This window comes from Plantactinospora sp. DSM 117369, assembly GCF_053764795.1.
In genome coordinates, this window is sequence record NZ_CM132446.1 from 9,334,965 (window position 1) to 9,392,278 (window position 57,314).

A 57,314-nucleotide genomic window follows, 5' to 3' on the forward strand; every position below is an offset into this window, starting at 1 on the left:
GCGAGGTTGGCCAGCCAGACCAGTGTCGGCAGGTCGTCGCAGACGACGTAGTCCAACTCCTCCCGGTCCTTGGACGAGCCGGGCGACGGCAGCCGCTCCAGGCGTACCCAGTCCGGGGTGCTGGCCGGGGCGTTCTTCTCGAAGAAGAACGCGCCGTCGACCCCGTTCGGGTAGCGGATCCGGGTCAGTGGCCGGTTGCGCAGGTGCGGCAGCAGCGCCTCGGAGACCCGGGTGTAGTAGGCGATCACCTCACCCTTGGTGAACCCGGACGCCGGATAGAGCACCTTGTCCAGGTTGGACAGCTCAAGGCTCCGGCCCTCGACCTCGACCCGTACCCGCTGTTCACGCGCCATCGACGTCCGCCACAGTCTTGTCGGTGCGCAGCCGGCGGATCCGGGGAAACCGCAGCCGGCCGTCCGGCGTGCGCTGGCCGTACTTCACCTCCACCACGATCTGCGGAGTTACCCAGATCGCGCCCCGGGCATCCTCCCGGGGCACCGGGGTCACGAACGGCGAGACGCCGGTGCGCAGCGGCTCCAGCACGGCCAGCAGTTCCCGCTCGATCGCCGCGCCGATCCCGCCGCCGACCCGGCCCCGGTAGACCAGCCCGCCGTCCGGCGCCGGCACCCCGACCAGCAGCCCGCCGATCCGGCGTACGCCGGGCCGCCAGCCGCCGACCACGAAGTCGTCGGTGATCTCCAGTTTCACCTTCACCCAGTCCGGCGACCGGACCCCGGCCCGGTAGACCCCGTCGACCCGTTTCGACACCACGCCCTCCAGCCCGTGCTCGCCGGCCGCCTGGTAGGTCGCCCGGCCGTCCGGGAAAACCGGCGGTACCGCCCAGCGCGGCCCGGCCAGGCCGAGCGCCTCCAGCGCCTCCCGGCGACGCCGGTACGGCCACCCGGTCAGGTCCGTCCCGTCCCGCCGCAACAGGTCGAAGATCATGTACGTCACCGGCAGGCTCGCCGCCAGCCGGGCGGCCCGGGCCGGCTCCCGGACGTGCATCCGCTCGGCCAGCGCGGTGAACGACGGCTGCCCCTGCTCGGTCAGCACCACCACCTCGCCGTCCAGCACCACGTCGGCCAGCCCCCGCTCGGCGAGCTGGGCGCGGAGCGCGGCAAGCTCCGGATAGGCGGCGGTGATCTGCACGCCGGATCGGGCGTAGAGCCGCAGCTCGCCACCGGCGAAGTCGGAGATCGCCCGTACCCCGTCCCACTTGAACTCATGCACCCAGCCGGGGCCTGCGGGCAGCTCCCCGGTGACCGCGAGCATCGGCTTGACCGGGGTGCCGGGCACGATCCTCACTCTAGGTCCGCGCCGAAACACTCGCGTCCGGTTCGATCCGGTGCGATCCTGGATCGAACCGGTCGTCCGCACCGGCATGGCGGGGGTACCGGCTGCTCGGGGGGCACTTTTCACTCGACGGGGTGAATATCCGCCCGGAGAGGGGAAGGTACTCAGATCATGCGGGCTATCTGGCGCGGAGCCGTCTCGTTCGGGCTGGTCTCCATCGGGGTACGGGTCTACTCGGCGACCGAGGAGAAAGACATCCGGTTCCACCAGGTGCACCGCACCGACGGGGGCCGGATCCGCTACAAGCGGGTCTGCTCGATCGACGGCGAGGAGGTCAGCTACGACGACATCGCCAAGGGGTACGACATCGGCGGCGGCGAGATGGTCATCCTCACCGACGAAGACTTCGCCGAGCTGCCGCTGAGCACCTCGCACGCGATCGACGTGCTGGAGTTCGTCCCGGCCGAGCAGGTCGACCCGATCCTCTACAACAAGGCGTACTTCCTGGAGCCGGACGGTGCGGCCGCCAAGCCGTACGTGCTGCTCCGGGACGCGCTGACCGACTCGGAGCGGGTGGCCATCGTGAAGGTGGCGCTGCGGCAGCGGGAACAGCTCGCCACCCTGCGGGTCCGGGAGGGCGTACTGCTGCTCAACACCATGCTCTGGCCGGACGAGATCCGCCGCCCCGACTTCGGCTTCCTGGACGAGGACATCAAGGTGCGCCCGCCGGAACTGGCGATGGCGAGTTCGCTGATCGACTCGATGGCCGGCGAGTTCGAGCCGGACATCTTCACCGACGACTACCGAGCCGCCCTTCAGGAGGTGATCGACGCCAAGGTCGAGGGCCGGGAGGTGGTGCAGCCGGAGGAGGTCGAGGAGGCGCCGGCGGCGGCGGTCGACCTGATGGCGGCGCTGCGCGCCTCGGTGGACCGGGCCCGGGCCGCCCGGGGCGAGGAGCCGGCCGGGGCCGGCGCCGGGCAGCCCACCCCGATCTCGGCCGCCAAGTCCGCGAAGGCGGCCGCGGCGAAGAAGGCCACCCCGGCCGCGAAGAAGGCGGCCAAGAAGACGGCGGAGAAGTCCACCGGGGCGAAGAAGGCGGCCGGGGCGAAGAAGGCGGCGACCAAGTCGGGTACGGCCAAGAAGGCCGCGGCGAAGAAGGCCGCCCCGAAGAAGGCTCCCCGCAAGACCGCCTGACCGCTCCGCCGCTGTCAGTACGCCGGCGGCAGGCCGAACGGGTACGCCACCGGCGGCGGAGTGCCGTTCCGCTCGGCGCAGTGGGCGGCCCGGGGCTCCGGCCCGGTGAACGGTGGGACGTAGCTGGTCAGCGTGGCGAGTCCGGTGGCGATCGCCACCGCGCTGGACTCGATGTCGAGTTCGACAAGGGTCCGGGCGAAGGGGGTACGGGCGCCCGCCAGTCGTACGGCGTTGCGCCACGCCTGCTCCCGCCAACTGACCAGCAGCCCGAGGGCGGCGCTGGTCGGGATGCCGGTGTCGAAGCCCTCCCGGTCGAGCCGGGCGATCAGTTCGGCGAGCAGCGGGTCGATCACGGCGGCGAGGATCTCGTTCACCTTGTCGTGGTCGGGTTTGCGGCTGCTGCCGTCCGGCGCGGTCAGCCCGACCCGTTCGAGCACGTACGGCAGGTCCCGGTTGATGTGCGCGTTCATCCCGAGCATCAGGTCACCGGCCCCGCTGAGCCGGCGGGACCGGGCCGCGTCCAGGGCGGCCAGCCAGGCTCCCGGTACGGTGGAGCGCCGCCCGGCGGCCCAGTCGTCGTACGCCCGGTAGTAGTACTCGGCGAAGAGCGCGCCCTCCCGGTTGACCCAGGCGTTGTCGGCGAAGTATCCGTCCTGGTCCCGCCCCCACTTGAAGCCCTGGGTGGTCCGCAGGTAGGCGAGCGTGAAGGTGGCGTGGTGGTCGCAGGACCGGCCGAGCGCGGCGAACCGCTCCCGCAGCCGCGCGATCGTGTCGTCCACGCATCCGGCCCCGCCGTCCGGGCAGGTGTCCGGGACGGCGGCCCGGACCACCGCCCCGTCCGGTCGGTACGGCGACGGCGCGGCGCCGGCCGGTGGGGCGGGCGGCAGCACTCCGGTCACGCCCAGCGCGGTCGCCAGCAGAGTCCGCGTCGCCGTCCACCGTCCCATGTCCGCCCCCCAGATGATGATCGACGTCAATGTCGACATCATTCCGAATCTGAGTGACCAGTCAGGAACCTTGGTCCGATACCCGACTCGACCAGCGAAAAGAGCCGGACCAGCCGCTACCCTGGCGGCCGATCCGGCCGGCGCAGGCCAGCGTGCCGCGCATGGTGTTCGGGCATGAATAGTTTCAAGGACGGCTCGCCGGACCTATCCGGTGGCATACGCGACTGTCAACACCTGCCAGGGGGTATTAGCCCCTTATCTGAAGATAATCCGCTTAGGCTGGACCCGGGATGGCCGCGCCGCGCGTACGGCCGGCGGCGCGCGACTGGGGCAGGATGGAGGCGTGGTGGATGCGGTGGTCTTCGACCTGGACGGCGTACTGGTGGACTCGGAACCGGTCTGGGAGCGGGTCCGCCGACGGCACGTCGACGCCTCCGGCGGCCGGTGGCAGCCCGACACCCAGCGCCGGCTGATGGGGATGAGCACCGGCGAATGGGCCCGCTACCTCGGCGAACTCGGCGTACCCGGCAGTGCCGAGCAGATCGCGACCGACGTGGTCGACAAGATGGCCCAGGAATACCAGAGCCACCTGCCGGTGATCGACGGCGCGCCCGAGGTGGTCCGCCGGATCGCCCGGCACTGGCCGCTCGGACTGGCCAGCTCGTCCCCGCGCCGGCTGATCGACGTGGCGCTGGACGCCATGGGGCTGACCGACCAGTTCCGGGCGACGCTCTCCACCGAGGAGGTGGCCCGGGGCAAGCCGGCCCCGGACGCCTACCTCGCGGTCGCGCAGCGCCTCGGCGTGCCGGCCGACCGCTGCGTCGCGATCGAGGACTCCAGCAACGGGGTACGCTCGGCGGCCGCCGCCGGGATGCGGGTGGTGGCGATCCCGCACGGGTCGTACCCGCTCGACCCGGACGCCGAACAGCTCGCCGCAGTGGTCCTGCGGCACGTCACCGACCTCACCGAGGAGACGGTGCCGCCGGCCCGGTCGCCGCGGATCCAGGAGATCTCCTGGGGCCGGATGGTGGTCGACGGGCTCGGCGAGGGCAAGGACTTCAAGCTCTATCCCGGTGGCGGCCGGCCCTGGGACTGGACCGAGACCGGCACCCGGCACGAGCCCGGGATCCAGCCGGCGGACGTCGAGGAACTGCTCGACAACGGGGCGACCCGGGTGGTGCTCGCCGAGGGCTTCGACGGGCGGCTCCGGGTCGACCCGGCGACGCTGCGGTTCCTCCATGAACGGGCGGCCGAGGTGCACGTGGCCCGGACCGACGAGGCCGTCGAGCTCTACAACAGCCTCGCCGCCCGGGAGCCGACGGGCGGCCTCTTCCACTCCACCTGCTGAGTCACTCCACCTGCTGAGTCACTCCACCTGCTGAGTCACTCCGGCTGCGCAGCGCTATCCCCGGCCCTCCAGCCGCGGCGAACACGAGGTCGGCGGTGCGCTTCCAGCTCGGCAGCCGGCGCAGACCGGCGGCCACGCCGACCCGGAACGGCGGCAGCCCGGCGAACGCCGGGCTCTCCCCGGCCGAGGTGGTTGTCGGGAATCAGGAACGAGTGCGCGACCGGCGCCAGCACCCCGATCTGGTGGCGTACGTGCCGCAGGTCGGGACGGGCGTCGATCTCTCCCGAACGGCCACGTCCGCCGGCCGATACCAGTACCTGTTCGCGAGCCTGTCGAGCTGCCCCGCTTGTGCGCCCAGCCCGCGACACCGAATCCACGGCGATCAGGTGCCCCGGCTGTGCACCCAGCTCTACAGTCTCTCCACCGGACTCCTCTGGCCAGCCCCGGGCCGGCCCTGCGACAGCGCCAGCCGGCCGCCGGTCACCGGACTCAACCGGGCAGCAGCAGCGACTTGCCGCTGGTACGCCGGCCTTCCAGGTCGGCATGTGCCCGGGGCGCGTCAGTGAGCGGGTACGTCGCGCCGATCCGGATCGACAGCCGCCCCGCGTCAATCCAGCCGAACAGGTCGGCGGCCCGACCGAGCAACTCGGCGCGGCTCTCGATGTGCTGCGGCAGGGTTGGCCGGGTCAGATAGAGCGAGCCTCCGGCGGCCAGCCGCTCGGTCTGCAACGGCGGTACCGGCCCGCTGCTGGCGCCGTACGCGACCAGCAGGCCACGGCGGCGCAGCGCGGCCAGGCTGTCGTCGAAGGTGGTCCGGCCGACCCCGTCGTAGACCACCGCCGCACCGGCACCGCCGGTCACCTCGCGGACGGTGTCCAGGAACGTGTCGTACCGGGCGACGTGGTCCGCGCCCGCCTGACGGGCCAGTTCGGCCTTCTCGTCCGTCGAGGTGGTGCCCACGACGACGCCACCGCGCAGCTTGACGAGCTGGGTGAGCAGCAGCCCGACCCCACCGGCCGCCGAGTGCACCACGACCGGCTCGCCGGCCGTCACCGGATGGGTGGTGTGCGACAGGTAGTGCGCGGTGAGCCCCTGCATCATCGCCGCCGCCGCGACCGGGAAGTCGACGTGCTCGGGTACCGGCACCGCCCGCTCGGCCGGGATCGCGACCTGCTCGGCGTACCCGCCGGGCACGCTCACCCAGGCCACCCGGTCGCCCATCGCGAAACCCTCGACCCCGGGCCCGAGCGCCGCGACCGTGCCGGCGCCCTCCTGCCCCGGCACCGCCGGCAGGTCGCCCGCGTACGGCTGGACGCCCTGCCGCTGGTAGACGTCGGTGAAGTTGACCCCGACGGCGGCGACGTCGACGAGGAGCTGACCGGCGCCGAGCTGCGGCGTCGGGGCGTCCACGATCTCCAGGACCTCCGGTCCGCCGTGTCGCCGCATCAGCACTGCCCGCATGCGGCCATCGTCTCCCGTACGCCGCCCCGGCACCCCCGGATCGCCGCGATCGGGCGGGAGGCTCTGGCGAGTCGTCGGCGCGTCCGGCCCGGCTGTCCGCCGCCCGGGCGCCGGGCGGACCGGTGTCGGCTTTCCGACCGGATCGGTCGGTGGGGTGGGACGGCTCCGGCCGGCAGCCGCGCCCGGCGGGGACCCCCGGGCAGATTCACGGGCCCGACGGAACAGCGCCTGACAACGGGGTTTGTGCGGCGTACGACCGGGTGCGCCGGGAGTGTCCCGCGTCCTGGGCACTACCAGGGAAAACGCGAGATGGTTCCGCATATTACTCCGTTGAGTATCAGCACTGTTGCTCTAGGTGATTGTCTGCGTACCATGCCCGAGGAGCAGGCCCTACTGGAGGAGGTCGCTGGAGCCGGCGGCCCACCGGACGCGTGACAACCCCCAACGATCAGCGAGAACGGTCAACGGTATGCCAACTTTTCGATCGACGCTGCGCCGCGCCTACCACCAGTCCGGTGCCCACCACGTCCGTCGGGCCGCCCACCGGATCGCCCTCCGTACCCGGGCAGGGGCGTTCCGCAACGAGATCGGCGTCGTACTGCACGCCGACCACACCGACATCAGGGGCACCGAACTCGCCGTCTACAAGGGAAACCTCGACCGGAAGGCGGTGGCAGCCTGGCGGCGCCTGGTCTCCGAGATCCGGCCCACCGTGGCGATCGACGTCGGCGCCAACTACGGCGAGGTGGCCTTCTCGACCTGCTACTACGGCCTGCGCGAACTGCATCTCGTCGAACCGAACCCGGCCGTACTCCCCTGGCTGCGCAAGACGATCGCGGCGGCCACCGGCGACTACCCGGGCACCGTGCTGCACGCGGGTGCCGCCAGCGACCGGTCCGGTACCGCCCGGCTCAATCTGCACGAGCACACCGGCGTCGCATCCCTACGGGTGCACAACGACCGGGGCGTCGAGGTGGAGTGCTTCCGGCTCGACGAGCGGATCGCGCTCGGCGACGACGACTCGCTGCTGTTCAAGATCGACGTCGAGGGCCACGAGCAGGCCGCCCTGGCGGGGATGGCCGGGCTCTTCCACCGCCGCCGGGCCGCCGGCATCTGCGAGATCCTGCACGCCGACGACGACCTGCTGAAATACCTCTGCGCCAACTTCGCGGTCGCCCTGCAACAGGGCGGCCGGGAGCAGCCGGTGGACGAGTCGCAGTTGCGCGACACCGTCGCCCGGGCCCGGGAGACCGGCTGGGGCGACCTCAGCAAGGACGTGGTGCTCCGGTCGCGCTGACCCCGGCGGGCGTCGCCGACCCGGCGGGCACCGACGGCTACGGGACGCAGACGAACTGGGGATCGGCCCAGACACCGACCGCGCCACCGGACGGACTGCTGGTCACCAGGTCGACGAAGCTGGCGCGGGCGATCGCCACGTCGATCTGCTCGGCACTGTCCGCCCGGCTACGTACGCCCGACTCGAAGACGGTCACGTCGTCCGCGCGTACCGCGAAGGCGACCTCGACATCGTCGGCGCCGACGTCGATCACGGCCCGGAGCCGTTCGCAGCCGGCGGGCGGCTGCACCCGGACCCGGCTGGGCGCCGCGGTGAGCACCGCGCGCGGATAGACCTGGCCGTGCACGGTGACGGAACCGGGGGACGATCCGGCGGCCGGGGTCGGCGAGGGCCGCTCCGAACTCCCGTCCAGCAGCATCGGCAGGTCGGAGAGGTAGTAGGTGACCTCGGCCGGGGAGGGCTGGGCCTGGCTGCGTGTCGTCACCCCGGGCCACAGGTTGAGCGCCATCACCCCCAGGCTGACGGCCAGCACCGCGACGGTCGAGGCCATCGCCCGGTGCCAGCGCCGCGCCGCCACCCCGGGCGACACCGTCGGTCCCGACGGCCCGGTACGGGCGGTCCCGCGCCGGGACGGGCTGACCCGGGCCGGGACCAGCGCCGGCCGGCGGCGGGCGGCCAGATCCTCGATCCAGCCGAACAGCACCACCGCCACGGCCACCAGCAGCCAGACGGCGGCCAGCCGGAGGGTGACGGTCTGCACCCAGCCGGAGACGGCCAGCGGGGCGATCAGCGCCCCGGCCAGCACCCCCAGCGGCAGGTGCCACAGATAGACGGTGACCGCCCGGGCGTTCAACAGCTCCACGAGGCGGTCCAGCAGGCGGATCCGGCCCAGCCAGTCGAGTCGGGGCCGGAACCGGAGCACCGCCGCGACGAACGCCATCGACCACAGGGTGTTGCCGCCGGCGATCCGGTTCAGGTCGTAGTTGCCGGTCGACCAGCCGACCGCCAGCACCCAACCGGCCCCGGTGAGCGCGAGCAGCCCGACGGCGAGCGCGTACCGCCGGGCGGGGATCCGGCGCAGCAGCCCGTCGTGGTGCGCGAAACCAAGCAGCCAGCAGGCCAGGTACGTGCTGACGTTGGTCGCCTGCTCGTTGAAGTACCCGCCGACGTTGACGATGTTGAACCGGAACGCGATCGGCAGGGCCACCGCCAGCGCCAGGCTGTGCCAGGGCCAGCGGCGGAACGCGGCGAGCAGGGCCGGCGAGAGCAGCACCAGCCACAGATAGGTGACGATGTACCAGAGCACGACGTTGTAGGCCCAGGCCCACGACTGGTCGCCGACCGGCGGGGTACGGGCGGGGAAGACCCACCAGACCAGCTCGCCCCAGCCGAGTGCCGCGGTCGGTGCCGTACGCCAGCCGGTGACCAGCAGCAGCGTGACCGCCACCGCCCCGAACCCCCACAGCGGGGGCAGCAACCGGCGCAGCCGCCGCCCGACCGCGCCCCGGCCGGTACGGTCCAGCGAGCCGGCCATCAGCGAGCCGGCGAGCGCGAACATCAGCCCCATCGCCGGGAACAGCACGGTCAGCCAGATCCAGCCGAGTACGTGGTACGTCACCACCCGGACCAGCGCGGCCGCCCGCCACAGGTCCAGGTACCGGTCCCGACCGCCCGACGAGCCGCCGGCCCGAGCACCCGACGAGCCGTCCGCCGGCCCAGCTGCCGGTACGACCGCAGCCGGCACCGCAGGCTCGGCTGAGGTTCCCATCGGCGTCTCCACGTCTCCGGTCGGCCGCGCCCGACGGTCCCGGGCGACTCGTACGTCGTCGGAACGGGCGACCCGGAACGCCTCCGGCGACTCCCCGCCAACGCCGCCCGCCCGGCCACCAGCTCCAGCCGAACCGCCCGGCAGGCCGGCGCCCGCGACAGACGGACCCTTGCCCAACAGTCCTACCCGACAAACCTGAACGATCCCTGACCGGGCATTCGCGGCGTGTTCCCCGTCGCTTCCCGGCCTGACCCGGCCGACCGCCCGCCAGACGCCGGAGGTCGACCACCGGTCAGCCCCGTGGCGACGGCGGCACGAGATGCGGCCGCCCGGCCCAGTCTGTGACGCCGCACACCCGGGCCCGGCGACGAAACTCCGGCGATCCACCCGTTCGGGCAGCAAGATGGTGATCGGTCGTAACGCGTACGGGTCCGGCCGGCGGATCGGGGCGAGCGGGCGGCCCGCGGATCGAGACGAGAGGTGATCGAGCGTGGCAGCACCGGAGAAGTCGACTATGAAGGCGGCGGTCTACCAGCGCACCGGCGATCCGTCCGTGCTCGAGGTGGTGGACCGGCCGGTGCCGGAGCCGGGTCCGGGTGAGGTGCTGGTCCGGGTCGCCGTCTCGGGGGTGAATCCCACCGACTGGAAGTCGCGGCAGGGCGACGGTTCCGGCGCGCCGCCTCGGGGCGGCTGGCAGATTCCGAACCAGGACGGCGCGGGGGTCATCGAGTCGGTCGGTACCGGTGTCGACGCGAAGCTCACCGGTGAGCGGGTCTGGATCTGGGAGGCGGCCTGGCAGCGGCCGTGGGGGACCGCGGCGGAGTACACGGTGGTGCCGGTCCGGCAGGTGGTGCGGCTGGGCTCGGCCTCGTTCGACCTCGGCGGGGCCCTCGGCATTCCGTTCATGACCGCGCACCGCTGCCTGACGGTCGGCGAGACGATGCCGGACCGCCTCGACGTCGGCGCGCTCACCGGGCGCACCGTCCTGGTCCAGGGCGGGGCGGGCGCGGTCGGCAACGCCGCCATCCAGCTCGCCCGGTGGGCCGACGCCACCGTCATCGCCACGGTCAGCAGCGCCGAGAAGGCCCAGCTCGCGGTCGCGGCCGGCGCGTCGTACGTGATCAACTACCGTGAAGAGGACGTGGTGGCCGAGGTCCGGAAGATCACGCCGGACGGGGTGGACGCGATCGTCGAGGTCGCCGCCGCCTGCAACGCCGAGATCGACTGCCAGGTGATCGGTGCGAACGGCGCGGTCGCGGTGTACGCCGACGACGACGGCGCCGCGCTCACCCTGCCGGTCCGCCCGCTGATGGTGCCGAACGTCCGCTGGCAGTTCGTGCTGCTCTACACCCTGTCGGCGGTGGCCAAGGCGCACGCCGTGACGGACGTCGCCGCCGCCGCGTCGTCCGGGGTGCTCCGGATCGGCACCGACGCGGGCCTGCCGCTGCACTACTACCCGCTGGACGAGGTGGCCCAGGCGCACGCTGCCGTGCAGAACTCGGCGGTCGGCAAGGTACTGGTGCTGACCAGCGAGTCCTGACCACCACCGGTCCGGGTCGGCCCGTGCCGGGCGGGGTCAGCGGTGGATCGTGGGCGGGCCGGCGTACGACCAGGTGATGCCGTCCGGGGAGAGCCATCCGCCGGAGGAGTCCTGGTTGCCGGACTGGGCGTAGCCGCCGGGAACGGGTACCGCCGAGGCACCCGGGCCGACCGGGATCTCCCGCAGCCGCTCACCCTGGTCGAGTCCCTCGAACATGATCGGGTTCTCGCCGGCCAGGATTCCGGCCTGGATCACCAGCGCACCGTCGGGCCGGACCGCGGCATCGATCATCCGATCGCCGACCTGGGCCCGCGCGGCCGTACGCCGCCAGCTCCGCCCCTGGTCGACGCTGCGGTAGACCCGCAGCTCGCCGTCGACCTGGCCGACCGCGTACGCGACCCGGTCGCCGATCGCCAGTACGGCGGCCCCCGCGTTGCCACCCGCCTCGACGTCCTCGGGCAGCACCGACTGCCGCCAGTTGCGCCCGCCGTCCCAGCTCACCCGGATCGCGCTGCCCTTGTAGATGGCGACGTTCTCCGAGACGGTGCCGTTCTCCTCCTGCCGCTCCGGCGGGTCGTCCGGTGACATCCGAATCGGCGGGCGCCCGAACCGGGCTCCGTGCACACCGGCAGCGTCACCCCGGCACCGTGACCGCTCGGTCCTGGCGTGCGGCACCGGCCGGCTCGGCGTGCGGGTAGGCGGGGCAGGCCCGTGCGCCGCTACGGCACGAGGACGATCTTTCCGCGCAGCCGCCCCGCCTCCACCAACCGGTGGGCGTCGGCCGCCTCCGCCAGCGGCAGCGAGGCCGCGACCCGGGTCCGCAGCCGTCCCTTGGCCACCTCGGTCATCAACTCGGCCAGCATCGGCTGGTCGAGCCGGACCATGACTGTCTGCTGCCGTACCCCGCGCGGCGGATCGAGCGGCGGTACCGGTCGGGTCGTCACCAGCGTGCCGCCGTCGGCGACCGCGGCGCCGGCCGCCGCCCCGACCGGTACCGCGTCGAAGACCGCCGGGACCGGGCCGAGCTCGGCCAGCTCGGCGGAGCGGGGCACCACCTCGGCGACGCCGAGGCCGCGTACCCACTCCTCGTCGTCGGAGCTGGCCACCGCGATCACCCGGTGACCGGCCCGGGCCGCCAACTGGGCGGCGAAGCCGCCGACCCCGCCGCTGGCGCCGGTGACCAGCACCGTCGACCCGGAGGCCAGCGACATCATCTCCAGCCCCTGCCGGGCGGTCAGCGCGTTCAGTGCCACGGTGGCCGCCTCCGCCGCGTCCAGCTCGTCCGGTACGCCGACCAGCCAGTCTGGCCGGGCCACCACGAACTCGGCGTACGCCCCGACGCCGCCCCGGGTGAGGTACCACGGCACCATTCCGGCGACCCGGCTGCCGGACCGGTAGTCGGTGACCCCGTCCCCGAGGGCCACCACGTCACCGGCGAAGTCCCAGCCGAGCAGGAACGGCGGCTCGATCGGGCCGCCGGGGATCTGACCGGCCCTGGCGGCGACGTCGGCGGGGTGCACCGCCGCGGCGCGTACCCGGACGAGGATCTCGCCGGGGCCGGCGACCGGGTCCGGCCGCGCGACCACCCCCAGCACACCGGGACCGCCCAGTGCCGTCACCGCCACCGCTCGCATCGCTCGCCCCTTCCGCGTGGCCAACATCCTTCCCGGCACGACATCGAGTTGGCAACGGGTCGGATCGCGACCCGACCGGCCGGCGGCGGGACAGGGACCGGACCGGCAGGTGGCCCCGGGTGTCGCTGGATCGTGTGCTGGTACTGCCCCTCTGGGGGTACCAACAGCACACGATCCAGCGGCACCCATCGGTTGTCCACAGGGGCAGGGACGGGGGTGGAGGCGGGTGGCAGGGCGCGGGATAGTCGGCGGATGCCGCGCCCTGCCATGGATCCCCAACCGCGTCGCGCTGGCGTGACGGGACCGCGTCGGGAGGTAGTGCCCGGATTGCGGCCGCCACCGCCACCGGACGCGGACGAGTTGACCTACCTGTGTTGGCTCCAGGACGACGTAGTGAGCCGGCGACAGGCGCTGCGGCACCTGTCGGCCAAGGCGCTGCAACACCGGTTGGCGACCGGCCGGTGGCAGATCATGTCCCGGGGCGTCTACCTCGCGCACAACGGCCCGGTGACCCGCGAGCAGCGACGCTGGGCGGCGGTGCTCGCGGGCGGCGCCGGACGGCGTGCCGTGCTGGCCGGACTCTCCGCCCTGGAGGTGCTGGGGATGCGCGGTTACCACAGCGCGACGCTGCACGTCCTGATTTCCGCGCGTCGCCAGGATCGCGATCCCCCACCGGGCGTCGTGGTGCACCGTACCCGGCATCTGACCGCCGCCGACGTTCATCGGCTGGGCCAGCCGCCGTGCACGATGCCGGCCCGGTCACTGCTCGACGCGGCACAGTGGGCCGGGGACGACGAGCGGGCCCGGGCGATCATCGCCGCCGGTTTCCAGCAGCGGCTGGTCGACGGCCCGGAACTGGACAGGGCCCTGGCCCGGCTACCCCGGCTGCGTCGGCGGGGCCTCATCGTGGCGGCAGCCGCGGACGCGCGTGTCGGTGCGGAGTCCGTCGCGGAGGCAGACCTGCTCCGGCTCTGCCGGCGGGAGGGCCTGCCGCCACCCAACCGGCAGGTACGGCGTACCGACTCCCGGGGGCGCCGCCGCTATCTCGACGTCTACTTCGAGCAGTGGAAGGTGATGGTCGAAATCGACGGCGCACAGCATCTGGAGGTACGCCACTGGTGGGCGGACATGCGCCGGCAGAACGATCTCTGGATCAGCGGCATCCGGATACTCCGCTTCCCCGCCTGGTTGGTACGGGACCGCCCGGCCGAGGTGGCCGCACAACTGCGCGCCGCCCTGCTGGCCGCCGGCTGGCGCCCGTGAAGGCAACCGGCAAACGTGTTCTCCCGATGCCCCTCCACGGGTAGCAACAGCACACGTACGGGTCAGGTCGGGAGCACGATCACGTCGAGAGTGTCGGTGGCGTAGTCGGCGCGGACGCGCTTCTTGTCGAACTTGCCCACCGACGTCTTCGGTACGGCGTCGACAAAGGCCCACCGTTCGGGGAGCTGCCATCCGGCCACCCGGTCGGCGAGGAAGTCCCGCAACTCCTCGGCGCTCACCTCGGCACCCTCCTGCCGGACCACCGTCGCAAGTGGACGCTCGTCCCAGCGCGGGTCAGGTACGCCGACCACGCACGCCTCCCGCACCGCCGGATGCGCCATCAGCGCGTTCTCCAACTCGACCGAGGAGATCCACTCACCACCGGACTTGATCACGTCCTTCGCCCGGTCGGTGAGGGTGATGAAGCCATCCGCCGAGAGCGTGCCGACGTCACCGGTACGCAGCCAGCCATCCCGGAACTTCTCCGGGTCGGGTGCGTCGTCGCCGACGTACCGGGCGGTCACCCACGGACCCCGGACCTCCAGTTCGCCGACGGCCTTGCCGTCGGCCGGCAGGTGCGTGCCGTCCGGGCCGACGATCCGGGCGGCGACTCCGGCCGGCACCCGCCCCTGGGTGTAGCGGTAGCGCCAGGCCTCCTCGCCGGTCGCCCCGGCCGGCGGTCGGGCCACCGAGCCGAGCGGGGACATCTCGGTCATCCCCCAGGCGTGGATCACGTCGATCCGGTGCCGTTCGGCGAAGGCGTGCATCAGCGCCGGCGGGCAGGCCGAGCCGCCGACGATCACCTCGGTCAGCGAGGAGGTGTCGACCTCGTTGGCGTCCAGGTGGTTGAGTAGGTCGGTCCAGATGGTCGGCACCGCGCCGGCCAGGGTCGGCCGCTCGGCCGCGATCATCGCGGCGATCGGGGCGCCCTGGAGGAACCGGTCCGGCATCACCAGCGAGGCTCCGGAGAGGAAGGCGGCGTACGGGATGCCCCAGGACATCGCGTGGAACATCGGCACGATGGCCAGTTCCCGGGTGGTCGGGCCGAGCCCGAACGACTCCGGCAGGCAGATCTGCACCGAGTGCAGCCAGATCGACCGGTGCGAGTAGGCGACGCCCTTGGGGTTGCCGGTGGTCCCCGAGGTGTAGCAGAGCGCGGCGGCGTCGCGCTCGTCCAGCTCCGGCCAGTCGTACCGGTCCGGCCGGTCCCGCAGCAGGTCGTCCCAGCGGTGTACGGCGATCCGCCCGCCCCCGGCCGAGCGCAGCGGCGCCGGGTCACCGCCGCCGACCACCACCACGTGCTCTACAGTGGACATCTCGGGCAGCGCCCTGGCCAGCAGCGGGATCAGCGTCGAGTCGACCAGCACCACCCGGTCCTCGGCGTGGCTGGCGATGTAGGCCACCTGGTCGGGAAAGAGGCGGATGTTGAGCGTGTGCAGCACCGCGCCCATGCTCGGCACCGCGAAGTACGCGACCAGGTGCTCGGCGTTGTTCCACATGAAGGTGGCAACCCGCTGGTCACCGGTGATCCCGAGGTCGTCGCGGAGCGCGTGCGCGAGCCGGGCGGCGCTCGCACCCACCTCGGCGTACGTCATCCGGCGGGAGCCGTCGCCCAGCCAGGTGGCCACCTCGGCGGTGCCGTGCACCGTGCTGCCGTGTTCGAGGATGCGGGAAACCAGCAGGGGTGCATCCATCATCGTGCTACGCATGGACCACAACCTAGTGTCGCAGCTCACACCTTGACCACCCGGAAGGCAACCCGATGAGCAGTATCCCGTGGGCCGAGTCCTACCTCGGCCAGCTTCGCGCCCTCGCCGGTGACCGTACGCTGATGTTCGTCGGCGCCCGGGGCGTGGTACGCGACGCGGCCGGCCAGGTGCTGCTGATCGAGCGCTCAGACAACGGTTACTGGGCACTGCCGGCCGGTGCGATGGAACTCGGCGAGTCGATCGCCCAGTGCGCCGTCCGCGAGGTCTGGGAGGAGACCGGGTTGACCGCCACCGAGGTCACCCCGTTCGCGATGTACACCGGCCCGGACCGCACCTTCACCAACATGTACGGCGACACGTACCAACTCTTCGTGGTCGCCTTCCGGGTCGACGCCTGGTCCGGCGAGCTGCTCACCAGCACCGACGAGACCACCGGCGCCGGCTTCTTCCCGCCCCGGGCGCTGCCCGCGCCGGTCTCCTCCACCGTGCTGGAGACCCTGGACGACCTGGCCGCGTTCGAGCAGACCGGTCAGGTCGTCCTGAAATAGCGAGGGTAAAGCGAAAGCAACAAGAGGCTTGGTCGGATTCGTCGATATCCATCCTGGACTATCGCCCGAACTCGGCGAAAAATAGGCGGCGGTCAGCATCCGTCCACCATTCCGGCTCCGAGCCGCCGCGAGAAAGTTCGAGAATAAATGGGTCACAGTGGTGTTCCGCAGATCCTGAAGTTCCTGCGTTCCCTCAACGGTGGTATGACCCAGGAACAGGTCGCCGAACGGCTGAACGTCTCCACGTCCTTGATCGCCAAGTTCGAGACGGGCCGGCTGGTACCCATGCCGGACACCGCGAAACAGCTAGACGAGCTGTTCGGCAGCGGCGATCTGGTCCAGAGCACGGCAGCCGCCGCCCGGAAGACCGCGCCGCAGGAGTGGTTCCGCCAGTGGCCCGACGTGGAGCGCGAGGCGGTCGCCATTCGGGGGCACGAGGCCAACTACGTGCCCGGCCTGCTCCAGACCGAGGCGTACGCCCGGGCGGTCCTGACCTCCGGTCTGCTCGACGCCGACGAGGTCGAGCAGCAGTTGGCGCTCCGGATGGAACGCCAGGCGGCCGTCTTCGGCCGCGAGAAGCCGCCGGTCTGCACCTTCATCGTCGACGAGTTGGCGCTGATGCGCGGCGAGCCTCGGGCGATGTTGAAGGAGCAGTTGGCGCACCTGGTCGAGATGTCGACCCGGCAAAAGATCTTCATCCACGTCGTGCCGCGATCCGCCGGGCTGCATCTCGGGCAGACGGGCCCGCTGGTCCTGGCCTCCCTGCCCGGCGGAGGCGACGTGGCGTTCCTCGAAGACCAGGCGGCCGGGCGGCTGCTGGCCGAGCCGGACCAGGTTGCCGCGATGGCGCGGGCCTGGGACGCGATACGCTCGGTAGCGCTCCCCCGAGACATGTCCCGGGACCTGATCGTGAGGATGGCGAACGAGCTATGACGCCCACCTGGCGGAAGTCGACCCGCAGCAACGCGAACGGCGGCAACTGCGTCGAGGTCGCCGACAACCTTCCCGGCCGCGTGCTCGTCCGGGACAGCAAGGACCCGCACGGGCCGGCCCTGACCTTCGGCCCGGCCGCCTGGCGGCACTTCGTGCACGGCGTCGCCGCGCGCTGACCCCCCGAGCCGAACGCCCCCGAGCCGAACGCCTCCGGTGCGCGGCGGCGCCGGGGGCGTTGCCGTACCCCCTTTGCCGTACCCCCAAGGAGCGGCACCGCCAGGGCCTCAGATCAGCGTCTGGGCGTTCGCCTCCATCTCGGTGGCCGCGTCGCCCTTCCGGTCCCGGGCCAGTCCCTCGCCGGAGCCGGCCGGCGGGCCGCCGCGCAGTTCCTGGTTCGGCATCGCCAAGGTGACCGCCACTGCCAGGAACGCGATCAGCCCGGCGACCAGGAAGACGGTGTGCAGCGCGCCGACGAACGACTCCTGGACGGCGGCCCGGATCGGTTCCGGCAATGCCAGGATCCGGGACGGCTCGTTGACCGAGAACTCCGTGGTGGCGCCGGCGAACTGCGCCCGCTGCTCGGGCGGGAGCTGGGCGATCGCGCCGGGCAACCGGTCGGCCAGCCCGCCGGACAGCCCGGTGGAGAGCACCGTACCGAGGATCGCCACCCCGAACGAGCCGCCCAGCGACCGGAAGAAGGTCGCGGCCGAGGTACCGGCGCCGAGGTCGCGCATCTCGACCGCGTTCTGCGCGGCGAGGATCAACGACTGCATGCAGAGGCCCAGCCCGACGCCGATGATCACCATGTAGAGGAAGGCGTTCCAGAGCGGGGTGTCGACCTGCAACTGGGTGAAGAGCAACATGCCGGCGACCAGCACGACCGCCCCGACCACCGGAAACCACTTGTACCGGCCGATCCGGCTCATCGCCCGCCCGGAGAGCACCGAGGTGACGATCACGCCGAGCATCATCGGCAGCATCAGCAGACCGCTGTCGGTCGGCGACGCACCCTTGACGATCTGGAGATAGAGCGGGATGAAGATGATCGACCCGAACATCACCAGGCCGAGGATGAAGCCCGCGGTGTTGGCCAGCGCGAAGGTGGACCGGCGGAACAGCTTGAGCGGCAGGATCGGCTCGGCCACCCGGGCCTCCTGGACCAGGAACAGCACGCCGAGCACCCCGCCGGCCACGAACAGCCCGATGATGATCCCGGAGCCCCAGGCGTACTCGTTGCCGCCCCAGCTCAGCGCGAGCAGCAGCGAACTCACCCCGGCCACCAGCAGGCCGGCACCGAGCCAGTCGATGGCGTGCTGCCGGCGCTGGAACGGGACCAGCCGCATCACGTGGTAGCAGACGATGATGGCGACCACCGACAGCGGCACGTTCAGGAAGAAGATCCATCGCCAGTCGTGTTCGGCGAAGTAGCCGCCGACCAGCGGCCCGGCCACCGAGGAGAGCCCGAACACCGCACCGAAGAGACCCTGGTAACGGCCACGGTCCCGGGCCGACACCACATCGGAGATGATGGTGAAGGCCAGCGTCATCAGACCGCCCGCGCCGAGCCCCTGCACCCCGCGGGTGATGATGAGCTGGGTCATGTCCTGCGCGAAGCCGGCGGCCAGCGAGCCGACCAGGAACGCCCCGATGGCGAAGAGGAAGACCGGACGGCGACCGAAGAGGTCGGCCATCTTGCCGTACAGCGGGGTCGAGGCGGTCGACGCCAGCAGGTACGCGGTGACCACCCACGAGTAGTGGTTGATCCCGCCGAGTTCGCCGACGATGGTCGGCAGCGCCGTACCGACGATGGTCTGATCCAGTGCGGCGAGCAGCATGCCGGTCATCAGACCGCTCATCAGGAGCAGGATCTGTCGGTGTGTCAGGGTCGGCCGCGCGTCCTCAGCGGTGGTCATAGTGCCTTCTCCCCCCGTTGGCACAGAAAATGCCTACCGCCAGTCTCGGCCTGGGCCACCGTCCAGCCCAGGCGAACGCGAACGCTGTGATCACGATCATGCGCCCTCGGCGGGCCGCGCTGGGCCGGGGCCCCGCCAGTCCGGCGAGCGGTCGGCGGGGCCCGGTGGGCGGGTCTGCTCGTTCGCCCCTCAGCCGCTGGCGGAGTCACCGCTCCAGCCGCGCGCCGGAGGCGTCGCCCTTTCAGCCGCCTGCCGGAGGCGTCGCCCCTTCAGCCGCCTGCCGGAGGCGTCGCCTCTCCAGCCGCGTGCCGGAGGACCGGAGGATCAGTGCCGGCCCTCAGCGAGTTCCTCCACGAGCTTGGCGCAGAACGCCGGCAGGTCGTCCGGCTTGCGGCTGGTCACCAGGCCGTTGTCGACATGGCATTCCTCGTCGACCCAGTGCGCGCCCGCGTTCGACAGGTCGGTCCGCAGGCTGGGCCAGGAGGTGACGGTGCGACCCTTCACCACGTCGGCGTCGATCAGCGTCCACGGCGCGTGGCAGATCGCCCCGACCGGCTTGCCGGCGTCGAAGAACGCCCGGACGAACCGGACCACGTCCGGACTCGCCCGCAGGGCGTCCGGGTTGGCCACCCCGCCGGGCAGCACCAGGCCGTCGTAGGCCGCCGGGTCCGCCTCGGCCACGGTCGTGTCGACGTCGTACGTCCCGGACTTGTCCAGGTGGCTGAAAGCCTGGATCCGGCCGCCCTCCAGGGAGACCAGCTCGGCCCGGCCGCCGGCCGCCTCGACCGCCTGCCGGGGCCGGGTGTACTCGACCTCCTCCACGCCGTCGGTGGCCAGGAACGCGATGCGCTTGCCCTGCAACGTCGCGGTCATTCGCTTCTCCTTTCCGAGGAAACGGGGGGATATGCGGCGACGAACCTTTTGGTCGCATCCCGTGAAAAAGACGTTCCCGGTACGCCGGGTGCCAAACCCGCCGTACGGTCAGCGCCGGGTCGTGCCGTGCGGCAGTACCAGGTTTGCCCGGCCGGGCACCGGGGACCCGCGCCACATGGCGACAGACGCAGCGGAACAGCGCCGGTTGGCCTCGGTGGTGGAGAGCTGGCTCGGCAGGGGCGTACTGGTGGTCGGCGACGCGATGCTGGACGAATGGCGGTTCGCCGAGTCGGACCGGCTGTGCCGGGAAGCACCGGCGCCGGTGTTGACCCTGCGCCGTCGGCTGACCGCGGCCGGTGGCGCCGCGAACACCGCCGTCAACCTCACCGCGCTGGGCGGCCGGGCGGCACTGGTCGCCCCGGTCGGCGCTGACGTGGCCGGTGACGAACTGCACGACTGCCTGGACCGGGCCGGTGTCTGGGACCGGACCATCAGCCAGCCCGGTCGGCCGACGCCGGTGAAGCGCCGGCTGCTCGCCGCCGACCAGATCCTGCTGCGCGAGGACGAGGGCGACGCCGACGAGACGCTGCCCGAGGAGGGCGTACACCGGATGCTCAACGCGCTCGCCCGGGCGACCGAGGAGCTGCGGGCGGACCGGGACGGCCAGCCACCGACCCTGGTGGTCTGCGACTACGGCCTGGGTGCGCTGCCCGAGGCGGTACGGAGCTGGCTGGTCCGGCACCGCGACTCCTTCGCCACCGTGGCCCTGGACGCGCACGACCTGGCCTACTGGCGTGGGCTCGCCCCGACCGTGGTGACCCCGAGCTTCGCCGAGGCGACCCGGCTGCTCAACGAGGCGGTCTCCGCCGGTCCGGCCAGCCCGACGTCGGCGGTCGCCGGCACCCGGGTCAGCGTCGCCGAGGACGGCAGCACGGTGGCGACCGGCGGTAAGGCCGACGCCACCGGCGGCATGCGCGACGCCGGCAGCGGAACGGGCGACACCGACAGCGCGGACGCCGGCAAGGACGCCGCTGCCGCCGGCAAGGACGCCGCTGCCGCCGCCAGGGGGTCGGGCGCCGCCGGCATCGGGAAGAACGCCGGTGGGCCGGCACCGGCGGTCGCCGCCGGTGGCACCGAGGACGGCGGCCGGGACGGGGACGGCTCCGCCGCGCCGGAGGGTACGCCGCCGGGCAGCGGCGACGGCCCGGGTCCGGTCGGCGGGGACGGCCTCACGGTGACCAGTGACGAGATCGGGGTCTCCGGCGACGACATCGTGGTGGCCGGTGACGAGACGTCGAGCGCCGCCGGTGGACGTCCGGTCGCGGCCGGCGGCGCCAGCCGGGCGCTGGTCGCCCAGGCCCGCCTCGCCGAGCTGCGGGAACGCACCGGTGCGGACGTGGTGGCGGTGACCCTGGACGCCGAGGGCGCGGTGGTGGGCGGGGCCGACGGGCGGTCCCGGCGCAGCCACGCGACTCCGGTACCGGCGAGTTACGCGGTCGGCGCCGGTGACGCGTACCTGGCCGCGATGACGCTGGCGCTGGCCGCGAACGCCCCACTGCCGACCGCTGCGCAGTTGGCCCAGCTCGCCGCGACCACCACCGTCTCGGACACCGGCACCTGTGTCTGCCTGCGCGAGGACCTGCTCGCGGCGCTCGGCTCGGCCGGCGAGGAACCGGCCCGGATCGTGCTGGACCGGGACGCCCTGGTGGAACTCGTCGCGCGGCACCGGGCCGAGGGGCGGGCCGTGGTCTTCACCAACGGCTGCTTCGACGTACTGCACCGGGGGCACGTGCGCTATCTCGACCAGGCACGCGAACTCGGCGACCTGCTGGTGGTGGCGGTCAACTCGGACGACAGCGTACGGCGGCTCAAGGGCACGGACCGGCCGGTGAACCCGGTGGAGGACAGGGTGGCGGTGCTCGCCGCGCTCTCCTGTGTGGACCACGTGGTGGTCTTCGAGGAGGACTCGCCGAGCGCGCTGATCGAGGCGATCCGCCCCGACGTGTACGTCAAGGGCGGCGACTACCCGCCGGACATGGTCCCGGAGGCACCCCTGGTACGCCGGCTCGGCGGCCAGGTCCGCACCCTCGGCTACGTACCCGACAAGTCCACCTCGGCGGTGATCGACCGGATCCGCTCGCACGGCGACGACCGGCGCCAGGCGGCGGCCGCCCGTTCCGGGGACGGGGCCGGCCAGCGCCACTCCTCGCCGGACGGCGGCCAGCGCCACTCCTCGCCGGACGGCGGCCAGGGCGCCTCGCCGGAGGGGAGCAGGGAGGCCGTTCCCGCTTCGGCGGACCCCGGCGGCACGGTGTCCGGGCCGAGCCGCCGGGCGTGAGCGCGGGTCCACATCGCGCCCAGGGCGGCGCGGCGCCGAGGACGATCACCCGCCCGCTCGACCCGGGCAGCGCGGCGGACTTCCGTACGCCCCGGCTGCTGGACGTGCTGGTGCCGACCCGGAACCGCCCCGCCGAGCTGGCGGTCACCCTGGCCGGGCTGGCCGCCCAGCGCCCCGCCGGGGCCGGCACGCAGGCCGCCGACACCGGCCCGGCCGGGTCGGAGGGGTCGGACGGGTTCGGGGTGGTGGTCAGCGACCAGTCCGACGGGGAACCCGGCTGGGCCGAACCCGCAGCGGCGGCGATGGTGCGGGTACTCCGGCACCGGGGCCATCCGGTGCTGCTCACCCGCCGGCTGCCCCGGCGGGGCCTGGCCGAGCACCGCGCCTACCTGCTGGACGCCTCGGCGGCCCGGTACGTGCTCTTCCTCGACGACGACGTCTGGCTCGAACCCGGCAGCGTCGACCGGCTGCTCACCGCGATCCGGGAACTCGACTGCGGCTTCGTCGGCAACGCGGTGCACGGGCTCTCCTATCTGGACGACGTACGGCCGGAGACGCACCGGCACTACGCCGAGTGGGAGGGTCCGCCGGAGCCGGAGCGGCTCCGCCCGGGCACGCCGGAGTGGGACCGGGCGCAGATCCACTCCGCCGCCAACCTGCTGCACGTCACGGAGGCGCGGCGGCTGCCGGCCGGGCAGTGGCGGGCGTACAAGGTCTCCTGGATCGGCGGCTGCGTGCTCTACGACCGGTCCCGGCTGCGTGCGGCGGGCGGGTTCGACTTCTGGACCCGGCTCGATCCGGGGCACCAGGGCGAGGACGTGGCCGCCCAGCTCGCCGTGATGGCCCGGTACGCCGGAGCCGGCGTCCTGCCCAGCGGGGCGTACCACCTGGAGGCGCCGACCACGGTGACCGAGCGGACCATGGAGGCCTGGGAGGTCACCGCCCGGTCAGATCGGCCACCGCCGCCAGCACCTCCACCACCGGCACGTCGGTGACGAAGGAGACCCGGTGCGGGCAGGCCGGCCCACCGCCGCCCCGGGCCGGATAGATCTCCCGGCTACAGTCCCGGCCGCAGACCGGGCAGTTCAGGGTCCACGAGGCGATCGGCCGGTGCCGGGCGCGCAGCGGCGTCGCACAGTTGATCACGTTGCCGACCCAGAAGATGCCGACCGTCGGGGTGTCGAGCGCGGCGGCGACGTGCACCGGACCGGTGTCGTTGGCCACCACCACCTCGCAGCCGGCGTAGCAGCCGATCAGGCCGCCGAGCGAGAGCTCACCGACCACCGAGCGGACCGGCCGGCGGGCCGCCGCCACTACCTGCCCGGCAAGGTCCCGCTCGTCCGGGGTACCGGTCACCAGCACCTCGTAGCCGTCGTCGACGAGTTGGTCGGCGACCTCGGCGAAACGCTCCGGCGGCCAGCGGCGACGCGGATCGCTCGCCCCGGGGTGCAGGGCGATCCGGGGGCGTACCGGCTCGCCCAGCACCGTGCGCGCCTCGGCCAGGTCCGCCTCGGTGGCGACGAGCCGGGGCACCAGGCCGGTCGGGCTGGCGCCGACCAGGCCGGCGACCTCCAGGTAGCGGACCACCTCCGGCTGGTAGTAGACGTACCGGAGCCACCGGTCCAGCGGCGGTGCGTCCTCGCTGCGCAACCCGGCGGTCACCCGGGCACCGAGCCCGGCGACCAGCGGATTGGAGTTGGCCCCGCCGCCGTGCATCTGGAGCGCGAGGTCGAATTGCTCCCGGCGGGCGGCGTCGAGGAACCGGGCCATCGACTCCGCCGACGGTTCCGGTTCGTCCGGTCCGGCCACCCGGATGCCGTGCGCGGGCGGCACCACCAGCACCCGGTCGACCGGGCCGGGCCGGTCCCGGAGCAGCCGCTCGTGCCAGGGCGCGCCGATCAGCACCAGTTCGGCGTTCGGATAGCCGGCCCGCAGCGCGTCGAGCGCCGGCAGCGCGAAGATGAAGTCGCCGAGCGCGTTGGCCCGCAGTACGGCGATCCGCTCGACGTCACCGACGAGATCGCGCACCTTGCCGGTCATCTGGTACGGGTCCGCTCAGCCCGTGAACCCGGGGCCCGGGGTACCGGCGGCGGTGTCCGGCCGGTGCAGTTCCCGGTCGGCGGCCGGGTCCACGCCGCCGGGCCGAACGCCGGCTCCAGCGGTACGCCCGGCGCGCTGGCCCGGGTCGTGGCGGCGGCCGCCGATGGTGATGGTCCGCCGGCCCGGCCGGGGCGCCTTCGGCAGCCTGACGGTGAGCAGACCGTGGTCCATCACGGCGTCGATCCGATCCGGGTCGACCGGTGCCGGCAGGTGCACCCGGTGCTCGAAGGCTCGGGCCTGCGATCCGCTGCCGACCATTCCGTGGTCGGCGTTGACCTCGGCCTCGGAGCGGGCCCGGATGCACAGCTCGCGGTCGTCGAGTTCCAGGGCCACCTCCTCCGGGGCCACCCCGGGCAGCCGAGCCACCACCGTCCAGCCGTCGTCGCTCGGACTCAGCTCGACGTCCGGCTGCCCGCCCCGGCCGCCGACCAGCGCGGAACCGACCAGCCGGCCGAGTTCCGCGCGGAGCGCCTGCAACTCACCGAGCGGGTCCCAACCCCGGTCTCCGGTGCCACGTCCTGGCTCAGCCATGCCGCCGTCTTTCCTCCCGTCGTGTCCTGCCGTTCGTCGGATCCACCGCCCGCCACCCACCGGCCGGCACGGTCTTCGCCGAGCCCTGCTCCTTCGCCGAGCCCTGCTCCTTGGCCGGGTCCTGCTCCTTGGTCGCGCCCCTGATGCTTCGCCGGGTCCTGGTTTCTCGCCGGTCGGTTTATCCGGATCGACAGCGCCCGGATCGGCCCGTGGCCAGGGTCGCCTGCGCCGCTCACCGCTTCTCGGGTCGGTCCGCGGACGCCGCGGCGGTGGTCCTGGGGCGCAGCGAACTCGGCGCGTTCAGGTCGGCCTCCGGATCCACCCCGACGCCGAGCCGGTCCACCAGTTCGCCACCGAGCCAGGCGCCGAGCCCGGCACCGGCCACCGCCACCACCTCGATCGCGACCAGGGCACCGCCGGCCGCCCGGGTGTCCGCGGCCAGCCGCACCGCCCAGACCGCGGCGAAGAGCAGCAACACGGCGATGTTCGTCGAGGCGTGCGCCACCCCCACCCGCTTGGCCCGGGTCCCGGACGGTACGGCCAGCAGGTCCACCGCACCGGCCATCACCGCCAGTACCCCGCCGATCAGGCCGACCAGGATGTTCCAGTAGGCCAGCTCGCCGAGGAAGGCCGGGCCGCCGGCCACGTCGATAATGTCGAAGATCGTGGCGGACACGAAGAGGGCGATCGGGAACATCACCAGCATCGGATGGACCGGGTGCCCGAGCACCTTGAGTCGGCTCTCCATCATCGTCGCCTCCCAGGCTCAGCGGATGCCGGCGCCGCAGCCGTCGTACCCGACGGACTCGTCATGTAGGTCGCGGTCGCGGCTACCCGCTGCTGACGCCGTACCCGAATTGTCCGTCCGCAAACCCTCCGTACCGAGCTGTTCCGCTATTTCGGGGCTGAATGGTGGTGCTGGCGGGCCCCCGGGTGCCGGGCCAGCGCCCGCCAGTCGGCGACTACCACCCCGAGCAGCACGGCGTTCGCGGTGCAGAGGATCAGCAGCGGCGAGAGGAAGATCATCGGCGGGCCGAGGAGCACGAGCACGCCGAAGCCGACCAACCGGGACCGGGCGACCCCGCCCAGCACCCGGTACGCGAAGAGGGCCCGGGCAAGCAGGAACAGTGCCGGTCCGCTCATGATCGCCGCGACCTTGGGCGAGGTGGTCCGCCCGAACGGATGGTCGATCACGATGTGGTCGCCGACCGCCGTCACCACCACCCCGGCCAGCATCAGCAGGTGGGCGTAGGAGGCCGAACGGCCGATCCGGACCGGGTCGGCGGCCGACCGGATCGCCTCGCCCATCAGGGCACTGCCCCGGTGGAAGTAGACCAGCCAGAGCAGCACCGCGCCGACGAAGGCGAGCACGAAGGCCAGGGTCCGCTCGGCGGTGAAGTCGCCGCTCTCCAGTGCCGCCCCGGCGACCAGGATCAGCTCACCGAAGGCGATGGTGATGAACTGGAAGTAGCGCGCCGACAGGTGCTCGCCGGCCACCGTCCACTCGGAGATCCGCTGCCGGCCCAGTCCCGGAGTCGGATACTGGAGCATGTCCGCCGAGTAGTCGATCACCACGGCGACGATCCAGAGCGCGCCCCGCAGCGGGTCCTCGGCGAGCGCCCCGGCGATCCACGGTACGGCGGAGAAGAGATACCAGCAGAGGATCCTGCCGACCCGGTGCCGGGCCTCCCGGCCCCGGACGATCAGCAACAGGTAGATCCCCCGGACGATGTGCACCCCGACGTACGCCCCGGCGAAGACCAGGTCACGATCGCCGTACGCCTCCGGCAGGGCGGCGGCCAGCAGCAGGCTGCCGAGCATGGTGCCGACGATCAGGAGCTGGATCGACGGGCGGGACGGGTCGAAGCGGGCGACCACCCAGGCAGTGGCGGACCAGGCCCACCAGACCGCCAGCAGCAGGACGGTCATCCGGAACGCGCCGGCCCAGGTGAGGTCGCCGACCAGCTCGTTGGTGAGCTTGGTGAGCGCGAAGACGTAGACCAGATCGAAGAAGAGTTCGACGAAAGCCGGCCCGTACAGCCCGCCACCACCGCGCGTCGACCGCCGGTCCCCGTCCCGCTCCATCAGCCCGCCCCCGCCCAGCTTGCCAGCCGGGCGGCGGGTCGCGGGCCGGGTTCGGCGGAGCCGGCGCGGGAGGATCAGTCCTGGTCGCAGCGCTCGACGCGGATGCCGTCGCGGCGTAGCTGCCGGTGGACCCGGTCGGCGGGGTACCGATCCACGACACCACCGCGTAGACCACACGCCCAGGGCAGGCGAGCCGTGGAGGCCCGCCGCGCAGCTGTAGGCATCAACGGTCCCGCACTAGGGGATTACAAATCCGAGCCTCGGATTGGAAACCCGCAGCTCAGGACGGCTACTTACGGGCGCTTCCGGGTGGTGGGCGCGTCGAGGCCCAGGGTCGCGGTGGCCTCGTTGATCACGTCGGCGTACGGGTCGGACAGCTCGCCGGACTCGATCGCGGCCATGAGAGAAGAACTGGGTCGCCGTCTTCAGCCGCTGACAGCGGCGGGGCGGTGGCTGTGGCGGTCCACCGCACGATGATCGATATGGGCTCGGCCTACGGCCCGGGCCAAAGGCCGGTGGGCGGGCGCCTGACGACTGATCCAGCCGTCACGCGCCTGCCCGGTGGACGACGTCGCTGACGGAGATGACGGGGATTCCCCGTGCGGCGATGGCGTCCATGATCATATTGAAGTCGGTTTGCGAGATCTCGGCAGGGTCCTTGGGCGCACCGGTCACGATCTGGTGGAAGACCAGGTTGAGCCAGCCGCCGTTGGTCGCCACCCGGTCGAGCATCCCGCCCTTCCCGGTCAGCTTCCTGTGGTTGTTCGGGCCTTTCGAGAGCGAGCTGATGGAGGACAGGCCGCGCATCCGGTGCGGCATCGCCGCCGGGCACGCGTCGATCGCCGTGTGCGTCGACACACCTACCTCGGACAGGATCGTCCGCGCCGACCCGAAGTGGCGGGCCACCAGCTGGTCGACGGGCACGCCGTCGACGGTTTTCTCGTACTGGCCGCCCGGGTAGGCGAAGCTGTCACCGTGGAAGCCGTTGCTGACCAGCCACGCTTTCAGCTCGCGGGCATCGTCGTCCACCTGCTGTGCGGTCAGCTTCGGGTAGCGGGTGGCGTGCGCCGATGACGCGTACGAGTGCCCGGCGATCTCCCAACCGGACGTGTCCTGCAACGACCGCAGCTCGGCGAGGGTGAGCTTGCCAGGGGTTCCGATCGCGTCCGCGATCGTGTACTGCGTGCCCGGGAAGCCCAACGCGTCCATCTTCCGGATGGCCAGCCGGGCGGAGGCGTTGGAATCGTCGAAGGTGACCGAGACGATGCCGTCCGGCCACATCGACACCCCCGAGTCGATGACCTCGACCGCCTGCAGCCACAGGGTGACCGGGCCCGTGCCCTTGTCGGACACCTGGATCTGCATGTCCGTGAACCCGGCGGTCGTGCTCGGCGCACCCGTCGGCGACAGCCTGTAGGCGCCCGCAACAGTGTTGATCTCCGACCACTGGAGGGTCACGGTGACCCAGTCACCGGCCAGGCCGATCTGCGACGACCTGGTGCTGGCGTTGAACCGCCACTTGAGGTTGTTCGCCATGCCGGACGTACCGACGAAGAAACTGAGGCTGTTGACCCTGGTGTAGTTGTCCACCCGCAGCAGCAGGCGCAACGCCTTGCCGGTCAGGTTGATCGCCGGCAGGCCGAACCGGCGCAGCGTCGCCGTGGCGCCCGCCCCGTTGGTCGTGATCGATGCCGACTGGCTGCCATGCACGAATACCGCGGTGTCGTTGAGGTTGGAGCCGCCGATCGTGCCGGCGGCGGTCCACCCGTGCCCGGCCTGCATCGCCGTGACCATGCGCGAGGCGTCCCCCCACCTCGGCGGAGAAGCGGGATCCCGCCACCTCGACGGAAGTCCCGTCGCGATGGCGGCCACAGGCATTGCCACCCCGACCGCACCGGCGACGAGCAACCCTCGCCGAGAAACCTTCGCATGCCTCACGGCCGCCAGTCTGGCTTATGGTCATAGCGTACGGCGTCCCGGGGCAGCCGGCGACGGGACGAATTTACGCGCCGCCGCCCGGGACCGCCACGGCCAAGCGCTCTCTGCACGAGCGGCTCTCGCCGGGCGCACTCACGCCCCATCGCGATCTTGTTCAAGGTCCCGAGGATCCGTGCCTGCCCTACCCACGTCCCATGCCGGGATCCGTACGACCAGACGCCACCGACCACCGGCGATCTACCGGCGACGACAGAACACCCTGACAGCCCGGCCCGTCCGACGCGGCAGACCGCCGATGACCGCGCCGACCGCCGCCGAATGGCGGCCCGACCCTCTACTGACCATCGATGACGTCACCGCCTGGCTCGGCAAGCCAAAGAACACCCTCTACGCCTGGCACAGCCGAGGCACGGGGCCACGTGCCATCCGGGTCGGCAACACCCTGCGCTACCGGCGCAGCGAGGTCGAACGCTGGCTCGACAACCACACCGACCCGGAGCGGTGAGCCATGGCACGACCTCCACTACCCATCGGCACCTGGGGCAACATCCGTACCGAGAAGGTCGGCCCCAACCGGTACTGCGCCCGAGCCCGATTCCGCGATCACGACGTAGATACGAGACCAGCGTCCGTGTCTCGATCGTGCCCGTCCTGGGCCTCCTGCGCATCCGAGAGGCCGGCGCGGGCCGCATCGACAAGTTCCTGCGCAAGGTCGCAGAGGATCGCCCGTCAGCCGCCAGAAGCGCAAAGGTCGTCCTCGGGCAGATGCTCGCCCTGGCCGTACGCCGTGGCGCGCTGACGACCAACCCCATCCGCGAGACCGGTCGACTACGTAACCCAAGCCGCAAGGTGGTCGCTCTGGAAACGGAGCAACTGGACGACGTTCGCGCGGCCATCCGGAAGTGGCAACAGCCCACACCGGGCAAGTCGGGACCCCGGCCAACCACCGATCTGGCCGACATCGTCGACCTCATGCTCGCCACCGGCGCCCGCATCGGCGAGATCCTGGCGCTGCGCTGGGAAGACGTGGACCTCGCCGCCGAACACCCGACCCTGACCATCTGCGGCACGATCGTCTACGTCAAGGGCAAGGGCTTCTTCCGGCAGGAGTGGACGAAGTCCGACGCCGGCCACCGGGCAGTTGTTCTGCCTCGGTTCGCGGTCGGGATGTTGATGGCCCGCAAGATCACCACTGCCGACAACCCGCACGATGCGATCTTCGCCTCCCGGCGTGGCACCTGGCTGTCCCCGCAGAACGTTCGTCGCCAGTGGCGCCAAGCCCGCGCGGACACTGGTCTCGAATGGGTGACTCCGCACACGTTCCGCAAGACCGTCGCCACCCTCATCGACAAGGAGGCCAACGCCGACCGCGCCGCCGCCCAACTCGGCCACAAGACCAAGGAGATCACCATGAAGCACTACATCGTCAAGCCCGCCCTCGCCCCGGACAGTTCTCACATACTCGAACAGCTCGGCGCAACTCAGGCGGCCACCGGACCTGAACGCCGAGGTCACGGGCCGCGCCAAGCCGCCTAACCCCCGCACGGACAGCGGCACCACACCCGCCGACATGTCGAACCTGATCGCCCACAGGCGTTTCTGGGGTTTTCGAGGGCTGATTCAAACCACATAGATAAACATGAGGCACTGACCGGCATTTCTGCTGGTCAGTGCCTCTCCCTGAGCCGCCTGACGGAATCGAACCGTCAACCTACGCTTGTCGACCGTTGGGGCGCCGGACTTGTCATTGATCGCGAGTTCTTGGCGTTGAGCTGCACAAACGCCGCCGACACCTGCACTGACCCGCATGTTCGGCCTTGTCTACCACCCGGACGCTCGGCTGGCAGGGAAAGATGTCAGACACCTGCCCTGCGAACGACGTCGCTCACCGGGATGACGGGGATGCCCCGTGCGGCGATGGCGTCCATGATCGTGTTGAAGTCGGTTTGGGTGATCTCAGCCGGGTCTGCGGGCGCTCCGGTCACGATCTGGTGGAAGACCAGGTTGAGCCAGCCGCCGTTGCTTGCCACCTTGTCGAGCATTCCGCCCGCCGCGGTCAGCTTGGTGGGCTTGTTCGGGCCGTTTGACAGGGAGCTGACCGAGGACAGGGCACGCATCCGGTACGGCATTGCCGCCGGAATCGCGTCGATCGCCGCGTGCGTCGACACCCCTACCTCGGACAGGATCGTCCGGGCCGAGCCGAAGTAGCGGGCCACCAGTTGGTCGACCGGCACCCCGTCGACGGTCTTCTCGTACTGACCGCCCGGGTACGCGAAGCTGTCGCCGTGGAAGCCGTTGCTGACCAGCCACGCCTTCAGGCTGCGGGCGTCGTCGTCCACCTGCTGCGCCGTGAGGTTCGGGTAGCGGGTGGCGTGCGCCGCCGACGCGTACGAGTGTCCGGCGATCTCCCAGCCGGACATGGCCTGCAGTGACCGCAACTCGGCGAGGGTTAGCCGGCCCGGCGTTCCGATCGCGTCCGCGATCGTGTACTGCGTGCCCCGGAAGCCCAGCGTGTCCATCTTCCGTACGGCCAGCCGGGCGGAGGCGTTGGAATCGTCGAAGGTGATGGAGATGATGCCATTCGGCCACGTCGACACCGCCGAGTCGACGAGCTCGACCGCTTGCAACCACAGGGTGACCGGACCCGTGCCCTTGTCGGAGACCTGGATCTGCATGTCCGTGAACCCGCTGGTGGTACTCGGCGCACCCGTCGGCGACAGGGTGTAGGCGCCGGCAACGGTGTTGATCTCCGACCACTGGAGAGTCACCACGACCCAGTCACCGGCCAGGCCGATCTGCGACGAACTGGTGTAGGCGTTGAACCGCCACTTGATGTTGTTCGCCAGGCCGGACGTCCCGACGAAGAAGTTGAGGGCGTTCACCCTCGTGTAGTTGTCCACCCGCAACAGCAGCCGTAACGCCTTGCCGGTCAGGTCGATCGCGGGCAGGCCGAACCGGCGCAGCGTCGCCGTGGCGCCCGCCCCGTTGGTCGTGATCGACGCCGACTGGCTGCCTCGGACGAAGACCGCGCTGTCGTTGAGGTTGGAGCCGCCGATCGTGCCGGTGCTCGTCCATCCGTGCCCGGCCTGCATCGACGTGACGATGCGGGAGGCGTCCCGCCACCCCGATGGGAAGGTTGGGGCGACCATCGGTGCTCCATCGCCGTACGCCGCCGACGTCGGTGCGCCCATTGCGGGCGTGGCGATGGCGGTCGTGGGCGCTGCCGCCCCGAGAGCACCGGCGGCGAGCAGGCCCCGCCGGGAAACCTTCACCTGTCTCATGGCCCGATAGTCTGCCGAACGACCGTGGCGTACGCGCACCCGGGCGGCGCCGATCCACGACCCGGGCCGCGCCGGCCGTTCCCGGCGCCATCCCCAAGCCAGGCCCCCGCGCCTATTCGATATTCGAACGCCATCGTCATCGATGGACGGCAATGCTCGATTTCAGTCCGGGCAGCCGGCGGGGAAACGTGTTACTGCGCCGGCTTCTGGGACAGCCACTGCCGAGCGCTCTGTAGCGGAATCGCGAAGAAGGTCGCGTTGCTCCACCGGATCGTTTGGCCGGGCATGTCGATCGGCTCGATCATCCAGGCGTCAACGACGCGCTGGCCGTCGATGTTCACGCTACCGCCACCGCGGCCGTCCGCGAATTCGATGCCGCGGAGCCAGCCGACACCGTCCGCGTCACCCCGCTGTCCCGCGGAGAATTCGACGACGAGGTCACCGACGTGGGGCCGCTTCATCCGCTCACGTAGCTCGGCGGAAAGCCAGGGCACGTTGGGGGATAGGGTCGACAACCACAACTCGTTAGCGAGCACTGCGATCAACTGAGTCTTGCTTACTGGCACGTACGAAATTATCTCATGTTATCGCCACGCAGCGAACACCCCGTTTCGGGCATTCCCTCTGCCGATCCCACCGGCAACAAGGCCCGAACCGGGCGGAATGCCGTAACGGGGCCGGTTACGGCGAGGGCGTCACCGCCGGGGCGCCGCCGGTCTCCCGCTTCTGGAGCACGTCGTTGCCGAGGTGTGACTTGACCAGGTCGTTCAGGACGACGTCCGCGCGCTCGTGGTCCTCCTCGATGGCGCTGCCGTCCGCGTGCGCGACCAGGCCGTACGCCAGGTAGTGACCGCGCACCTCCCAGGACAGGTTCGCCGCCGCCCGACTGACGATGTTGGACTTGTCACCCGCGACCATGCCCGCGAAGCGACCCTTCCCCTCCTCCACCGCCTTCTTGATCGCAGCCGCCGCGGTCAGTGCCTTCTCCCGGGTTTCCAGGTTGAAGATCCCCGCCGTCATGACCAGGGTGTCGTCGGGCGACATCAGTGTGGCCCGCACCACCTGGGTGCAGCCCGCCTTGGCCAGTTCCTCGGTGACGGCGCCGCTGGCGGCCGTCGCGCAGTTGTCGGACGACTGCGTCTTGAGGACCTTGAACGCACCCTCGGTTCCCGGCACCGTCTCGGAGTCGAAGACCTCGGCCACGGTCAACGGCGTCGGGTCGACCTGCCGGTCCGCGATCTGCCGATCCTGCTCGCTGGAGCGCCCGCTGCCTGGGCCCTGGAGGAAGTACCATCCGCCGCCGGCGCCGAGCGCGAGCAGCAGGACCAGCACGAAGACGAGCGGCGCGCGGGATCGACGCTTGCCACGCCGCGGGTTCCGCTCCGGGCCGCCGCCCTGACCGCCGCCGGCACCCTGCTCGCGGCGCGGTTGGCCGGACGGTGGGAAAACATTGCCCGTTCGGCTCGGCTGGTTTCCGTAACTCGGCGGATTCCCGTAACTCGGCGGGTTCCCGTAAACAGCCGGGCCGGGCGTCTCATACGTACTGCCGTCGCGGCCGTCCAGATAGGAATCGCCCGGGTGTTGAGACTGCGTCCCGGCGCCCCCCTGCCGAGCGGCGTCGGTACCGGCCGGGGCGTTCTGCCGACCCCAGTGCTGGCCCCGACCACGTGGGGTCGCGCCCTCGCGGTAGTCGTAGGTCACGGCGCAGACGGTAGCTGAAAGACCGAAGGATCACAGCAGAGGCATACGGTCAGGGCCGTTTCGTCCCTGCTTGGTAACAGCGGACTTCGCGAGAACGCTTCGTACGCGTAACATATGCGCCGCTACCGTGGGAGATCTTTCCCCTGACGAGAGCTGGTTTACGTGGGGTCCCAAATCCATCTTTTCGAGGTAATCCTCGCGGCGCTGGGCGTCGTGACGGCGTTCGCCCTGGCGGTACGAGTCTTCTGGCGCCGCGGAATGAAGCCGTGACGAAAGCGGCCAAAACCGCAAAGTCGACTCCGGGGCGGGCCGTACCCGCGGTCGCCCTCATGGTCGGTGGCTCGTCGCTCTGGCTGTACCACCATGCGACACGGTTCCAGAACTTCGATACCGATGTGTCCGCGTTCGAGATCGTTTATGCGTTCGCGTTCCTGATGTACTTCGGGCAGCTGCTGCTCGCGACGTTCGACCGGCCCAAGCGGACCACCCCGAAACAGGCCGCCCAGTTGGCCAAGCTCAAGGTCGTGGCGGTCGTTCCGCTCTACAACGAAGACGTCGACGCGGTCATCGCGACGGTGCGGGGCCTGCTCGCGCAGACCCGTCCCCTGGACGCGATCTTCATACGCGACGACGGCTCCAACAAGGTCGACTACGTGGCCACCGAGCTGTGGGCGATCGAAGCCGCGAACGAGGCGAACGTTCCGCTCGTGTGGATCCGCGACCGGAACCGGGGCAAGCGGGCCACGCACGTCGCCGCTTCGCTCCGGTACGCCGGCTGGGCCGATGCCTACCTGACAATCGACTCGGACTCGGTGCTCGCGCCGGACGCGCTCGAGAACCTGATGAAGCCGCTGGTCGACCCCAAGGTCATGTCGGTGGCCGGGGTGTTCTTCACCTACAACCTGAAGGGCCCCGTCGCCCGAGCCGTCGACCTGATCTGCACGGCGTCGCAGCTCACCGACCGGGCGGCCACCTCCGCGTTCGGGTCAGTACTGGTCAACTCGGGCGGCCTCTCGCTGTACCGGGCCCGGGTGATCGACGAGTCCCGGCACGGCTACGCGAACGAGACCTTCTTCGGGCGGCACGTCGAGTTCTCCGACGACTCCTACCTGACACTCCAGGCGCTGCTCCGGGGCAAAACCGTCCAGCAGGCGAACGCCTTCGCGTTCTGCGTCATGCCGGAAAAGTTCGGCAACCACCGGCGGCAGTTCATGCGGTGGCTGCGCGGCTCGTTCATCCGATCCTTCTGGCGCTTCAAGTACCTGCCGTTCAACCGGCTCGCGTACTGGTTCCACCTGCTCAAGTGGGTGCAGACCGTCGCCTCGACGATGGTGGTGTCCTGGCTGGCCGTGATCGATCCGGTGATCGATGCCGTCGCCTGGGCGCGCGGTGCAGGTGCCGACGCGTTGATCGCGGACGCGAAGATGCTCGGGCTGGCGCTCGGCATGCTCGTCGTGTTCGGCTACGTACAGTTACTGCGGATTTTCACCGTTCGGCGCTCCGATCAGAACCGGGCGGCACAGCTGGGCTGGTTCCTCCTCCTCGCCCCGATCGCCACCATCTGGCAATGGTCGGTGCTGCGGGTGTGGCGGATCTGGGCGATCGCCTCCTGCATGCGCTTCAAGTGGGGCACCCGGCAGAAGGTCGAGGTCGCGATTGGAGGTGACCATGAAAAGGTTCTTGCTGGTGCTACCGCTGCTGCTACTGGCTGGATGCGCGACGAAACCACCGTCTTCTTTCCAGGCCCGACAGTCGGCCGTCAGCACGATCGATCCAGCTACACGCGTTAGCCCGATCAAAGCCACCGTTTCGATGATCCGGGAGGACAAACCCGCGTTCGGCATCACGTCGGACCGGCCCCCTGCCGAGGAGTCCGACCTGACGGCGAAGGAGACGGGCTGCCGGCCGATGTGGCGCGGGGTCTACGCCTCGATCGGTGCCCCGTTCGAGTTGTCCCGGCTCACCGAGGCCGCGGGCACCCCGTTCCTGACGGTGCAGCCGAAAGACCTGGGCTCCACCGTGGAGCAGAAGTCCTGGTCGCTGTCGCAGACGATCGCGGGCAAGCGCGACGACATCTTCCGCTCCGTCGCCAACACCATCATCGAGTACGGCGACCTGGTCGTGATCCGGTACGCGCCGGAGATGAACGGCAACTGGTCGCCGTGGGGCGTGGGTGTCAACGGCAACACCCCGGCCCAGTACGTCAAGGCGTGGCGTCACGTGGTGGACCTGTTCCGGGAGGCGGGCGCGACCAACGTCCTCTGGATGTGGGCTCCGAACATCCTCCGCGGCGCGATCAACAAAGACCTCCACAAGTTCTGGCCGGGCGACAGCTACGTCGACCTGGTCGGGTTCACGGGTTACGGTGTCGGTAGTTCTTCGTTCGGCTTCGAGACGAAGGCGAGCCAGACGTTCGATCCGACCATGAAGCTTCTGGACAAGTACCCGAAGAAGCCGGTCGTCCTCGCCGAAACCGGAGTAAACGGAAAGTACAAGTCCAGGTGGATCAACAGTTTGGGTCCTTGGCTGAAGGACAACCCGAACGTGATCGGTCTCATCTGGACCGACGCGCCACCGCCGCATTCCAGCGCGGACTGGCGGTTCGACGAGACCCCGGACAATTTGAAGGCCTTCAAGAAGTCGGTCGTCCCGAACATGACCTGCCTTGACGAGTGACCGTTAGGCCGCGGCACCAACCTCTGGCCAATTTCGCGGTTCGGGCCCAACCGCCAGCACCGCTTCAGCCCATTGGGCTTGGCACGCCCATTTCATTTAGCAACAAGGGAGCAGCAGTGGCTGTCGACGTAGTCATACTCGGCCTCGGATATGTGGGGCTTCCGCTGGCCCGCGAGGCCACGCTGGCGGGTATGTCGGTAATCGGCTTCGACGTGAACGAAGCGTTGGTGGAAGCGCTCAACGCCGGCCGGTCCCACGTCGACGACCTATCCGACGACGACATCGTCGCCATGAAGGAAAGCGGCTTCCGCGCCACGACCGACGAGCGCGAGATCGCCGGGGCCGCCGCAGCCGTGATCTGCGTCCCGACGCCGCTGGCCGAGGAAGGAGGCCCGGACCTGGGCGCGGTCCAGTCCGCCACCGAGGCCGTCGCCCGCAACCTCCGGCCCGGGATGCTGGTCGTCCTGGAATCGACGACGTACCCGGGCACCACCGACGAGTTGGTGCGCCCGATCCTGGAGACCGGCGGCCTCCTCGCCGGCAAGGACTTCCACCTGGCGTTCTCGCCGGAGCGCATCGACCCGGGCAACAAGGAGTTCGGCCCCCGCAACACGCCCAAGGTCGTCGGCGGGCACACACCGGCGTGCACCGAGGCCGCCGCGGCCCTGTACGGCCGTTTCGTCGACACGGTCGTGCGTACCAAGGGCACCCGTGAAGCGGAGACGGCCAAGCTGCTCGAGAACACCTACCGGCACGTCAACATCGCGCTCGTCAACGAGATGGCCAAGTTCTGTCACCGGCTCGGGATCGACCTCTGGGACGTCATCCAGGCGGCGTCGAGCAAGCCGTTCGGTTTCCAGCCCTTCTACCCGGGTCCGGGGGTCGGCGGTCACTGCATCCCGATCGACCCGAACTACCTGAGCCACAACGTGCGCGTGAAGCTCGGCTACCCGTTCCGGTTCGTCGAGCTGGCGGAGGAAATCAACGCGACGATGCCGGCCTATGTGGCGCGGCGCGCCCAGAACATTCTCAACGACGCCGGCTTGGCGGTGAACGGCGCGACCGTGCTGCTGCTGGGCGTCACGTACAAGCCGAACATCGCGGACGAGCGCGAGTCGCCGGCCGTCCCGCTGGCTCGTGACCTGACCGCCCTCGGCGCGAAGCTCGCCTACCACGACCCGCACGTCCGCGACTGGCGCCCGGGCGTCGAGGCCCTGCCCGTCGACGACCTGGAGACCGCGGTCGCCTCGGCCGACCTGGTGATCCTGGTGCAGAACCACCGTGCCTACGACGCCGACCAGCTCGCCGCCAAGGCGAAGCGATTCTTCGACACGCGCGGCGTAACCCGCACCGACGAGGCGTTCCGGCTGTAGACGGGGGGCTGCGCTCGATCGCGGAGGGCCTCGGCGGTACGGCGATGGATCCCCGAGGCCAGGTTTCCGCATTGCCCGAGCAGCGCCCGCCTGCGAGGCGGGCTGATCGATGATTCCCAGCTGGAGCGACGCGAGATCTGGGCAGACCGACGGCATCGGACCGCCGCGGCAGCGTCAAGATGCCGTTCAAACGCCACCGGCACCGGCCACGACTGTCACGGCGGCAGGAGGCCGCCAACCGCGCGTGCATGGCCGTACTCGGGTGAATGCCAGCGGCGCTAGGTCCCCGCGCTGAGCCGCACCATGATTTGGCGGCGCCCTCTAGGGTGATCGGGTGGCACTGGGTGGGTATCGTCTCGGGGTCGATTTCGGTACCTCGTCGACGGTGGCGATGCTCGCAGGTCCGGACGGACGGGCGAGGCCGTTGCTGTTCGACGCGTCGCCGCTGCTGTCGTCCGGGGTGTACGCCGGCCCCGGTACCGGCCCGCTGCTCACCGGGACGGACGCCGAACGGGCCGCGTCGACCCACCCCGCGGGCTTCGAGGCCAACCCGAAACGGCGGATCGACGATCGTGTCATCTGGCTCGCCGAACGGGAAGTCACGGTCACCGACGCGATCACCGCCGTGCTGACCCGGATCAGCGTCGAGGCACGCCGGGTCGCCGGCCGGCCACCGGGCGCGGTGGTGCTCACCCATCCCGCCGGGTGGAGCCGTACCCGGCTCGGCATCCTGGCCGCCTCCGCTGACCGGGCACAACTCGGCGACTGCTCCTTCGTCGCCGAACCGGTCGCCGCAGCGGCGTACTTCGCCGACGTCCTCGGCCGCGACCTGCCGGTCGGCCGCTGCCTCGTCGTCTACGACCTCGGTGCCGGCACCTGCGACGTCAGCATCGTCCGCCGCACCGCAGGCGGGCTCGAGGTGGTCGCCACCGCCGGGCTGAACGACGTCGGCGGCCTGGACCTCGACGCCGCCATCGTCACCCACGCCCGCTCACTGACCACCGCTGCCGGTGATGCCTGGGGACGGCTGGAGTGGCCGCAAACCCCCACCGATCAACGCGCCCACCAACAGTTGTGGCGCGACGCCCGTACCGCCAAGGAACAACTGTCCCGGCACACCACCGCCGACCTGCACATCCCGCTGGTCGACGCCGTCGTCCACGTGACCCGCGACGAATTCGAAACAGCAGCCCGCCCCTACCTCGACCGCACCGTCGACCTCACCGCCACACTGCTGCGCGACACCGGCGTACCCAGGCAACACATCGCCGGGATCTTCCTGGTCGGCGGCTCCTCCCGGGTACCCCTCGCCGCCTCCCTACTCCACCGCACCCTCCGCATCGCCCCCACCGCCCTCGACCACCCCGAACTCGTCGTCGCCGAAGGCGCCCTCCACACCCCAACCACCACCACCCACCCGCCAACCAAACCCACCCCGCCAGCACCAGCGGCACCGACCCCCACCGAGCCGGCCCCAACACCCGCCACCCCGACCCCGACGAATCCAGCACCCCCAGCCGACACCTCGACCACCGCCGACGCCGATGCCCACCACATCGACCAGCCAACAGCAGTCGATACCACCCCTGGCGATGCGACAGCGGAGCGCGCCGCCCTCGACGCCACCCCGGTCCGCTGGCCACGCTGGCCGCCCCGAACCCGCCGCGACAAGGCAACTATCGGCGGCACCATTGCCCTGGTGCTGGCCATCATCGCCACCACCGGGTTATGGCGCTTCCTGCCAACCGGGCCGGACTCATCCGGCGATCAACCGCGCGGCACCTTCATCTTCGCCGGTGCCGCTGACCCGGATGACTTCGACCCGATCTTCAACTTCAACGAGGAGTCGCTCCGACCCATCCGGCAGATGTACGAAACCCTGGTCACCCACAAGCCGGGTACGGCGGAGCTGACCGGCGGCCTGGCCGAGAGCTGGGAGCACGACGCCGACGGCAAGGTCTGGACGTTCAAGCTGCGTAAGGGCGTGAAGTTCCACGACGGTACGCCCTTCAACGCGGCCGCGGTCTGCTTCAATTTCGAGCGTTGGTACAACATGAAGAGCCCCAGCGCCCAGGACCGGATGTTCCACTACAAGGACGTCTTCGACGGGTTCGCGAAGAACGAGGTCACGGACGTGGGCGACCCGGTCTACAAGAGCTGCGCGGCCAAGGACGATGCCACCGCGGTCCTCATCCTCAACAGGTACAGGGGCGCCTTCCCGGGTGCCTTCGCGCTCCCCGCGTTCTCCATCGCCAGCCCGGCGGCGCTGAAGAAGTACGCCGCCGACCCGGTAGAGGACGACGACCGCCTCAGTTACCGGCCCAGCCAGTTCGCCACCGCGAACCCGGTCGGCACCGGCCCGTTCGCCTTCGGTGGCTGGGACAAGGCCAAGAACGAGATCACGCTGAACCGCAACCCGGACTACTGGGGCGACAAGGCCAAGGTCGAAAAGGTGATCATCAGAGTCATCGAGGACGAGAGCACCCGTGAGCAGGAACTGCGAGCCGGCACCGTACATGGCATCGACTTCCCGGCCATGGCGGACCGCGAGGCGCTGGCCATCGAGGGCTTCCAGGTGCTCAACCGCCCGGCCTTCAACATCCTCTACCTCGGTATCAACCAGAGGAACAACCCGAAGCTCCAGGACCTGCGGGTACGTCAGGCGATCGCGTACGCGCTCAACCGCGAGCAGATGGTGCGAACCCTGGCCCCCGCCGGCTCCACGGTGGCCAGTCAGTTCATGCCCGACACCGTGCTCGGCCACGCGCCGGACGCGCAGAAGTACGAGTACGACCCGGACAGAGCCAAGCAGCTACTCAAGGAGGCCGGCGCCGAGAGGCTGACCCTCAACTTCTACTACCCGACGGACGTCTCCCGGGGGTACATGCCCAACCCGCGGGAGTCCTTCACCGCTCTCGCGAACGACCTGCGGGCCGTTGGCGTCAAGGTCAACGGTGTCCCACGGCCGTGGCACTACTTCCTGGAGGACGTGCGGGAGTCCGGCAAGCAGGACCTGCACCTCCTCGGCTGGATTGCTGAAAACAGCGACCCGGGTCACTTCGTCGGGACGTTCTTCGGTCGGGACAGTGCCGAGTTCGGAGACCAGGCGATGACCGACATGTTCGACGCCATCGCCAAGGCCGACGGGACCGTTGACGAGGCCGCGAAGAAGACGGCCTGGGAGCAGGTCAACCGGGACATCGCCAGCAAGTGGCTGCCGGCCGTGCCGATCTGGCACGCACCGCAGGCGATCGTGGTGACCAAGGACGTTACGGGTCTGGTCGTCAGCCCGCTGAGAGACGAACGGTTCAACACGCTCTCCGTCTCGGCCAAGTGACAACCAGCGACTGACGCCCGCGCCGACACCGGACCCGAACGGGTGACTCCGCACACGTTCCGCAAGACCGCGCCACCCTCGTCGACAAGGAGGCTACCGACCCTGAACGCCAAGGTCACCGGCCGCGCCGAGCCGTGTAGCCCCGCACGGATGGCGGCGCCCCATCAGCCGACATGTCGAACCTGATCGCCGACAGGCGTTTTTGGGGGGCGGGGGCCGATTCAAACCATATAGGCAAACATGAGGCCCCGGCCAGCGTTTCTGCTGGCCGGGGCCGCTTACTGAGCCGCCTGACGGAATCGAACCGTCGACCTACGCATTACGAGTGCGTCGCTCTGACCGACTGAGCTAAGGCGGCAACGCCGGCAAGTGTACGACACCGGGCGCCGACCCGGCTCGGGGGTTTCCCGGCGGTGTGCCCCGGCAGACAATCGTGGCACCCGCCAAACCCGCCCGGCCGGCCGAGGCGCTCCGCCGGATCCGGGCCGGGAGCCGCCGCGCACCGCCCCGAACGGTCGGCAGGCGGACAGTGCGGTAACGGGCGCCCCGACTAGGCTTCCATCGATGACCGATCATCAGGCGCCGCCGATCCCGGCGCAGCCGGCGGCCCCACCCCGACCCGGCAGCCTCGATCCGCGCGAACTCGGTTTCACCCCGCAGCGCCCGGTGCCCTGGCTGGCGCCGCTGCTGCTGATCAGCACCGGGCTGCGTACCCTGCTGGCCCTGCTCTTCGGTGCGTACCTGGACAAGCGGGAGTTGCAGAACTCGCTGCCCGGCACGGTCACCCGGCAGGTGGGCCCGGACGGCGACCTGTGGCTGGACTTCGTGGCCGACCTCGGCGACGGGTTCAACGCCACCTACTCGGTCGCCTACCTGCTCACCCGCCCGGAACTGGAGGTGGACGGGCACCGGCTGCCGCGCGGCCAGATGCTGCTGATGGGTGGCGACCAGGTCTATCCGACGGCCAGCGGCGAGGCGTACGAGAACCGGTGCAAGGGGCCCTACCAGGCGGCCATGCCGCAGCCGCCGGCCGACGGCCCGGCTCCGGTGCTCTACGCCGTCCCCGGCAACCACGACTGGTACGACGGCCTCACCGCCTTCCTGCGGCTCTTCGTCCGCTCCCGGGACGACAACGTCGGCGGCTGGCGTACCCCGCAGAGCCGGTCGTACTTCGCCGTCGAACTGCCGGCCGGCTGGTGGCTGTTCGGGCTGGACGGGCAGTCCGGGGTCTACCTCGACGACCCGCAACTGCGTTACTTCGAGGAGGCGGCGAAGAAGCTCACCGCCGGGTCGAAGGTGATCATCGCGGTGCCGGAACCGAGCTGGGTCAAGGCCGTCGACAAGCCCCACGAGTACGACACCGTCGACTACTTCATCCGTACCGTGGTCGCGCCGACCGGCGCCCGGGTGCGGCTGCTGCTCTCCGGCGACCTGCACCACTACGCCCGGTATACCGGACCGGACCGCGACCTGGTCACCTGCGGTGGCGGCGGCGCCTACCTCTATCCCACCCACAAGCTGCCAGCCCGCATCGAGGTGCCGCCGAAGGACACTCTGGTCCGGCGGGCCAGCACCAGCCAGTCGTACGAGCTGGCCGGCCGCTATCCGGACGCGGCCCGGTCCCGGCGGTACGGCTGGGGCATCTTCGGCCGGCTGCCGCTGCGCAACCCGGGCTTCACCACCCTGCTCGGCGGCCTGCACACCCTGCTGATGCTGGCCATGGCCGGGGTGGTGGCCCCGCGCTCCGAGGCGGCGGCCCAGCGGCTGTTCAGCATCCCGTTGGCCGTCATGCTGATCGTCACCCTGGTCGGCGCGCTCTTCTTCGCCAAGCCGCCCAGCGCCAGCGGCAAACGGCACGCCCGGCACTGGATCCTCGGGCTCTGTCACGGCTTCGCGCACGTCGGGCTGGCCGCCGCCGGCACCTGGCTCTGGCTCCAGCTCTTCTTCCACGCGTGGCCGTGGCCGCTGCCGGTGGTCGCGGCGGCGGTGGTCTACGGGCCGATCGCCGGGCTGGTGGCCAGCCAGCTCACCGCGCTCTATCTGCTGGTGGCCGGCTCGTTCGGGGTCAACCTCAACGAGCTCTTCGCCGGCCAGGGCATCGAGGACGCGAAGAGCTTCCTCCGGCTGCACATCGCCGCCGACGGTACGCTCACCGGCTATCCGGTCGCGGTGGACAGGATCTGCCGGCGCTGGCGGGCCGAGCCGGACGGCGCCCCGGACGCCGCCTGGCTGACGCCGAGCCAGCCACTGGCGTTCCGGCTCGCCGAACCGCCGTTCACGCTCCGCTGACCCGCCCCGCGCCGACCGGCCGCCCGGGAGTCAGCCGGCGTAGTGCTCGTCGTGGGCCTTGCGCGGGCCGCAGACCGAGGCGCGGCTGCACGAGCAGCGGGAGCCGTCGGCGTCCATCCGGACCACCACCGAGTCGCGCGGCACGCTGTGCGCGACCACCCGACCGGAACCCTCCGGAGTGGAGACCCGGGACCCGACCGCCGGTGCCGACGCCTGGAACTGCTGATAGAGCGGATGTTCGTACTTCAGACAGCACATCAGCCGCCCGCAGGCGCCGGAGATGCGCAGCGGGTTGAGCGGCAACTCCTGGTCCTTGGCCATTCGGATGGTCACCGGCTCGAAGTCGGTCAGGAAGGTGGCGCAGCAGAGGTCCCGCCCGCAGGAGCCGATGCCGCCCTGCACCCGGGCCGAGTCCCGGGCGGAGAGCTGGCGCAGCTCGACCCGGCAGTGCAGGGTGGCGCCCAGGTCGCGGACCAGCGACCGGAAGTCGACCCGGTGCGGCGCGGTGAAGTAGATGGTGGTCCGGGACCCGTTCGACCCCCCGTTCGGCGGCGACTCGATGATGTGGTCGACGGCGACCACCTTCATCGGCAGCCCGTGCTCCCGGATCAGCCGCTTAGCGGCGACCTTCGCCTCGGCCTTCCGTTTGCGTAGCATCTCGTCGCGGCGCAGGTCCTCCTCGCCGGCCAGGCCGGCCAGCCGGGGAAAGCCGCTGGTGTCGTCCGACACCCACTGCGCGGCCCAGACGCATTCCGCCACCTCGGTCCCCTCGTCGGTGGGGACCAGCACCCGGTCGCCGACCGCCGGCCGCAGCTCACCCGGGTCGAGGTAGTAGAGGCGGCCGTAACGGTTGAAACTGACCGCGCACAGCATGCCCATGCGCTCACCCTACGACGGATCGCCGCGTCCGCCGAACCTCGTCCGGAGCCCGACCGGTCAGCGGCCGGCTCGGGCCGCTCGGCCGCACCCGGAGATCAGAGCACGATCCGGCCGCCGTCGGGGCGTACCACGGGGACCTCCGGGGAACGGTGGTCGAGGAGGTCCAGCTCGGCCGCCCAGCGCTGCGGCAGCCCCTCCGCCTGGTCGTACGCCTCGGCGACCGTGGCCAGGATCCGGGCGCCGATCTCGGCGGCGGCCGACTCGACCGGCAGCCCTCCGGGCGTCACGCCGGACGGCGCCGACCCGAACCCGCCGCCCCGGACCGTCAGTACGGCGACCGCCTCCGCCGAGCCGAGCACGTCGGCGAGGGTGCGGGCCAGCGCGTACCGGGTGTCGGCGATCCACCCGGCGACCGCCTCGGCGTACGCCGCCGTTGCGTCCGCCCGGCCCGCCAGGTCGGTCAGGTGACCCGCCAGCCCAGTGCGGTGTGCCGCGTACGCCTCGGCGGCCGGGCCCTGCCACGAGCCGCCGTCGGCCAGTACCGCCCCGGCCTCGCGGTAGGCCCGGCGCAGTTCCCCGCTCACCTCACCGGCGGCGGCCAGCTCCCCCGGCCGCAGCCCGAGCACCGCCCGCACGGCGTCGCCGGGCAACACCCGGAGCCGGCGCAGCAGCGGCCAGATCCGGTGCCCGTCCGGCGCACCGGCGGCGGCGAGGAGGTCGTCGACCCGCCCGGACAGCGTGACGGCGGGCTCGGCGAGCTGGTCGAGGACATCCATCACGCCTCCTCCGGCCGCCGACGGTAGGCCGCCGCCTCGCTGTCGGCGTACGCCGTCTCGGCGATCCGCAGTGCGGAGCCGGTGTCGGTCAGCCGCTCGGCCGTGGCCAGCAGTTCCCGGGCCCGGTCGTCGAGCGCGGCCGCCCACTGCCGGTGCAGCAGTCCACCGACCTCGCCGAGCCGCCCCGGGCCGTCGGCACCGAAGGCACTGCCGGACGGCCCGGCGTACGGCAGCCGCCGGGCGAGGTCGGCAAGGCGGCCACCCGCGCCGTCGAGCCGGCCGGCGAGGTCCCGAAGGCCGTCCACTCAGTCCTCCGTCAGTCGGCGGTACTCGCCGAACGTCTCGGTGTAGAGCTTCTCCCGGGCCCACCGGGCGGCGTCGTCGGCGGCCGTGATGGCGGCCCGGACCGACCGGGCCACCTCCGGCCCGGTACGCACCTGCGGCGGTCCCAGGAACCGCACGTCGTTGACCGACCCGTCGGCGGTGACGATCAGCTCGACCAGCCCGTCCGGGGAGCGGACGGTGACCTGGACCCGCCGGATCGCCTCGTCGAACTCGGCCCGCAGCGCCTCGATGCGCCGATAGCGCTCGATCGCCTCCTCGACCCAGGACTGGTCGATCTCCCGCGCCACCGGCAGGTCCTCCCGCTTTCCGATGCCCGCTTCCCCGATTGCCCGCTTGCCCGATGCCCGCTTCCCCGATTGCGCGCTTCCCGATGCCGCCGGGCGCCACCCCGCACCGGGCCGGGCCGGGCCGGGCCGGGCGGGTCGGGTCGTCGTCGGCCTCGCCGGGGCGAAGCCGCGCACATCGGCTCACCGAATGTGTCACCTTCGCTGCGTTACGGCACCGAACCGTACCGGGCGAGCCGCCCGAAGGGAACCCTTCGCCCCAAGATCTCCCTGATCAGGACGGAACTCCCGGGCAGTCGGCGAATCGGCGACCGACCGGGCCGGGCCGGTCAGCCGCGCCAGAGGGCGAGCATCATCGCCTCGACGGCGATCCGCGGCTTGACGTTGGTCTCGATCGCCGTACGGCAGCCGAGCACCGCCTCCAGCCGGCGCAGGGTGCCCTCGGCGGTCCACTTCCCGGCGGCCGAGCTGGCCATCCCGGCGACGTCGGTGTGCACCGGCTCGACCGGGGCACGCAGCGAGAGGGTGAGCACGTCCCGGTAGAAGCCGGCCAGGTCGACCAGGGCCCGGTCCAGCGCGTCCCGCTGGGCGCGGGTGGCCCGGGACTTCTGCCGGCGTTCGAGGTCCTTGAGCTGCCCGGCGGCGCCCCGGATCGCGCTTGACGCGCCCCGCCCGGTGCCGCCGGCGCCGAGCGCGGTCTCCAGCGCGGCCCGCTCGGCCGCGTCGGCCTCGACCACCGCCGACGCCGCCTCGGCCTCGGCCGCCTCGATCAGCGCCGAGGCGGCGTCGAAGCAGGCGCCGACGCCGGTCAGTTTGCGCGGCAGGGCCAGCACGGCCTCCCGCCGCTTGCGCGCTTCCGGGTCCCGGGCCAGCCTGCGGGCCCGGCCGACGTGCCCCTGGGCCGCCGCTGCCGCCCACGCCGCCACGTCGGGCGCGATGCCGTCCCGGTCCCGGAGTACGGCCGCCACCGCCTCGGCCGGCGGCTGGCGCAGCGCCACCACCCGGCACCGGGAGCGGATGGTCACCGAGATGTCGTCCGGGTGCGTGGACGGGGTGCAGAGCAGGAAGACGGTACGCGGCGGCGGCTCCTCGATCGCCTTGAGCAGCGCGTTGCCGGCCGCCTCGGTGAGCCGGTCCGCATCCTCGATGACGAGTACCTGCCAGCGTCCCCCGCTCGGCGTGCTGGCCGCCCGCAGCACCAGTGCCCGCATCTCGCCGACCCCGATGGAGAGTCCCTCCGGCACCACGAACCGTACGTCGGCATGGGTCCCGGTGAGCGTCGTGTGGCAGCCGGCGCACTCGCCGCAGCCGGTGCCCCGCAGACACTGCAGCGCCGCCGCGAACGCCCGGGCCGCGACCGACCGCCCGGAACCGGGTGGTCCGGTGAAGATCCAGGCGTGCGTCATCGCGCTGCCGGCACCGGCCGCGTCCGGGGTACCGCCGGCCGGGTCGACCCCGCCGGCCGGGCCCGTGCCATCGGCGGCGACACTCTCCGCGACCGCGGCGGCCCGGATCGTCTCCGCGGCGGCAGCGGCCCGGCGGAGCAGGTCGACCGCCTCGGGCTGGCCCACCAGATCGGCGAAGACCTCGGGCATCAGGGTCGCCGTTCGAGTTCGACGCCGCCCGTCGCACTGCCGGTGCGGTGCGGCGCGGTGCGGCCCGGCACGCCGTCGTCGACCGGCTGCCCAGGCCGGCCCACCAACCGGACCGGAGCGGCGGCCGCACCCTCCTGATCGGCCGGCCGGCCGGTGGCGGCGTCCTCGCTCGCCCGGGTGGCCCCGTCGCCGTGCCCCCCGGTGGCCCCGTCACCGTCGGCCCCGGTGGCCCCGTCACCGTGCCCGGTGGCCCCGTCGCTGTCGGCCCCGGTGGCCCCGTCGCCGTGCGCCCGGGGTGCTCCGGCCGCCCGCTGCCGTTCCGCGACCGCCTCGGTGGCGACCGAGGGATCCGCCCCGGCCCCGGGCTCCGCCTCGGCCCGCGATTCCACCAGCGCCCGCAGCTCGGCTTCGGATAACTCCGGTCGGGCCGAGGTGTCCGGCGGGCTCGCCGGTTCCGGATGACCGGCCGCGTCCGGGTCGGCGAGCATCCCAGTGACCCGCTCGGCCACCGCCGCCGCGAGTTCGTCGACCGGCCGGGAGGCGTCGAGCACCAGGTAGCGCTTGGGGTCGGCGGCGGCCAGGTCGAGGAAGGCGTACCGGACCCGGTCGTGGAACTCGATCGACTCGCCCTCCAGCCGGTCCGGGTCGCCGCCCCGGGCGTCGACCCGGGCCAGGCCGGTCCGGGGTTCGATGTCGAGCAGTACCACCAGGTCGGGCTTGAGGCCGCCGGTGGCCCAGGAGGAGAGCCAGGAGACCTCCTCGACCGGCAGGGTCCGGCCGGCGCCCTGGTAGGCGAGGGACGAGTCGACGTACCGGTCGCTGATCACCACGGCGCCGCGGGCCAGCGCCGGGCGGACCACCGTGGCGACGTGGTGGGCCCGGTCGGCGGCGTAGAGCAGCGCCTCCGCCCGCGGGGCGAGCGCGTCCGGGCCGGTGGTGCGGCCGAGCACCAGGCCGCGGATCTGCTCCCCGACTCCGGTCGCGCCCGGCTCCCGGGTCACCACCACCTCGTGGTGCTGCCGGCGCAGCACCTCGGCCAGCTTGTTCGCCTGGGTCGACTTGCCCGCGCCCTCACCGCCCTCGAACACCACGAAGGCTCCGGTCGCGGCGAACGGCTCGGCCGGGAAGAGCGGACGCCCCCGGATCGAGCCCCAGAGGTCGGACAGCACCGGTACGCCCGGCTTGTCGTCCATCTGGCGGAACGCCTTGATCCCGGTGAGGATGCCGGCCGCCCCGGCGACCAGCAGCAGCAGTCGGGTCGAGGAGACCGAGATGCCCAGGTCGGCGATGCGTAGTTGCCGGGAGCCGCCGACGCCGACCAGCAGGCTGCTCACCGAGATGGCCAGGATCAGCACCAGCCTGGTCCCGGTCTGCACCACGGCGAAGACCCGGCCGCGTACCTCGTCGGCGATCTCCCCGCCGAGCAGGGTGGTACCGGCCAGGAAGGCCATTCCGGCACCCGCGCCGACCAGCACCGCGCCGAGGATCGCCATGGAGAGGTGGATGGAGCCGGCGAGTACCAGCACCGAGGCGCTGGCCAGCACGATGCTCATGCCGAACCAGCGCCGCCGGGACATCTCCCGGACGATCATCGGCCCGAGCCCGATGCCGAGCGACAGGCCGAGGAAGATTGAGCCGAAGAGCAGGTAGAACGCCGCGTCACCGGCGGCCAGCGACTTGGTGAAGAAGTTCGCCGTACCGATCACCACGCCGCCGCCGGCAAAGGCGCCGAAGATGCCCAGCACCAGGCCACGGACCAGCGGGGTCCTGCCGATGAACCGCCAGCCGTCGACGAACTGGCGCAGCACGCTCTGCTCGACCTTCTCGACGCTCTCCCGGCGACCGCTGCGACCGCTGATCTCGCGGATGCCGAAGAACACCACCAGCGCGGTGGCCAGCCGGCTCAGCGAGTTGAAGTAGAGAGCCAACTGGGTCGGGTCGGCCCAGCCGGGCGGCGGGCCGCCGGAGGCCGCCCGGATGCTCCGGTCCAGTACGGCGATGCTGACCGCGGCGAGCACCGGAGTGAGCCCGTACGTGGTGATCAGCGTGAGCTGGTTGGCCATCTCCAGCCGGGACCGGGGGATCAGGTTCGGGACCGCGGCCTCCTTCGCCGGGATCCAGATCAGCGTGATCGCCTCGATCAGGAAGGTGGCGATCGCCGCCCAGCCGACCACCAGGCCACCGCCGACGTCCAGCAGGGCGGCCAGCGGGATAGAGGCGAAGAGCACGAACCGGAGCAGGTCGCAGATGACCATCGTGTAGCGCCGGTCGAACCGGTCGGCGAGCACCCCGGCGATCGGGCCGAGCAGCAGGGCCGGCAGCAGCCGGACCGCGATCACGGCGCCGAACGCGAGACCCTTGGCGGTGTCCCCGGTGACCTGGCTGGACGCGAAGATCGAGGTGGCCAGCAGGCCGAGCCAGTCACCGAACGAGGCGGCGCCGAGCACCAGCCAGAGCCGGCGGAACGGGCGGATCCGCATGACCGAGCGGAGCGCCTGGTAGCCGGTCCGGTCGACCGGGCTGGCGGCGGATGCCGGCGTGGGCGTGTTCGGCGGCGACTGCGCTGTGCGCTCCGCGCTCCTGTCGTTGTCGTCGATGGCCGTACCCCTCCACGCCCCGGCCCATGGCTGGGCTCCCCCGAGCACACTCTAATCGCGGTACGGATCCGCCCCGACCCCGACATTCCCCGGAACCTGGGCCTAGGGGGCGCATCGTGGATCTCCCCGGCAAGCGGCGTCGGGCGGCTACGGGTCGCCCCGGACGCCACGCCCGGATATGCGAGACAGTTTCGCATTATCGTTTTGCGCGTTAGCGTGCTCAAATGGCCACCGAACGCGACCTCCTGCGTCAACGCCTCGACCGGGCGACCGCGCACCTCGAACCGCCCTTCGCCGCGGTCGACCTCGACGCGTTCGACGCCAACGCCAGCGCTCTGGCCGACCGGGCCGGCGGCAAGCCGCTCCGGGTCGCCAGCAAGTCGCTGCGCTGCCGGGCCCTGCTCGGCCGGGCCCTGGCCGGACCCGGCTGGGGCGGCGTGATGGCGTACACGCTGGCCGAGGCGATCTGGCTGGTCCGCAGCGGCGTGACCGACGACGCGCTGGTCGGCTACCCGACCACCGACCGGCAGGCATTGGCCCAGCTCGCCGCCGACCCGGAACTGGCCGCCAAGATCTGTCTGATGGTGGACAACCCCGGCCAACTCGACCTGGTCGACGCGGTCGCCACTGCCGGTTCCCGCGCGGAGATCCGGACCTGCCTCGATCTGGACGCGTCCTGGCGCCCGATGGCCGACGCCTTCGGCGGCCGGCTGCACGTCGGCATCCGCCGCTCACCGGTGCACTCGGCCGACGAGGCCGGCACGCTGGCCGGCACCATCGCGCAGCGGCCGGGCTTCCGGCTGGTCGGTCTGATGGCGTACGAGGCGCAGATCGCCGGGCTCGGCGACGCACCGCCCCGGCAGGCGGTTCGCGGTGCCACCATCCGGCTGCTGCAACGGCGGTCGTACCGGGAACTGGTGGACCGGCGCGCGGCGGCGGTCGCGGCGGTACGCGACCACGCCGACCTGGAGTTCGTCAACGGTGGCGGCACCGGCAGCGTCGCGCTGACCGCGGCGGACCCGGCGGTAACCGAGATCACCGCCGGGTCGGGCCTGTACGGGCCGACGCTGTTCGACGCCTACCAGAGCTGGCGGCCCCGACCGGCGGCGTTCTTCGCGCTGCCGGTGGTCCGCCGTCCCGCCGCCAGGGTGGTGACCCTGCTCGGCGGTGGGTGGGTGGCGTCCGGGCCGGCCGACCGGACCCGGCTGCCCACCCCGTGGCTGCCGCCGGGTCTGCGGCTGACCGGCACCGAGGGCGCCGGGGAGGTGCAGACCCCGGTGACCGGTGCCGCCGCCGAGTCGCTGCGGCTCGGCGACCGGGTCTGGTTCCGGCATGCCAAGGCCGGCGAGCTGGCGGAACACGTCGGCGAGCTGCACCTGGTGGAGTCGGACCGGGTCGTGGGCACGGTGCCGACCTATCGCGGCGAGGGCCGGGCCTTTCTCTGAGCGCGCACCGGCCGGCCGCGGGACTGGTGGACCGGTGGCCGGCTAGCCGGCCGAGGGAGCGGCGTCGACGTGCCGGTGCAGGTATTCCCGGATCAGCGCGGTCGCCTCGGTCAGCACCTTCTCGTCGCCCTCCGGATCGCGCCGGAAGGCCAGCTTGATCAACGCGTCGGCCGCCTCGACCGCGATCTCCAGCGCGAAGCGCAGCCGGGGCGCGTCGGTGGTGCCGAACTGCTCGACCAGCACCCGGGCCAACTGCTCGGCGATGACGCCGTTGTTGTCCCGGTCCTCGTCCAGCAGGTGCACGTCGACGACGTCGCCGAAGTGCAGGGTACGGAAGCCGGGCACCCTCCGGTGCATCGTGATGTACTCGTCGATCGCGGCGTCGACCCCGTCCCACCAGTGGGTCAGGTCGCCCCGGGAGAACCGGTCGCTGAGCCGCTCCAGGTACGCCTCCATGTTGCGCAGGGTCAGTGCCTGCACGATCGCTCGCTTGTCGGGAAAGAACTGGTACACCGACCCGATGGCCACTCCGGCGCGCTCGGCGAGCAGGGTCGTGGTCAGCCCCTCGTAGCCGACCTCGTCGACTATCTCGGCACAGGCGTCGAGCATGCGCTGGACCCGGGCGACGCTGCGGCCCTGCACCGGTACGCGGCGCAGTGGACCGGATGTGGCGGTTGACGTGGACACTCGTCGCCACTCCCTTTCGACGGGGTGAAGGTTACTAGGCGTCACGGTTTCGAAACGCTATCCGGACTAACGAGCCGAACGGATATCGGTATTTACTCGCCGTGACGATCCTGATTTACTCGCCCTGGTACACCTTGACGCGAGTCTAATTCATGTTTGTCCATCGGCGACCTGGTCAGAGCCAGGGGAGGTCAGATGAGCGGGCGTACTGCACCACCCGGAGTCACCTCCTCATGGTCCAACTGGGCCGGCAACCAGCGCGTCATCGGCGACGCGTTGCGACCGTCGACCGTGGACGAGGTCGTCGCCACGGTCCGGGCCGCCCGGGCCACCGGCCGGCGGATCAAGCCGGTCGGCAGCGGCCACTCGTTCACCGCGATCGCCCGGGCCGACGACCAGCGGGTCGATCTCACCGCGCTGACCGGACCGGTCCGGGTCGATTCCGGGCGTCGGCTGATCACCGTACCGGCTGGGATCACCCTGCACGCGCTCAACGAGGTGCTCGCCGGACACGATTTGGCGCTGGCCAATCTCGGCGACATCGACGCGCAGACGCTGGCCGGGGCGATCTCCACCGGTACCCACGGCACCGGCGCCGGCTACGGCTGCCTCTCCACCTTCGTCGCCGGACTGACCCTGGTCACCGGGACCGGTGAGCTGCTGGAGTGCTCCGCCGACCGGAACCCCGACGTCTTCGCGGCGGCCCGGGTCGGGCTCGGCGCCCTCGGGGTGATCACCGAGGTGACCCTGAACTGCGTGGACGCCTTCGTGCTCCGCGCCGACGAGCGCCCGGCACCGCTCGCCGAGGTGCTCGCCGAGCTGCCCGAACTGGTCGGCGGGAACGACCACTTCGAGTTCTACTGGTTCCCGTACACCGACCGGGTGCAGGTGAAGGTCAACAACCGGGTACCCGCCGACGACCGGCCGCTGCCCCGGTTCCGGAGCTGGCTGGACGACGACTTCCTGGCCAACTCCGTCTTCGCCGGAGCCTGCCGGCTCGGCCGGGCCGCCCCGGCCCTGGTACCGACGATCTCCGCCGTCTCCGCCCGGGCGCTCACCGCGCGCAGCTACACCGCCCGCTCCGACCGGGTCTTCTGCACCCCGCGCCGGGTGCGGTTCGAGGAGATGGAGTACGCCCTGCCCCGGGCCGCCCTGCCGGAGGCGCTGGCCGGGCTGCGCCGGGTGATCGACGAGCTGCCGTTCCGGGTGCTCTTCCCGGTCGAGGTCCGGTTCACCGCCCCGGACGACATCTGGCTCTCGCACGGCCACGGGCGCGAGTCGGCGTACGTGGCGATCCACCAGTACGCCGGCATGCCGGCCGAGCCGTACTTCCGGGCCTTCGAGCGGATCGCCGCCGAACTGGGCGGCCGGCCGCACTGGGGCAAGCTGCACTACCGGGACGCCGAGTCGCTGCGCCCGGCGTACCCCCGGTTCGCCGACTTCCTGGCCGTGCGGGACCGGCTCGACCCGGACCGGGTCTTCGCGAACTCCTACACCGAGCAGGTGCTCGGGGCCTGACCCGGCCGGAAATCGTTCGGCCCGGCGGACCAGACGATGCCTCATACCGGCCCGGCGGCGTGCTCAACCCTCCGTCGGCTCGGCGGAGGTCGCCGCCTTCGGCGGGGCGGCCTTCTTGGCGGGAGCCTTCTTCGCCGCCGTCGCCTTCGCGGCGGTGGTCTTCTTCGCGGCGGTCTTCTTGACCGCCGTCTTCTTCGCGGTCGCCTTCTTCGCGGCCGTCTCGCCGCCGGTGGCCTTTGTCGCCGCCTTCTTGCCGGTCGCCTTCTTGGCTGCCCGCTTGCGCGGCGCCGGGCCCTTGGCCCGCTTCTCGGCCAGCATCTCCGACGCCTCCTCCAGAGTCAGCGCCTCCGGAGTCTGGCCGCGCCGCAACGACGCGTTGGTCTCGCCGTCGGTGACGTACGGCCCGAACCGGCCGTCCTTGATCACCAACGGCTTCTCGGTCAGCGGATCCGCGCCCATCTCCCGCAGCGGCGGGGCCGCCGCCCGGCGCTGCCGGGTCTTCGGCGCCGCCAGCAGGGCCAGCGCCTGGTCCAGGGTGACCGTGAAGAGCTGCTCCTCCGACTCCAGCGACCGGAATTCGTCCCCGCGCTTCACGTACGGGCCGTAGCGGCCGTTCGCGGCCAGCACCTCGGCGCCGTCCGGAGCCACCCCGACCACCCGGGGCAGGGTGAGCAGTTGCAGCGCCTCGGTCATCGTCAGCGACTCCGGCGACTGGGAGCGGAGCAGCGACGACTTGCGCTCGCCACTGGCCACGTACGGGCCGAACCGGCCGGACTTGAGCACGATCGGCTCGCCGGTCTCCGGGTGCTCGCCGAGCTTGCGCTCCCCGCCACCGCCGAGGAACAGCTCGTGCACCTTCTCCGGGGTCAGCTCGTCCGGGGCCACACCCTCCGGGATCGGCGCCCGGTCACCGGCCGGGGAGGTGTCCTCGGGCGGGCCGCCGTCGCCGGTGTCCCGGGCTGCCGGCTCCGCGCCGGGCAGGCTCCGTTGCAGGTACGGGCCGTACCGGCCGACCCGGACCACGACGTCGCGCCCCTCGTCGTCCCGGAACAGCGGGATCGAGTTGACGCTGCGCGCGTCGATCTCGCTCAGGTTCTCGGTGACCATCTTCTTCAGCCCGCCGGACCGGGCCACCGACTGGTCGCCGCCCATCTCGCTGCCGAAGTAGAACGAGGTCAGGAAGTCCACCGCCGCGTGGTCGCCACCGGCGATCTCGTCCAGCTCGTTCTCCATCGCGGCGGTGAAGTTGTAGTCGACGAGTCGCGGGTAGTGCCGCTCCAGCAGGCCGACCACGGCGAACGCCAGGAAGGACGGGATCAGCGCCTGGCCGCGCTTGAAGACGTACCCCCGGTCCTGGATGGTCGCCATGATCGAGGCGTACGTGGACGGCCGGCCGATGCCCAGCTCCTCCAGCGACTTGACCAGCGACGCTTCGGTGTAGCGGGACGGCGGCTGGGTGTGGTGCCCGGTCGCGGCCAGTTCGTCGGCGGTCAGCGGCTGGTCCTTGACCAGGTTCGGCAGCCGCCGCTCGGCATCCTCGGCCTCGGCGTTCTCGTCGTCGGACGACTCCACGTACGCCCGCAGGAAGCCCGGCTCGGTGATGGTCTTGCCGGTCGCGCCGAAGTCGGCCTCCTCGCCCGCGCCGGAGACCGCCCGGATCCGCACCGAGACGCTGGAGCCGACCGCGTCGGTCATCTGGGACGCGATGGTCCGCCGCCAGATCAGCTCGTAGAGCCGGAACTCCTCGGCGGAGAGCTCGTTCGCCAGCTCACCGGGGGTGCGGAAGTTGTCCCCGGCCGGGCGGATCGCCTCGTGCGCCTCCTGGGCGTTCTTCACCTTGCCGGTGTAGCGGCGGGGCTCCGGCGGCACGTTCCGCTCGCCGTACAGCTCGGCGATCTGCCGGCGGGCGGCCGCGATGGCCGTCTCCGACAGGTTCACCGAGTCGGTACGCATATAGGTGATGTAGCCGTTCTCGTACAGCCGCTGGGCGGTACGCATCGTCTGCTGCGAGGAGAAGCGCAGCTTCCGGGCCGCCTCCTGCTGGAGCGTCGAGGTGATGAACGGCGCGTACGGGCGGCGCCGGTAGGGCTTCTCGTCCACCCGGGTCACAGTGAAAGGCCGCCCGTCGAGGCGGGCGGCCAGTCCACGGGCGCCCGCCTCGTCGAGGTGCATCACCCCGGCACCCGGCTTCACCTGGCCGGTGGTCGGCTCGAAGTCCTTGCCGGTGGCGATCCGGTCGCCGTTGAGCGCGACCAGGGTGGCGGAGAAGGTGCGCGGGCCCTCGGCGGTGCCCCGCACGGCGAGGGTGGCCAGGATGTCCCAGTACTCCGCGCTGCGGAACGCCATCCGCTGCCGCTCGCGCTCGACCACGATCCGGGTGGCCACCGACTGGACCCGGCCGGCGGAGAGCCCGGAGCGGACCTTGCGCCACAGCACCGGGGAGACCTCGTAGCCGTAGAGCCGGTCCAGGATCCGCCGGGCCTCCTGGGCGTCGACCAGGTCGCGGTCGATCTCGCGCGGGTTCGCCACCGCGGCCTGGATGGCCTGCCGGGTGATCTCGTGGAAGACCATCCGCTTGACCGGTACCTTGGGCTTGAGCGTCTCGACCAGGTGCCAGGCGATGGCCTCGCCCTCGCGGTCCTCGTCGGTGGCGAGGAAGACCTCGTCCACCTCCTTGGCCAGCCGGGTCAGCTTGCTGATCTGCTGCCGGCGGTCCGGCGACACGACGTAGAGGGCGGCGAACCCGTTGTCGACGTCGACCCCGAGCCGGGCCCAGGACTCACCCTTGTATTTGGCGGGCACGTCGTCGGCGTTGCGCGGCAGGTCACGGACGTGACCCAGGCTGGCCTCGACGACGTATCCCGGGCCGAGATAGCCCGAGATCGTCTTCGCCTTCGCCGGTGATTCGACGATGACCAGACGGGTGCTCCTGGCGTTGCTCGGCACGTCTCTCCTGACCTCACTCACGATCTTTCCCCCTGCGGACCGCCCTGTCCGCGCTCGCCGCCGGGGCCGGATCGGCCGCCCGGTGGCCAGACGTCCAACGTAACGCGCTCCCCGACCGTGGAGTTGCGCGGCCCGAGAAGACCACCGCTACGCTGCGGTGACACCGGGTGCAACAACACGGGACGGGCGGTCATGCCGGACGGCGACACCGTACACCCACGAGCGATCCGTGCGGGACCAACCGGACGGATCATGCCCCACTCAGTGGGTCGCTAACCGGATTAACCGAACAAATCTGACTTCTGGCTGTCCGGATTACGACACCGGTCGATTCCTCCGGGTCTCCGGCGGGTACTCCATCGAGGGTACTCAGGACACCCCACCCGGCCACTGACCCGGCGGGGCGGTCGGTGGGCGGTCACCCACCAACTCCGCCAACCGGGCCAGCCGGCGTCGCCCGGTGATCCGGTACGCCGGGCCGCCGGCCCCCGCGTCGAGCAGCACCGCCGGCAGGCCGATCGCGGCCAGCGCGGCACCGACCGGCTCCCAGCACGCCTCGTCGGCGGCACCGAGCCGGAGCACGAAACCGAGCGGCTCGGGAGTGCCGGCTGCCGCCGCCCAGAGCCGCAGCCGGGGACCGGTCAGGAAGAAGTTGCCGGGCGGCCGCTTCACCGTGCCGCGCAGCCAACCCGCCGCCAGCGGGGCGAGCAGGGTGCTGTAGGAGGTCTGCACCCCGTGCTGCTCCGCCACCCGGCCCAACCAGCTGGCGGTCAACCCCCGGCGGGCCAGCTCGGCGACGAGTACGTGCACCCGCCAGGCGGCGTCCACCACCATGGTGATCCGGGCCGTGCCACCCATCCGGACCAGCTCGC

At 71.6% G+C, this 57,314-nt stretch carries 44 protein-coding genes, 1 tRNA gene and 4 pseudogenes (2 of these 49 cut by a window edge); 21 read left to right on the forward strand and 28 right to left on the reverse strand.

Annotated elements, in window-relative coordinates; all coding sequences use genetic code 11:
- Positions 1-353: the 5' portion of a non-homologous end-joining DNA ligase gene (gene ligD / locus ACSMXO_RS40060; RefSeq protein WP_455415930.1), read on the reverse strand. Its footprint begins 565 nt before the window's first position; only the first 353 of its 918 coding nucleotides appear in the window; its start codon is at positions 351-353; the stop codon falls past the left edge of the window.
- Positions 343-1,296 (reverse strand): non-homologous end-joining DNA ligase, encoded by a 954-nt coding sequence (gene ligD, locus ACSMXO_RS40065; RefSeq protein WP_346257129.1) that lies wholly within the window; start codon positions 1,294-1,296, stop codon positions 343-345. The genes ligD (ACSMXO_RS40060) and ligD (ACSMXO_RS40065) overlap by 11 nt, the downstream gene beginning before the upstream one ends.
- A gap of 168 nt (positions 1,297-1,464) precedes the next feature.
- On the opposite strand from ligD (ACSMXO_RS40065), the gene ku reads away from it, so the two are divergent.
- Positions 1,465-2,487 (forward strand): non-homologous end joining protein Ku, encoded by a 1,023-nt coding sequence (gene ku, locus ACSMXO_RS40070; protein WP_455415931.1) that lies wholly within the window; start codon positions 1,465-1,467, stop codon positions 2,485-2,487.
- A 14-nt stretch (positions 2,488-2,501) separates the two neighbouring features.
- Here the strand turns inward: ku and ACSMXO_RS40075 are convergent, their stop codons facing one another.
- The gene (locus ACSMXO_RS40075) at positions 2,502-3,464 is read right to left on the reverse strand and encodes a DUF5995 family protein (RefSeq protein ID WP_455415932.1); all 963 of its coding nucleotides are present in this window, start codon (positions 3,462-3,464) and stop codon (positions 2,502-2,504) included.
- A gap of 313 nt (positions 3,465-3,777) precedes the next feature.
- Here ACSMXO_RS40075 and ACSMXO_RS40080 point away from each other — a divergent pair.
- A pseudogene (locus ACSMXO_RS40080) lies at positions 3,778-4,434 on the forward strand (HAD family hydrolase); the annotation flags it as partial.
- Positions 4,411-4,782, forward strand: a complete 372-nt coding sequence (locus ACSMXO_RS40085) for an Mth938-like domain-containing protein (RefSeq protein ID WP_346257329.1) — start codon at positions 4,411-4,413, stop codon at positions 4,780-4,782. The pseudogene ACSMXO_RS40080 and the gene ACSMXO_RS40085, both read left to right, overlap by 24 nt.
- Positions 4,783-5,271: 489 nt before the next feature.
- Here the strand turns inward: ACSMXO_RS40085 and ACSMXO_RS40090 are convergent, their stop codons facing one another.
- The gene (locus tag ACSMXO_RS40090) at positions 5,272-6,243 is read right to left on the reverse strand and encodes a quinone oxidoreductase family protein (protein ID WP_455415933.1); all 972 of its coding nucleotides are present in this window, start codon (positions 6,241-6,243) and stop codon (positions 5,272-5,274) included.
- A gap of 469 nt (positions 6,244-6,712) precedes the next feature.
- Between ACSMXO_RS40090 and ACSMXO_RS40095 the strand changes: the two genes are divergently transcribed.
- On the forward strand, positions 6,713-7,540 hold the full coding sequence (locus ACSMXO_RS40095) for an FkbM family methyltransferase (protein WP_455415934.1): 828 nt from the start codon (positions 6,713-6,715) through the stop codon (positions 7,538-7,540).
- A gap of 37 nt (positions 7,541-7,577) precedes the next feature.
- Here the strand turns inward: ACSMXO_RS40095 and ACSMXO_RS40100 are convergent, their stop codons facing one another.
- The gene (locus ACSMXO_RS40100) at positions 7,578-9,308 is read right to left on the reverse strand and encodes an acyltransferase family protein (protein ID WP_455415935.1); all 1,731 of its coding nucleotides are present in this window, start codon (positions 9,306-9,308) and stop codon (positions 7,578-7,580) included.
- A 514-nt stretch (positions 9,309-9,822) separates the two neighbouring features.
- Between ACSMXO_RS40100 and ACSMXO_RS40105 the strand changes: the two genes are divergently transcribed.
- The gene (locus ACSMXO_RS40105; RefSeq protein ID WP_455419419.1) at positions 9,823-10,848 is read left to right on the forward strand and encodes an NADPH:quinone reductase; all 1,026 of its coding nucleotides are present in this window, start codon (positions 9,823-9,825) and stop codon (positions 10,846-10,848) included.
- Between the two features lie 36 nt (positions 10,849-10,884).
- On the opposite strand, the gene ACSMXO_RS40110 is transcribed toward ACSMXO_RS40105, so the two are convergent.
- Both ACSMXO_RS40110 and ACSMXO_RS40115 read right to left on the reverse strand, forming a co-directional pair.
- Positions 10,885-11,436 carry a hypothetical protein gene (locus ACSMXO_RS40110; protein ID WP_455415936.1) on the reverse strand — a complete coding sequence of 184 codons (552 nt, stop codon included), beginning with the start codon at positions 11,434-11,436 and terminating at the stop codon, positions 10,885-10,887.
- Between the two features lie 131 nt (positions 11,437-11,567).
- Positions 11,568-12,482, reverse strand: a complete 915-nt coding sequence (locus ACSMXO_RS40115) for an NADP-dependent oxidoreductase (RefSeq protein ID WP_346257122.1) — start codon at positions 12,480-12,482, stop codon at positions 11,568-11,570.
- Positions 12,483-12,875: 393 nt separating this feature from the next.
- Between ACSMXO_RS40115 and ACSMXO_RS40120 the strand changes: the two genes are divergently transcribed.
- Positions 12,876-13,745, forward strand: a complete 870-nt coding sequence (locus tag ACSMXO_RS40120) for a DUF559 domain-containing protein (protein ID WP_455415937.1) — start codon at positions 12,876-12,878, stop codon at positions 13,743-13,745.
- Between the two features lie 62 nt (positions 13,746-13,807).
- Here ACSMXO_RS40120 and ACSMXO_RS40125 read toward each other — a convergent pair whose 3' ends face one another.
- Entirely contained in the window at positions 13,808-15,439 is a 1,632-nt protein-coding gene (locus ACSMXO_RS40125) for a long-chain fatty acid--CoA ligase (protein ID WP_455419420.1), read from the reverse strand.
- Positions 15,440-15,507: 68 nt separating this feature from the next.
- Here ACSMXO_RS40125 and ACSMXO_RS40130 point away from each other — a divergent pair, with 68 nt between their 5' ends.
- From ACSMXO_RS40130 to ACSMXO_RS40140, 3 genes are all read left to right on the forward strand, one after another.
- Positions 15,508-16,002: an NUDIX domain-containing protein gene (locus ACSMXO_RS40130; protein ID WP_346257120.1), complete on the forward strand. Its 495-nt coding sequence runs from the start codon at positions 15,508-15,510 to the stop codon at positions 16,000-16,002.
- Positions 16,003-16,206: 204 nt separating this feature from the next.
- A complete protein-coding gene (locus ACSMXO_RS40135) occupies positions 16,207-16,935 on the forward strand; it encodes a helix-turn-helix domain-containing protein (protein WP_455415938.1) in 729 nt (242 codons plus the stop codon).
- Positions 16,932-17,111: a DUF397 domain-containing protein gene (locus ACSMXO_RS40140; RefSeq protein WP_346257118.1), complete on the forward strand. Its 180-nt coding sequence runs from the start codon at positions 16,932-16,934 to the stop codon at positions 17,109-17,111. Before ACSMXO_RS40135 ends, ACSMXO_RS40140 begins: the two co-directional genes overlap by 4 nt.
- Positions 17,112-17,219: 108 nt before the next feature.
- Here ACSMXO_RS40140 and ACSMXO_RS40145 read toward each other — a convergent pair whose 3' ends face one another.
- The gene (locus ACSMXO_RS40145) at positions 17,220-18,848 is read right to left on the reverse strand and encodes an MDR family MFS transporter (protein WP_455415939.1); all 1,629 of its coding nucleotides are present in this window, start codon (positions 18,846-18,848) and stop codon (positions 17,220-17,222) included.
- A 324-nt stretch (positions 18,849-19,172) separates the two neighbouring features.
- Entirely contained in the window at positions 19,173-19,721 is a 549-nt protein-coding gene (locus ACSMXO_RS40150) for a type 1 glutamine amidotransferase domain-containing protein (protein WP_455415940.1), read from the reverse strand.
- Positions 19,722-19,896: 175 nt separating this feature from the next.
- On the opposite strand from ACSMXO_RS40150, the gene rfaE2 reads away from it, so the two are divergent.
- Both rfaE2 and ACSMXO_RS40160 read left to right on the forward strand, forming a co-directional pair.
- The gene (gene rfaE2, locus ACSMXO_RS40155) at positions 19,897-22,059 is read left to right on the forward strand and encodes a D-glycero-beta-D-manno-heptose 1-phosphate adenylyltransferase (RefSeq protein WP_455415941.1); all 2,163 of its coding nucleotides are present in this window, start codon (positions 19,897-19,899) and stop codon (positions 22,057-22,059) included.
- Between the two features lie 44 nt (positions 22,060-22,103).
- Positions 22,104-23,054, forward strand: a complete 951-nt coding sequence (locus ACSMXO_RS40160; RefSeq protein ID WP_346257326.1) for a glycosyltransferase family 2 protein — start codon at positions 22,104-22,106, stop codon at positions 23,052-23,054.
- On the opposite strand, the gene ACSMXO_RS40165 is transcribed toward ACSMXO_RS40160, so the two are convergent.
- From ACSMXO_RS40165 to ACSMXO_RS40185, 5 genes are all read right to left on the reverse strand, one after another.
- The gene (locus ACSMXO_RS40165; RefSeq protein ID WP_455415942.1) at positions 22,996-24,099 is read right to left on the reverse strand and encodes a glycosyltransferase family 9 protein; all 1,104 of its coding nucleotides are present in this window, start codon (positions 24,097-24,099) and stop codon (positions 22,996-22,998) included. The genes ACSMXO_RS40160 and ACSMXO_RS40165 overlap by 59 nt on opposite strands.
- Before the next feature lie 15 nt (positions 24,100-24,114).
- Complete coding sequence (locus ACSMXO_RS40170; RefSeq protein ID WP_455415943.1) at positions 24,115-24,690, reverse strand: Hsp20/alpha crystallin family protein; 576 nt, start codon at positions 24,688-24,690, stop codon at positions 24,115-24,117.
- A 232-nt stretch (positions 24,691-24,922) separates the two neighbouring features.
- Positions 24,923-25,438, reverse strand: coding sequence for a DUF2231 domain-containing protein (locus ACSMXO_RS40175; protein ID WP_346257325.1), 516 nt, complete (start codon positions 25,436-25,438; stop codon positions 24,923-24,925).
- Between the two features lie 146 nt (positions 25,439-25,584).
- On the reverse strand, positions 25,585-26,775 hold the full coding sequence (locus ACSMXO_RS40180) for a low temperature requirement protein A (protein WP_455415944.1): 1,191 nt from the start codon (positions 26,773-26,775) through the stop codon (positions 25,585-25,587).
- 546 nt (positions 26,776-27,321) lie between these two features.
- Positions 27,322-28,557, reverse strand: coding sequence for a polysaccharide deacetylase family protein (locus ACSMXO_RS40185; protein ID WP_455415945.1), 1,236 nt, complete (start codon positions 28,555-28,557; stop codon positions 27,322-27,324).
- 451 nt (positions 28,558-29,008) lie between these two features.
- Here ACSMXO_RS40185 and ACSMXO_RS40190 point away from each other — a divergent pair, with 451 nt between their 5' ends.
- Together ACSMXO_RS40190 and ACSMXO_RS40195 are read left to right on the forward strand one after the other, a co-directional pair.
- Positions 29,009-29,218: a helix-turn-helix transcriptional regulator gene (locus tag ACSMXO_RS40190; RefSeq protein ID WP_455415946.1), complete on the forward strand. Its 210-nt coding sequence runs from the start codon at positions 29,009-29,011 to the stop codon at positions 29,216-29,218.
- A 3-nt stretch (positions 29,219-29,221) separates the two neighbouring features.
- A pseudogene (locus tag ACSMXO_RS40195) lies at positions 29,222-30,249 on the forward strand (tyrosine-type recombinase/integrase).
- Between the two features lie 320 nt (positions 30,250-30,569).
- Here the strand turns inward: ACSMXO_RS40195 and ACSMXO_RS40200 are convergent.
- From ACSMXO_RS40200 to ACSMXO_RS40210, 3 genes are all read right to left on the reverse strand, one after another.
- Entirely contained in the window at positions 30,570-31,994 is a 1,425-nt protein-coding gene (locus ACSMXO_RS40200) for a polysaccharide deacetylase family protein (protein ID WP_455415947.1), read from the reverse strand.
- 191 nt (positions 31,995-32,185) lie between these two features.
- The gene (locus tag ACSMXO_RS40205) at positions 32,186-32,560 is read right to left on the reverse strand and encodes a hypothetical protein (protein ID WP_346257109.1); all 375 of its coding nucleotides are present in this window, start codon (positions 32,558-32,560) and stop codon (positions 32,186-32,188) included.
- A gap of 115 nt (positions 32,561-32,675) precedes the next feature.
- Positions 32,676-33,695: a hypothetical protein gene (locus ACSMXO_RS40210; RefSeq protein WP_455415948.1), complete on the reverse strand. Its 1,020-nt coding sequence runs from the start codon at positions 33,693-33,695 to the stop codon at positions 32,676-32,678.
- A 329-nt stretch (positions 33,696-34,024) separates the two neighbouring features.
- On the opposite strand from ACSMXO_RS40210, the gene ACSMXO_RS40215 reads away from it, so the two are divergent.
- The 5 genes and pseudogenes from ACSMXO_RS40215 (at position 34,025) to ACSMXO_RS40235 (ending at position 41,081) form a co-directional block, all read left to right on the forward strand.
- Complete coding sequence (locus ACSMXO_RS40215) at positions 34,025-35,485, forward strand: glycosyltransferase (RefSeq protein ID WP_455415949.1); 1,461 nt, start codon at positions 34,025-34,027, stop codon at positions 35,483-35,485.
- Positions 35,382-36,371, forward strand: coding sequence for a glycoside hydrolase family 26 protein (locus ACSMXO_RS40220; protein ID WP_455415950.1), 990 nt, complete (start codon positions 35,382-35,384; stop codon positions 36,369-36,371). Before ACSMXO_RS40215 ends, ACSMXO_RS40220 begins: the two co-directional genes overlap by 104 nt.
- Positions 36,372-36,487: 116 nt before the next feature.
- Positions 36,488-37,744: a nucleotide sugar dehydrogenase gene (locus ACSMXO_RS40225; RefSeq protein ID WP_455419421.1), complete on the forward strand. Its 1,257-nt coding sequence runs from the start codon at positions 36,488-36,490 to the stop codon at positions 37,742-37,744.
- Between the two features lie 164 nt (positions 37,745-37,908).
- Positions 37,909-37,989: pseudogene (locus ACSMXO_RS40230) on the forward strand (IS5/IS1182 family transposase); the annotation flags it as partial.
- Positions 37,990-38,135: 146 nt separating this feature from the next.
- Entirely contained in the window at positions 38,136-41,081 is a 2,946-nt protein-coding gene (locus tag ACSMXO_RS40235; RefSeq protein ID WP_455419422.1) for an ABC transporter substrate-binding protein, read from the forward strand.
- A gap of 284 nt (positions 41,082-41,365) precedes the next feature.
- Here the strand turns inward: ACSMXO_RS40235 and ACSMXO_RS40240 are convergent.
- Positions 41,366-41,439, reverse strand: a tRNA-Thr gene (locus ACSMXO_RS40240).
- Between the two features lie 206 nt (positions 41,440-41,645).
- On the opposite strand from ACSMXO_RS40240, the gene ACSMXO_RS40245 reads away from it, so the two are divergent.
- Entirely contained in the window at positions 41,646-43,370 is a 1,725-nt protein-coding gene (locus ACSMXO_RS40245; RefSeq protein WP_455415951.1) for a metallophosphoesterase family protein, read from the forward strand.
- Positions 43,371-43,400: 30 nt separating this feature from the next.
- Here the strand turns inward: ACSMXO_RS40245 and ACSMXO_RS40250 are convergent, their stop codons facing one another.
- The 6 genes and pseudogenes from ACSMXO_RS40250 to tmk form a co-directional block, all read right to left on the reverse strand.
- Entirely contained in the window at positions 43,401-44,249 is an 849-nt protein-coding gene (locus ACSMXO_RS40250) for a PSP1 domain-containing protein (RefSeq protein ID WP_346258836.1), read from the reverse strand.
- Positions 44,250-44,344: 95 nt separating this feature from the next.
- Positions 44,345-45,025 (reverse strand): hypothetical protein, encoded by a 681-nt coding sequence (locus ACSMXO_RS40255; RefSeq protein WP_455415952.1) that lies wholly within the window; start codon positions 45,023-45,025, stop codon positions 44,345-44,347.
- Entirely contained in the window at positions 45,025-45,330 is a 306-nt protein-coding gene (locus ACSMXO_RS40260; RefSeq protein WP_455415953.1) for a hypothetical protein, read from the reverse strand. Before ACSMXO_RS40260 ends, ACSMXO_RS40255 begins: the two co-directional genes overlap by 1 nt.
- On the reverse strand, positions 45,331-45,657 hold the full coding sequence (locus ACSMXO_RS40265; RefSeq protein WP_455415954.1) for a YbaB/EbfC family DNA-binding protein: 327 nt from the start codon (positions 45,655-45,657) through the stop codon (positions 45,331-45,333). It abuts the gene before it with no gap.
- A gap of 326 nt (positions 45,658-45,983) precedes the next feature.
- Positions 45,984-47,249, reverse strand: coding sequence for a DNA polymerase III subunit delta' (locus ACSMXO_RS40270; protein WP_455415955.1), 1,266 nt, complete (start codon positions 47,247-47,249; stop codon positions 45,984-45,986).
- A gap of 398 nt (positions 47,250-47,647) precedes the next feature.
- Positions 47,648-49,696, reverse strand: a pseudogene (gene tmk / locus ACSMXO_RS40275) (dTMP kinase); the annotation flags it as partial.
- 374 nt (positions 49,697-50,070) lie between these two features.
- On the opposite strand from tmk, the gene ACSMXO_RS40280 reads away from it, so the two are divergent.
- Positions 50,071-51,291 carry an amino acid deaminase/aldolase gene (locus ACSMXO_RS40280; protein WP_455415956.1) on the forward strand — a complete coding sequence of 407 codons (1,221 nt, stop codon included), beginning with the start codon at positions 50,071-50,073 and terminating at the stop codon, positions 51,289-51,291.
- Positions 51,292-51,333: 42 nt separating this feature from the next.
- Here ACSMXO_RS40280 and ACSMXO_RS40285 read toward each other — a convergent pair whose 3' ends face one another.
- A complete protein-coding gene (locus ACSMXO_RS40285) occupies positions 51,334-51,900 on the reverse strand; it encodes a TetR/AcrR family transcriptional regulator (protein WP_346258851.1) in 567 nt (188 codons plus the stop codon).
- Between the two features lie 273 nt (positions 51,901-52,173).
- Here ACSMXO_RS40285 and ACSMXO_RS40290 point away from each other — a divergent pair, with 273 nt between their 5' ends.
- The gene (locus ACSMXO_RS40290) at positions 52,174-53,496 is read left to right on the forward strand and encodes a D-arabinono-1,4-lactone oxidase (RefSeq protein ID WP_455415957.1); all 1,323 of its coding nucleotides are present in this window, start codon (positions 52,174-52,176) and stop codon (positions 53,494-53,496) included.
- Positions 53,497-53,559: 63 nt separating this feature from the next.
- On the opposite strand, the gene topA is transcribed toward ACSMXO_RS40290, so the two are convergent.
- Entirely contained in the window at positions 53,560-56,442 is a 2,883-nt protein-coding gene (topA, locus tag ACSMXO_RS40295; RefSeq protein WP_455419423.1) for a type I DNA topoisomerase, read from the reverse strand.
- 369 nt (positions 56,443-56,811) lie between these two features.
- Positions 56,812-57,314 carry the 3' portion of a hypothetical protein gene (locus ACSMXO_RS40300; RefSeq protein WP_455419424.1) on the reverse strand. The gene runs 226 nt beyond the window's last position, so only the last 503 of its 729 coding nucleotides appear in the window; its start codon lies beyond the right edge, outside the window — the gene reads right to left on this strand; the stop codon is at positions 56,812-56,814.

What these genes read in the sequence shown, in the direction of transcription:
- ACSMXO_RS40180 (WP_455415944.1), bottom strand. Translation starts at nt 26,775, where the DNA reads ATGGAGCGGGACGGGGACCGGCGGTCGACGCGCGGTGGTGGCGGGCTG.
- ACSMXO_RS40255 (WP_455415952.1), bottom strand. Translation starts at nt 45,025, where the DNA reads ATGGATGTCCTCGACCAGCTCGCCGAGCCCGCCGTCACGCTGTCCGGG.
- ACSMXO_RS40105 (WP_455419419.1), top strand. Translation starts at nt 9,823, where the DNA reads ATGAAGGCGGCGGTCTACCAGCGCACCGGCGATCCGTCCGTGCTCGAG.
- ACSMXO_RS40115 (WP_346257122.1), bottom strand. Translation starts at nt 12,482, where the DNA reads ATGCGAGCGGTGGCGGTGACGGCACTGGGCGGTCCCGGTGTGCTGGGG.
- ACSMXO_RS40100 (WP_455415935.1), bottom strand. Translation starts at nt 9,308, where the DNA reads ATGGGAACCTCAGCCGAGCCTGCGGTGCCGGCTGCGGTCGTACCGGCA.
- ACSMXO_RS40250 (WP_346258836.1), bottom strand. Translation starts at nt 44,249, where the DNA reads ATGGGCATGCTGTGCGCGGTCAGTTTCAACCGTTACGGCCGCCTCTAC.
- ACSMXO_RS40170 (WP_455415943.1), bottom strand. Translation starts at nt 24,690, where the DNA reads ATGGCTGAGCCAGGACGTGGCACCGGAGACCGGGGTTGGGACCCGCTC.
- ACSMXO_RS40280 (WP_455415956.1), top strand. Translation starts at nt 50,071, where the DNA reads ATGGCCACCGAACGCGACCTCCTGCGTCAACGCCTCGACCGGGCGACC.
- ACSMXO_RS40290 (WP_455415957.1), top strand. Translation starts at nt 52,174, where the DNA reads ATGAGCGGGCGTACTGCACCACCCGGAGTCACCTCCTCATGGTCCAAC.
- ACSMXO_RS40245 (WP_455415951.1), top strand. Translation starts at nt 41,646, where the DNA reads ATGACCGATCATCAGGCGCCGCCGATCCCGGCGCAGCCGGCGGCCCCA.
- ACSMXO_RS40150 (WP_455415940.1), bottom strand. Translation starts at nt 19,721, where the DNA reads ATGACCGCGACGTTGCAGGGCAAGCGCATCGCGTTCCTGGCCACCGAC.
- ACSMXO_RS40145 (WP_455415939.1), bottom strand. Translation starts at nt 18,848, where the DNA reads ATGACCACCGCTGAGGACGCGCGGCCGACCCTGACACACCGACAGATC.
- ACSMXO_RS40175 (WP_346257325.1), bottom strand. Translation starts at nt 25,438, where the DNA reads ATGGAGAGCCGACTCAAGGTGCTCGGGCACCCGGTCCATCCGATGCTG.
- ACSMXO_RS40125 (WP_455419420.1), bottom strand. Translation starts at nt 15,439, where the DNA reads ATGGATGCACCCCTGCTGGTTTCCCGCATCCTCGAACACGGCAGCACG.
- ACSMXO_RS40140 (WP_346257118.1), top strand. Translation starts at nt 16,932, where the DNA reads ATGACGCCCACCTGGCGGAAGTCGACCCGCAGCAACGCGAACGGCGGC.
- ACSMXO_RS40095 (WP_455415934.1), top strand. Translation starts at nt 6,713, where the DNA reads ATGCCAACTTTTCGATCGACGCTGCGCCGCGCCTACCACCAGTCCGGT.
- ku (WP_455415931.1), top strand. Translation starts at nt 1,465, where the DNA reads ATGCGGGCTATCTGGCGCGGAGCCGTCTCGTTCGGGCTGGTCTCCATC.
- ACSMXO_RS40285 (WP_346258851.1), bottom strand. Translation starts at nt 51,900, where the DNA reads ATGCTCGACGCCTGTGCCGAGATAGTCGACGAGGTCGGCTACGAGGGG.
- ACSMXO_RS40200 (WP_455415947.1), bottom strand. Translation starts at nt 31,994, where the DNA reads ATGAGACAGGTGAAGGTTTCCCGGCGGGGCCTGCTCGCCGCCGGTGCT.
- ACSMXO_RS40185 (WP_455415945.1), bottom strand. Translation starts at nt 28,557, where the DNA reads ATGCAGGCCGGGCACGGGTGGACCGCCGCCGGCACGATCGGCGGCTCC.
- ACSMXO_RS40130 (WP_346257120.1), top strand. Translation starts at nt 15,508, where the DNA reads ATGAGCAGTATCCCGTGGGCCGAGTCCTACCTCGGCCAGCTTCGCGCC.
- ACSMXO_RS40215 (WP_455415949.1), top strand. Translation starts at nt 34,025, where the DNA reads ATGGTCGGTGGCTCGTCGCTCTGGCTGTACCACCATGCGACACGGTTC.
- ACSMXO_RS40090 (WP_455415933.1), bottom strand. Translation starts at nt 6,243, where the DNA reads ATGCGGGCAGTGCTGATGCGGCGACACGGCGGACCGGAGGTCCTGGAG.
- ACSMXO_RS40270 (WP_455415955.1), bottom strand. Translation starts at nt 47,249, where the DNA reads ATGCCCGAGGTCTTCGCCGATCTGGTGGGCCAGCCCGAGGCGGTCGAC.
- ACSMXO_RS40165 (WP_455415942.1), bottom strand. Translation starts at nt 24,099, where the DNA reads ATGACCGGCAAGGTGCGCGATCTCGTCGGTGACGTCGAGCGGATCGCC.
- ACSMXO_RS40190 (WP_455415946.1), top strand. Translation starts at nt 29,009, where the DNA reads ATGACCGCGCCGACCGCCGCCGAATGGCGGCCCGACCCTCTACTGACC.
- ACSMXO_RS40235 (WP_455419422.1), top strand. Translation starts at nt 38,136, where the DNA reads ATGCTCGCAGGTCCGGACGGACGGGCGAGGCCGTTGCTGTTCGACGCG.
- ACSMXO_RS40135 (WP_455415938.1), top strand. Translation starts at nt 16,207, where the DNA reads ATGACCCAGGAACAGGTCGCCGAACGGCTGAACGTCTCCACGTCCTTG.
- rfaE2 (WP_455415941.1), top strand. Translation starts at nt 19,897, where the DNA reads ATGGCGACAGACGCAGCGGAACAGCGCCGGTTGGCCTCGGTGGTGGAG.
- ACSMXO_RS40110 (WP_455415936.1), bottom strand. Translation starts at nt 11,436, where the DNA reads ATGTCACCGGACGACCCGCCGGAGCGGCAGGAGGAGAACGGCACCGTC.